Below are 56,271 nucleotides of genomic sequence, written 5' to 3'. Positions count from 1 at the left end.
GCGGAGCAGGGCCAACCGGGCCAACCAGGCGTATGGCTGGCCATGAAGGGCAAGCACCCGGCTGACGAGTTGGCCGCTTTGCCTGCGGATGTGCATGTGTTTCACGTGGAACAACTGGTCGTGCCGGGGCTGGATGCCCACCGCTGCATCGTCTGGCTGCGCCGGCGCGCCGGCTGACGCGGGCCAGTTTCGCTGTCAGTCCGCCGCTCCCCGGTTCTTTTTACCGGCGTGCCGGGGGTCTGGCGTGTTTTTGCCGCAGCGGCGCCGGAAACCTCACGTAAACTCACGCCCTCACGCAAAGGAATTCCACCATGTTCGGTGTATCGGATTACGGCGCTTTTGTCGCCGCTGTCGTCGTGTTTTTGATGGTGCCTGGCCCCGGCAACCTGGCCTTGATCACCTCCACCAGCAAGGGTGGCGTCAAGGGCGGCTTGGCCGCCACGCTGGGCGTCATTGCTGGCGACCAGGTGTTGATGTGGCTGGCCGTGGCCGGTGTGGCCACCTTGCTGGCGACCTACCCGACCGCCTTCCACGCCGTGCAGTGGCTGGGCGCCGCTTACCTGGCGTGGTTGGGCTTCAAGATGCTGACCGCCAAGCCGGGCGATGCGCCGGTGTTGCAGATCCAGCCCCGGCACTTCTTCCGCCAGGCGCTGATGATCACGCTGCTGAACCCCAAGGCTATTGTGTTCTACATGGCCTTCTTCCCATTGTTCGTGGACCCGGCCCAACACCCCGGCCTACCCACCTTCGCCTTCATGGCCGCCACCATCGCCACGCTGACTTTCCTGTACGGCCTGACCATGGTGCTGCTGACCTACTTCCTGGCTGAGCGCCTGCGCGCCAACCCCAAGGCCACCAGCCTGCTGAACAAGCTGGCTGGGGTGTTCCTGATCGGCTTTGGCGCCAAGCTGGCGCTGTCGCGCTAAGACACATAGCGGCCGGCGGTTGACCGCCGTCGGCTGCCGCCTGCATTTGCTTTTCTTCTTTTTCTCTCTCGCCCTCCACAACAGGTAGTCCGCGCATGGCCAAGATTTTCTGCATCGCCAACCAGAAGGGCGGTGTCGGCAAGACCACCACCACCGTCAACCTGGCCGCCGGCCTGGCCAAGGTGGGGCAACGGGTGCTGATGATTGACCTGGACCCCCAGGGCAACGCCACCATGGGCTCGGGCGTGGACAAACGCAAGCTGGAGCTGACGGTGTACGACGTGCTGCTGGAGTCCGCCTCGGTGGCCGAAGCCCGCGTCACCAGCGACAAGCTGATCGAAGGCGGCTGCGGCTACCACGTGCTGGGCGCCAGCCGCGAGCTGGCCGGCGCCGAAGTGGAGCTGGTGGATGTGGAGCGGCGCGAAAAGCGGCTGAAGGCAGCGCTGGTGGCGGTGGATGCTGACTACGACTTTATCCTGATCGACTGCCCACCGTCGCTGTCCATGCTGACGCTGAACGGCCTGTGCTGCGCGCACGGCGTCATCGTGCCCATGCAGTGCGAGTACTTCGCGCTCGAAGGGCTGACCGACCTGGTCAACACCATCAAGCAGGTGCATGCCAACCTGAACAAGGAGCTGGCCATCATTGGCCTGCTGCGCGTGATGTTCGACCCGCGCATCACCTTGCAGCAGCAGGTCAGCGACCAGCTGAAGGCGCACTTCGGCGACAAGGTGTTCAACACCGTGATCCCGCGCAATGTGCGCCTGGCCGAGGCGCCCAGCTATGGCCTGCCTGGCGTGGTGTTCGACCCGGCGTCCAAGGGCGCGCAGGCCTTCGTCAGCTTTGCCGAGGAAATGGTGGCGCGCATCAAGACGGGCTTGTGATGCCGCCGCTGAAGCCCGCCATGCAATTCGTGTGCTATTGATTTCATAGCAATGAAGCCCCAAAACATCTTGATCCTGCCCGGCTGGGAGAATTCCGGCCCGCAACACTGGCAAAGCCTGTGGGAGCACAAGCACGGCTACGTGCGTGTCGAGCAGCACGACTGGATGCGCCCGCTGCGCGGTGACTGGATTGCGCGGCTGGAAGAGGTGTTGCTGGCGCAGAGCGGCCCCAGCGTGCTGGTGGCGCACAGCCTGGGCTGCCTGCTGGTCGCCGCCTGGGCCGCGCATTCGCGCAACACGCACCTGGTGCAGACCGCGCTGCTGGTGGCGCCGGGTGATGTGGAGCGGGAAGAGATTCGCCCGCATTTGCCCAGCTGGGTGCCGGTGGTGCTGAACAGCTTGCCATTCAAGAGCCGCTTGCTGGGCTCCCACAACGACCCTTATTGCGCCTTCGAGCGCGCGCAGGGGTTCGCGCAGGCCTGGGGTGCGGACTTCGTGGACTACGGCCAGCGCGGCCACATCAATGCCGATTCCGGCCTGGGTGAGTGGCCGGACGGCCACCGCCAGTTGCTGGACCTGATCGCGGCCACCAGCGCCTGAATACAAACAAACACGAGAAAAGAAAGAAGGAAAAGCGCCATGGTCACCAAGAAACCCAAGGGCCTGGGCCGCGGACTGGAAGCCCTGCTGGGCCCCAAGGTGGAGGACGCTGCGCCGGCATCGGCCGCCGCCGACGGCAGCAGCGCCAACCCGGGCCTGCCGGCCTCGCTGCTGCTCAGCGACATGGTGCCCGGCGTCTACCAGCCGCGTACCCGCATGGACGAGGGCGCGCTGTACGAACTGGCCGAGTCCATCAAGGTCCAGGGCATCATGCAGCCCATCCTGGTGCGCCGGCTGGATGATGCGGACGGCCGTGCCAAGCGCGCGGCCCAGCCGCAGGACGGTGGCGCGGTGGACATGGCGCGCCCGGTGTACGAGATCATCGCTGGCGAGCGGCGCTTCCGCGCTGCCAAATTGGCGGGGCTGGACAGCGTGCCGGTGCTGGTGCGCGACGTGCCCAACGAGGCCGCCGCCGCCATGGCGCTGATCGAGAACATCCAGCGCGAAGACCTGAACCCGCTCGAAGAAGCGCATGGCCTGCAGCGGCTGATCAAGGAATTCGGCCTCACGCACGAAACTGCCGCGCAAGCGGTAGGCCGCTCACGCAGCGCTGCCAGCAACCTGCTGCGCCTGCTGAACCTGGCCGAACCGGTGCAGACCATGCTGATGGCCGGTGACCTGGACATGGGCCACGCGCGTGCGCTGCTGGCGCTGGACCGCGCCACGCAGATCACCGCCGCCAACCAGATCGCCGCCAAAAAAATGTCGGTGCGCGAGACCGAGGCGCTGGTGAAGAAGCTCAGCGCCGAATTCACGCTGACCTCGCCCAAGCCGAAAAAAGAAAAGTCGCGCGACCTCAAACGCGTGGAAGAGGAACTGTCCGACCTGCTGATGGCGCAGGTGGAAGTGCAGGTGAAAAAACGCGTCAAACGCCATGGCCGGGTGGAAGAGATGGGCGAGGTGGTGATCCAGTTCGGCTCGCTGGACGAACTCAATGGCCTGATCGACAAGCTGCGCCAGGGCAACGGCCACTGACACGCACCGCCATCCTGTTCCACGCGGCGGCCCGGTCGTGATCCCCTTGCGCGTTGCCCGATGGCCCTGGCCGCTGCCGGCCTTGCTGGCCTGGGCGCTGGCCTGGGGCGTGTTCTGGCTGGGGCCGCGTGCGGGGCTGGCGGGTGGGCTGGCTTTTGCGGCTGCCTGTGCCGTGGGTGTGTTGTGCAGCCTGTGGGGCGCGACCTGGTGGCGGCGATTGCTGATCGGCCTGGGCTTTCCGCTGTCGCTGGCGCTGACGGGCAATCTGGCCTTGCCGGCCTGGGCCTGGCTGCTGCCCTTGGCGCTGCTGTTGCTGATCTACCCGCTGCATGCCTGGCGTGATGCGCCGCTGTTTCCCACGCCGTTGAACGCCTTGCAAGGCTTGGCGGCTGCCGCGCCGCTGCCGCCCGGCGCGCTGGTGCTGGACGCCGGCTGCGGCCTGGGTGATGGCCTGCGTGCGCTGCGTCTGGCCTACCCACTGGCAACTCTGCACGGACTGGAGTGGAGTTGGCCGTTGCGGCTGTTGTGCGGCCTGCGCTGCCCCTGGGCCGTGGTGCGGCGCGGCGACATCTGGGCCGCGGACTGGCGGCCCTATAGGCTGGTCTACCTGTTCCAGCGTCCTGAGAGCATGCCGCGCGCGCTGGCCAAGGCCCAGGCCGAGCTGGCGCCTGGCAGTTGGCTGGCCAGCCTGGAGTTTGAGGCTGTGGACTGGCAGCCGCAAGCCGTGCTGCAGGTGCCCGATGGCCGGCCGCTGTGGCTGTACCAGGCGCCATTGCAGATGCGACAAGCGGCAGCACCCGCACCGACCTGAGGTAGCAACGACGCGGCAAAAACCGTTACGATGGGTGGGCATTGCCTTGACCACCACCACATGGATGATTCAACCGACCCCACCCAGCTGCCCAGCATCCTGCTGGTGCAGCACGATGCACAAGACCTGAAGCTGCTGGGGGAGCTGCTGGCGCCGCATTACAACGTGCACGCCACATCCAGCGGCGCGCACGCGGTGGCCTGGCTGGTGTCGAACAACGCGCCCGACCTGATCCTGCTGGACCTGGGTGTTACCGACCCCAATGGCCTGGAGGTGTGCCGTGGCCTGAAGGCCGACGCCTTGACGCGCAACGTGCCGGTGATCCTGCTGAGCGACCAGAACCCCGATCTCGAGGCGCGCGGGCTGGAGGCCGGCGCCGCCGACGTGGTGCGCCGCCCCTTCAGCGGCGCCATTGTGCTGGCACGTGTGCAGACGCATTTGGCGCTGGCCAGCTGCCATGAATTCCTGCACGACCGCGAGGCCTTCCTGGCACGCGAGTTCCAGCGGCGCGCGATGGTGGCCCCCGACGTGCAGGACGCCGTGATCACCGCCATGGCCACGCTGGAGGAGGCGCGCGAGGCCGACACCGGCAAGCACATCCTGCGCACCCGGCACTATGTGCAGACGCTGGCCGGGCGCTTGCGCGCCAACCCGCGTTTTGCCGACACGCTGAGCGAGCGTTATGTGGACCTGCTGGTCAAGTCCTCGCCGCTGGTGGATCTGGGCGAGGTCAGCATCCCTGACCGCATCCTGCTCAAGCCCGGCCCCTTGACGGCCGATGAATTCGGCATCATGAAGACCCACACCAGCAAGGGGCTGGAGGCCATGAGCCACATCGAGACCACCATGGGCAGCGCCGGCCTGCTGGCATTGGCCAAGGACATTGCCCACAGCCACCACGAGAAGTGGGACGGCAGCGGCTACCCACAGGGACTGATGGGCGAGCAGATACCGCTGTCGGCACGCGTGGTGACGCTGGCCGACGTCTACGAGGCGCTGACCAGCGACCGCGTGTACAAGGCCGGCGTGTCGCACGAGCAGGCGGTGCAGGTGATCTTCCAGGGCCGGGCCAGCCATTTCGACCCCGACATCGTGGACGCCTTCATGGATGTGCAGGACGAGTTCCAGGCCATCGCCCAGCGCCTGGCCGACACCGAAGAAGACATGCAGCGCAAAATGGAATACCTCGCCAACGCCATTGCCGAAGAGGTCCAGCTGTAGAACCGGCGGGCGCGATGGCGCGGGCTGCTGCTGCCCCTAACGCGGAGCTTTGTGCATGACTCGCAGCAAACAGTGGCTGGTGCTGATGGTGGCCGGCCTGGTCGCCCTGTACGTGGCCATCGGCGTGGTGCAGTGGCGCCAGCACAGCAACCTGACGCAGGTGATGCAGCGCAGCGACCGCGACGCGCTGTGGACCTATCTGCAGCTGGAAAGCGAGTACCTGCGTTTCAGCAACGCACTGAACCACCGCATCCTGGACCCGCTGGGCATGTCGCCGCAGAGCCTGCGGCTGCGTTACGACGTCTTCGCTGCGCGCATACGCTCGCTGGAGGATCCGGCCATGCACGCGCTGATACGCGACCAGGCGCTGTTGGCCGACACCATGGACGGGCTCAAGCGCCTGGTGGTGCGCGCCGACCGGGTGCTGGACCCGGCGGCGCCACAGCAGGCCGACAGCCCGGCGCTGATCGCGCTGCTCTCCAGGCTGGACGAGCTGGACCTGCCGATACGCAACCTGTCGGTGGACGCCTCGCAGTCGTCCGCGCTGATCGTGGACGCGCGCGCGCAGGAGGTGCGTTCCCAGGTGCTGGTCAGCAGCGCGCTGACGGCCTTCCAGGGCCTGATGACGCTGTTGTTCGCCATTGCGCTGCTGCGTCAGAACCGCCAGCGCGAGGAAGCCCAGGCACAGGCCTTGCGCACCCAGGTGGAGTTGGCTGGCACTGCGGCGCGGCTGGAGCAGGAGGCGGCCCTGCGCGCCGCCCAGCAGGAGCTGCACGAGATCACCGATGCGCTGCCGCTGGCCATCTTTCGCGGCTACCGCGATCCGGCGGGACGCTTTGTCTTCACCTACTTCAGCCACCAGATCGAGGAGCTGTGGGGCATGTCGCGCGACGAGCTGCTGGCCGACGCCACGCGCTTTTCGCAGCCGGTGCACGAACAGGACATGAGCGCCATGCTGAAAGCCTCCAGCGGGGCGCGCACCCAGGGCCAGGGCTTCAGCCAGAACATGCGGGTGCAAAGCGCGACAGGGGAATGGCGCTGGGTCAACCTGTCGGCCACGCCGCGCACGCAAGCAGACGGCCACGTGATGTGGACCGGCTACATCCGCAGCATCCACGACTTGAAGCAGCGCGACGAGAAGCTGCGCGAGGTGCTGGAGCAGCAGCGGGTGATCTTTGACAACATCCCCTCGGGCCTGGTGTTCTCGGCCGATGGCGCGATCCAGCAGGTCAATGCCGGTTTTGCTGCCATGGTGGGCGCGCCGCCCGAGGTGTTGGTGGGTCGCAGCGCCGGCTTCCTGTTTGGCAGCCCCAAGGAGCATGAGGCCTTCAACGCCCGTGCCGTGCCCATGCTGGACGCCGGTGAGCGGGTGGAGGCTGAAGGGGTGTACTACCGCCATGACAGCGCGCCGTTCAGCGGCCGGCTGGTGGGGCGGCGCGTCACGGTGGCGGGTTTCGAGCGCGCCACCATCTGGGTGGTGGAAGACATCAGCGAGCGCCAGCGCATGCAGGCCGATCTGGCCGACCAGTTCAACTTCCAGCAGGCGCTGATCGACACCATTCCCTACCCGGTGTTCTACAAGGGCGCGGACGCGCGCTTCCTGGGCTTCAACCGCGCCTACGAGGCGGCTTTTGGCGTCAAGCGCCACAGCCTGATCGGCAAGCGGGTGCTGGACCTGGACTACCTGCCAGAGGCCGACCGCCAGGCCTACCAAGCCGAGGACGAGCACGTCATCGCCACCCAGGGCGAGGTGCGGCGCGAAATGCAGATGCCCTATGCCGATGGCCGCCTGCACGAGACGGTGTATTTCGTCTCCGGCTTCGCGCGCGCCGACGGCGCACCGGCCGGCCTGGTGGGCACCTTTGTCGACATCTCTGAGCAGAAAGCCGCCGAGCGCGCCATTGCCGCCACCATGCAGGAGCAGCGGGTGATTTTCGAGGCCGTCAGCCTGGGCGTGATGCTGACCGTGCAGCGCCGCATCAAGCGCTGCAACCATGCGCTGGAGAGCATCTTTGGCTACGAGGCCGATGAGTTGCTGGAGCAGCCCACCGAGATGCTGTTCGCCAGCCGCGCGGCGTTTGACGACATCGGCCATCGCGCGGACGAGCAGGTCGCCCAGGGCCAGTTGTTCACCGCCGAGACCCAGTACCAGCGCAAGGACGGCAGTCTGTTCTGGGCCAGCATCTATGGCCGCGCGGTGGACATCGCCCAGCCCGAACTGGGCAGCGTGTGGGTGGTGGAAGACATCACGCTCAAGAAGCAGGCGGCCGACGAGTTGCGCCGCGCCAAGGAAGCGGCCGATGCCGCCAGCCAGGCCAAGGGCGACTTTCTGGCCAACATGAGCCACGAGATTCGCACGCCCATGAACGCCATCATCGGCATGTCGCACCTGGCGCTGAAGACCGAGCTGACACCGCGCCAGCGCGACTACGTGGGCAAGATCCAGCAGTCCGGCCAGCACCTGCTGGGCATCATCAACGACATCCTTGACTTCTCCAAGGTCGAGGCCGGCAAGCTGACGGTGGAGCGCATTCCCTTCGAGCTCGACAAGGTGCTGCAGAACGTCGCCACCGTGATCGCCGACAAGGCCGCCACCAAGGGCCTGGAGCTGATCTGCGACGTCGCGCCCGAGGTGCCGCACAACCTGGTGGGCGATCCGCTGCGTCTGGGCCAGGTGCTGATCAACTACGCCAACAACGCCATCAAGTTCACCGAGAAGGGCGAGATCAGCATCGTGGTGCGCTTGAAGCAGGGCGACGACGATCAGGTGCTGCTGCGCTTTGAGGTGCGCGACACCGGCATCGGTTTGACACCCGAGCAGATGGGCCGGCTGTTCCAGAGCTTCCAGCAGGCTGATTCGTCCACCACGCGCAAGTACGGCGGCACCGGCCTGGGCCTGGCCATCAGCAAAAGCCTGGCCGAGCTGATGGGCGGTGCGGTCGGGGTGGAAAGCCAGTTGGGCGAAGGCTCCACCTTCTGGTTCACTGCGCTGCTGGGCGTGGGCGATGCCGGTGACCAGCCGTTGGTGCCGGCGATCGACCTGCGCCACAAGCGCGTGCTGGTGGTGGACGACAACCAGCACGCGGCGCTGGTGCTGTCGGACCTGCTGGCCTCCATGGGCTTTCAGGTCGACAGTGTCAGCTCCGGCGCCCAGGGCCTGGCGGCGGTGCAGGCTGCAGAGCAGCAGGGCCGGGCCTTTGACTTCGTGATGCTGGATTGGCAGATGCCCGGCATGGACGGCATCGAAACGGCACGGCACATGCAGGCCCTGCAGCTGGCCGCGCCGCCGCGCCCGGTGATGGTGACGGCGCACGGCCGCGAGGAGGTCATCAAGGCGGCGCAGGACGTGGGCATTGACGACGTGCTGATCAAACCGGTGAATGCCTCGCTGCTGCTGGACACCATGATGCGCATGCTGGGCCATGAGGCGCAGCTGCGCCCGCCACGCGCCAGCCGCAGCAGTTCACCGTCGCAGCAGTTGGCGGCGGTGCGGGGCGCGCGCGTGCTGCTGGTGGAGGACAACGACATCAACCAGCAGATCGCCACCGAGCTGATGCTTGAGGCCGGCCTGCAGGTCGATGTGGCGGGTGATGGCCGCCAGGCTATCACCCAGATCGCCGAGGCGCACCTGAACGACGCCGGCTACGACATCGTGCTGATGGACATGCAGATGCCGGTGATGGACGGCATCACCGCCACCAAGCTGCTGCGCCAGCGTGCGCTGTACCGGGAGCTACCCATTGTCGCCATGACCGCCAACGCCATGCAGGCCGACCGCGACCGCTGCCTGGATGCCGGCATGAACGACTTCGTCACCAAGCCCATAGAGCCTGACGACCTTTGGCGCGCGCTGCTGCGCTGGATACGCCCGCGCGAGGGGCTGCCGCAGGCTGCCCCCGGCAACGACGGCGCCATGGGTGACGAGGTGATCTTTGACGAACTGCCCGCCGTGGCGGCACCGGCTGCGCCGGCAGGCATCCCCACCGGCATTGCGGGCCTGGACACGGTGGCCGGGCTGCGCCGGGTGCTGGGCAAGCAGTCGCTGTACCTGAGCATGCTGCGCAAGTTCGTCGCCGGCCAGCAGGCCGGACTGCAGCCGCTGGAGGATGCATGGCGCGCCGGCGACTACGCCACCGCCGAGCGGCTGGCGCACACCCTCAAAGGCACCGCCGGCAACATCGGTGCCAGCGCCCTGCAGGCGGAAATGGGCACGCTGGAGACCGCCCTGCGCCAGCAATTGCCGCCCGAGCAGGGGCTGGCGTTGCTGGCCAAGCCGGCCGCGCTGCTGGAGGCCTTGCTGGGACAATTGCGCGCCCAGTTGCCGCCGGAGCCGCAGGCCGCGCCGCCTGCGCAGGTGGACATGGCGCAGGTGACCGCACTGTGCCAGCGCCTGGCCGCGTTGCTGGCCGATGACGACTCCGAGGCCGCCGACTTGCTGAGCGAGCACGGCCATGCCCTGCAGGCCGTCTTGGGCGATGGCTACCGCCCGCTGGCGGCGGCAGTGAGCGGGTTTGATTTCGAGGCCGGGCTGACCGCGCTGAAGGGCGCAGCCAGCCGTGTGGGCGTTCACTGCTGACAATAAGAGGAGATGGGGAGGAAAATACCATGGATGCCTTGGACTTCACCGACAAACCCACCATCCTGGTGGTCGACGACACGCCGGACAACCTGGCGTTGATGTCCGGCCTGTTGAAGGCGCGCTACAAGGTCAAGGTGGCCAACCATGGCGACAAGGGGCTGAAGATCGCGCAGTCCGAGCACCCGCCGGACCTGATCCTGCTGGACATCATGATGCCCGACATCGACGGTTACGAGGTCTGCCGCCGGCTCAAGAGCCAGGCCGCCACGCGCGATATCCCGGTGATCTTCCTGACCGCCAAGTCCGAGGTCGAGGACGAGAAGGCGGGCCTGGAGTTGGGCGCGGTGGACTACATCACCAAGCCCATCAGCCCACCCATCCTGATGGCGCGGGTGGCCACCCAGCTGTCGCTGAAAGCCAGCGCGGATTTTTTGCGCGACAAGAACGCCTACCTGGAGCAGGAGGTGGCGCGGCGCACGCAGGAGGTGATGGCCATCCAGGACGTGACCATCCTGGCCATGGCCTCGTTGGCCGAAACGCGCGACAGCGACACCGGCAACCACATACGCCGCACCCAGTATTACGTCCAGGCGCTGTCCCAGCACCTGCGCGACCACCCGCGCTTCACCGCCTTCCTGACGGACCACAACATCGCCATGCTGTTCAAGTCGGCGCCGTTGCACGACATCGGCAAGGTCGGCATACCGGACCGCATCCTGCTCAAGCCAGGGGCCTTCACGCCGCAAGAGTTCGAGATCATGAAGACCCACACCACGCTGGGGCGCGACGCCATCGCGCATGCCGAGGCGGCACTGGGCACGCAGGTGGAGTTCTTGCGCATGGCCAAGGACATCGCCTATTCGCACCAGGAGAAGTGGGACGGCAGCGGCTACCCGCAGGGCCTGGCGGGCGACGCCATTCCCATTTCCGCCCGGCTGATGGCGGTGGCCGATGTGTACGACGCGCTGATCAGCCGGCGCGTCTACAAGAGCGGCATGCCGCACGAGAAGGCGGTGCAGATCATCGCCGCAGGCCGGGGCCTGCATTTTGACCCCGACATCGTGGACGCCTTCGTTGCCCTGCAGGACGAGTTCCGTGCCATTGCGCTGCGTTATGCGGACTCGGACAGCGCGTTGCAAGAGAAGACCCAGTACATGACCGGCCAGCCGGTCATCCCCGCAGCAGGAGCAGGTCAGTCATGAGCGATATGGTGTTTTTGGTGGTGGACGATTTCGAGGCCATGCGCAAGGTCACAAGCAACCAGCTGGCCAGCCTGGGCCATCGGCAGGTGTTGCTGGCCAAGAATGGCGAGATGGCGCTGAAGCTGCTGCACAGCGAGCGGGTGGACGTGATCCTGTCGGACTGGAACATGCCGGTGATGAGCGGGCTGGACCTGCTGAAGGCGGTGCGCGCCGATGACAAGCTGCGCCATCTGCCCTTCATCATGATCACCGCAGAGGCCGAGCGCTCGCGCATCCATGAGGCGATTTCGTGTGGCGTCAGCAACCTGCTGGTCAAGCCCTATTCGGCGGCCAACCTGGCAGCGCGCATAGAGCGGGCATTGCACCCGATGGCCGCCAAGGCGGCCGTGGCGCCAGCCGCTGCCGGTGCCGCCGGCAGTGCTGCGCCCGGCGCGACAGCACCCACCGCCGCCGCGGCGCGCGCCACCATTTTGGTGGTGGACGACACGCCAGACAACCTGCACCTGCTGTCGCAGCTGTTCAAGGACGACTACCGCGTGCGCGTGGCCTCCAGCGGCGAAAAGGCGCTGGCCATCTGCCATTCCGACACGCCGCCCGACCTGGTGCTGCTGGACGTGATGATGCCCGGCATGGACGGCTTCGAGGTGGCGCAGCGCATGCGCGAGCACCCCAGTTCCGAACACATCCCGGTGATCTTCGTCACCGCCATGACCGACAGCGATGCGCGCATGAAGGGCTTGTCGCTGGGCGCGGTGGACTTCGTCACCAAACCGGTGGACCCCGATGTGCTGAAGCCCCGGGTGCGCAATTTCCTGCGCTATGTGGAACTGCACAAGCAGCTGCAGGCCGACTACGACGCCATGCAGGAGGCGGCCCGCCTGCGCGAGGACGTGGAACACATCACCCGCCACGACCTGAAGGGCTCGCTGGCCGGCGTCATTGGCCTGTTGCAGACACTGGCGGCGGATGCCGGCATGGCGCCCCAGCACAAGGAGCAACTGCGCCTGGCGGAGGAGACATCGCTGCAGGTGCTGGACATGATCAACCTGTCGTCCGAGCTGTACAAGATCGAGACCGGGCGCTTCCAGCTGCGGCCGGCGCCCATAGACCTGGACCAGCTGCTGCAAAAGCTGATCAACATGGCACACCGCGCGTTTGCCGACAAGCCGCTGAACTTCTCGCTGAATGGCGACGCGCATTCCGGCGCGATGCCGCAGGCCATGGGCGACGCCATGCTGTGCTACTCGCTGTTCCAGAACCTGATCAAGAACGCCTGCGAGGCCGCACCGGAGGGCGGCGCGGTCACCGTCACGCTGAAGGCCGGCAATCCGATGCAGGTGGCGATCCACAACCCCGGCGAGGTGCCAGCCGAAATCCGCGACCGCTTCTTTGACAAGTTCGCCACCCATGGCAAGCCCGGCGGTACCGGCCTGGGCACCTACTCAGCCCGGATGCTGGCCGCTGCCCAGCAGGGTGACGTGGTGCTGGACGCGTCGCAGCCCGGTGCCACCACGGTCACCGTCACGCTGCCGGCGGTGGCTTGAGTTCGCTGTCGCGGGTTCCACGGATGTTCGGCACGCCACGCACCCGCACGGTCTTGAGCCTGGCCTGGCTGATGTTCTGGGCCCTGATGGTGGCCGTGGCCATCCAGGACTACCAGCGTGCCCAAGGCAAGGCGCTGTGGCAGCCGGTGCTGTGGGAAACCAGCTCCGCCGTGGTGGGTACCGTGCTGCTGGTGCTGCTGCGCCGCTGGCTGTGCCGCCACGACGAGGCGCTGCTGCCCACGCCGGCGCGCTGGATAGGTTTGCAGCTGGCGGCCATGCCGGTGTTTTACGTGCTGTTCGTGCCCATCACCTTTGCCATTCGCCATGGCGTATATGGCTTGATGGGTGACACCTACCGGCACGAGCCCTGGGGCCAGGTGTTCGTGTACGAAGGTGTCAAGCTGGTGCTGTTCTACAGCATCTTCACGGTGATTATGTTTGGCGTGCTGTCCTACCAGGCTTTGTTGCGCGAGAAGGAAAAGGCACGCGAGGCCGACCGCCTGCTGGGCCAGGCCCAGCTGCAGCGGCTGACGCAGCAGATGCAGCCGCACTTTTTGTTCAACGCGCTCAACACCGTGTCTTCGTTGATGCATTCCGACGTCAACAAGGCTGACGCCACACTGATGCAGCTGGCCGACATGCTGCGCGCCACGTTGGACACCAGCGAGCAGCAACAGGTGCCGCTGGAAACCGAGTTGCGGCTGGCGCGCGGCTACGCACAGTTGATGGCTGAGCGCTTTGCCGACCGGGTGACACTGGATTGGCAGATTGACGAGGCCGCACTGGCCTGCAGCGTGCCGGTGCTGAGTTTGCAGCCGTTGATAGAAAACGTCTTCAAGCACACGGTGGAGCGGCGCCGCCAGATGACACACCTGCGTGTGGCCGCGCAATGCCAGGCTGGACGGCTGCGCCTGTGGGTGGAGGACGACCAGGGGCAGCTGTCCCCCGAGGTGCCGCCGCAAGGGGAGGGCAGCGGCATAGGCCTGGCCAACCTGCGCGCACGTCTGCAGGTGCTGCACGGCACGGCGGCCAGCCTGACGCTGACGGCCTTGGTGCCGGGCGGCGTGCGCGCTGAACTGAGCCTGCCATGCGGGTGCTGATCGTCGACGACGAGCGGCCGGCGCGCGATAAGCTGCGCCGCCTGCTGGCGCAGGAAGCCGATATCACCACCATTGCCGAAGCCGGCGACGGTGTGCAGGCGCTGGAGATGCTGGCGGCGCAGCCGGTGGACGCGGTGTTTCTGGACATCCAGATGCCCGAGGTCAGTGGCATCGAGGTGGCGGCGTCGCTGCCGCAGCCCGCGCCGCTGCTGGTGTTCGTCACGGCTTACGACGCCTACGCCATCCAGGCCTTTGACGCCAACGCCATCGACTACCTGTTGAAGCCCTATGACCAGGCACGCTTGCAGCGTGCGCTGCAGCGCCTGCGTGAGCGGCTGGCGTCAGCCCAGGCGGCGGCGCAGGCCGGCCGGGCCGCCGCTGCCCCCGAGCCCGGCCTGCCGGTGCGCCAGCTGCTGGTGACCGACCGCGGCGTGACCCGGGTGGTGAAGGTGGACGACATCCAGTGGCTGGAAACCGCCGACAACTATGTGGTGCTGCACACGCTGGAGGGCGCGCCGCTGCTGCGCCAGACGCTGGCTGGCCTGCTGGACAAGCTGGGCTCCGGCTTTGTGCGCTGCCACCGCCGCGCCGCTGTGCAGCTGCGTTGGGTGGAGCGGGTGGTGGCGCTGGACAAGGGCGATGCCGAGCTGGTGTTGCGTGGCAGTGGTGAAGAACGGGTGCCTTGCAGTCGGCAGTACCGGGCGGAGCTGATGCAGCGCTTGCAGGCGGGCTGAGGAAATACCGGTTTGTCAGGGAAGCGGGCCAAGCCGTTTTGACTTGCCGACAGGGCTTTGGCACGCCATGGCGGGCGGGCGGTGTCCGGTTCGCCCCAGCCTGCGCCCGGCTTGCCACATAGCGCTGGCCCGGCGCGAATGGCCGGCCTAAGCTGCGACCAGGTTCAATTCTTCCGGTTTGCCTTCACCATGCACACGCCCACTGTCCTTGCTCCCAACGCGCCGTCCACCGGCAACCGCCTGGTCTTTCTGGACTGGGTGCGCATCATCGCTTTCCTGCTGCTGATCCTGTACCACGTGGGCATGTACTACGTCACCTGGGACTGGCATGTCAAAAGCCCGGCCGCCAGCGATGTCATCGAGCCTTTGATGATGCTGACCTCGCCCTGGCGCCTGGGCCTGCTGTTCCTGATCTCCGGCGTGGCCTCTTCCTTCATGCTCGGCAAGCTGGCTACGAGCAGTTTCCTGCGCCAGCGCAGCTGGCGCCTGCTGCTGCCGCTGGTGTTCGGCATGCTGGTCATCGTGCCGCCGCAGCCCTACATGGAAGTGATAGAAAAACTGGGCTACGGCGGCAGCTACGGCGACTTCATGGGCTTGTACCTGCATGCCTACCACGGCTTTTGCGGCAAGGACGGCAAGTGCCTGGATCTGCCGACCTGGAACCACCTGTGGTTCGTGGCCTACCTGTGGGTGTACACGCTGCTGTTGGGCGGCGTTTTTGCGGCGCTGGGCCGCGAGCGTTTCCTGGCCTGGTCCGATGCACTGGGCCAGTGGCTCAACGGATGGAAGATCGTGCTGTTGCCGGTGGCGGTGCTGGCGGTGGCCCGGGTGGCGCTGCTGAGCCGCTTCCCCTCCACCCACGCGTTGGTGGGCGACTGGTACAACCACGCCCATTACCTGCCGCTGTTCCTGTTTGGTGCGCTGCTGGCGCGGCAACAGGCTTTCTGGGCCCGGCTGGATGCCATGCGCTGGCGCAGCCTGGGCACGGCCGCCGCCTGCTGGGCCTTTCTCATCGTTTATTTCTCGTTGCCGGAGACGGTCATTGCTGCCGACATCAAGGACATGGTGCGTGACGTGCAGCGCGTGGTGTATGCGCTGCTGCAATGGACGGCGATGCTGGCCGCCTGTGGCTTTGCGCACCGGCACCTGCAGTCGGACGGCCCGGTGCGCCGCTACCTGACGCAGGCGGTGTTCCCGGTCTACATCCTGCACCAGACGCTGATCGTGGTGATGGCCCATGCGTTGAAAGTGGTGAAGCTGTCGCCGGCCATCGAAGGTGTCATCCTGGTGGTGCTGACGCTGAGCTTAAGCTTCGCCGGTGTGGAAATCGTGCGCCGCGTGCGCTGGCTGCGGCCGCTGTTTGGCTTGGGCAAGGTGGAGGAGGGTGGTCGCGGGGACAGCAGCAGCGTGCGCACCGCCGGCAAGAGCACGGCAACGTTGGCTCCAGCCTCGGCCAACGCCTAGGACGCAGGCATGCCCTACTTGATCAACAGAAAGGCGGTACGTGCGCTGCTGGCGCTGGTCTTCTGCCTCAACACTGCCGCGCAAGCTGTCGAAGTTGGCCTGGCAGAAATCCCCGGCACCACGCCCGACGACGGCGCGGTCACGCTGTTTTACCCCAGCAGCAGCCCTGCAACCGGTGTGCAGCGCATGGGCGTCACGCTGCCGCTGGCTTGGCAGGGCGCGCCGCAGCGCGGCAATGGCCGGCTGATCGTCATCTCGCACGGTTCCGGCGGCTCGCCCTGGGTGCACGCTGACATGGCACGCGCGCTGGTGCAGGCCGGTTTTGTCGTCGCCATGCCCCAGCATCTGAACGACAACAACAAGGACGCTGTTGACGCCGGCCCGCGCAGCTGGAGGCGCCGCCCGGCCGAGGTGTCGCGTGCCATTGACGCGGTGGCGGCAGACGCGCGCTTTGCGCCGCTGCTGGCGCTGGACAAGGTGGGCATGTACGGCATGTCGGCCGGTGGCCACACGGCGCTGACGCTGGCTGGCGGGCGCTGGTCGCCGGCGCAGTACCTGAGGCACTGCGAGGCCCACATCGTCGACGATTTTCAGACCTGTGCCGGCAACAGCATGCGCCTGTCTGGCGGCTGGCTGGACAGCACGAAGCAGACCCTGGTGCTGTGGCACGCCCGCTGGTTCATGAAGGATGACACCTGGTACCAGCACACCGACCCGCGCATCGCCGCCGTGGTGGCTGGGGTGCCGTTCGCGGCTGACTTCGACATGGCGTCACTGGCTAGCCCAAAGGTGCCGCTGGCGCTGGCGACGGCGCGGCAGGATGCGTGGCTGCAACCGCGCTTCCACAGCGACCCGGTGCTGCAGGCTTGCCAGCCGCGTTGCGAGTGGTTGATGGACCTGCCCGATGGCGGCCACGGTGCGTTGCTGTCGCCCATGCCGCCGGATCTGTCGGGGACCATGGCGGCGTTGGTGGGTGATCCGGCGGGCTTTGACCGCCAGCGGCAGGTACCGGCGCTGGAGGGCAAGGTGGTGGGATTTTTTGTGCGTTTGCTGCCGGCGGTGCCTCAGTAGTTGCGGCGAACAGCCGGACAGCTACGAAGTGTTGGGGTCAGAGCACCACTGCGTGATGGTCTGACCCGCAATGTCTCAGGCTTTGAAAATCTTCCCCGGGTTCATGATGTTCTTCGGGTCCAGCGCGCGCTTGATGGCACGCATCATGGCCACCGCGCCGTCGCCGGTCTCGGACACCAGAAAGTCCATTTTGTGCAGGCCTACACCGTGTTCGCCGGTGCAGGTGCCACCCAGCGCCAATGCGCGCGTGACCAGTTGCACATTCAGCTTCTCGGCCGTCTCGCGCTCTGCGGGAATGTTGGGGTCGATCAGGTAGCCGAAGTGGAAATTGCCGTCGCCCACATGGCCCACCAGGAAGTAGGGGATGCCGCTGGCGTCCGCTTCGGTCACCGAGTCCAGCAGGCAGTCGGCCAGGCGCGAGATCGGCACGCAGGTGTCGGTGGAAATGGCGCGGCAGCCGGCGCGTGACTGGATGGCGGCGAAGTACGCGTTGTGCCGCGCCGTCCACAGCCTTGTGCGCTCCTCCGGCGTGGTGGCCCACTCAAAGGCATTGCCACCGAATTCGCTGGCAATCTCCTGCACGCTTTCCGCCTGTTCCTTCACGCTGGCCGGCGAGCCGTGAAACTCCATCAGCAGCAGCGGCTCTTCGCGCAGGGTCAGCTTGGAATGGGCATTGACCATGCGCACGGTGTTGTGGTCTATCAACTCCACGCGGGCGATGGGTATGCCCAGCTGGATGATCTGTATCGTGGTGCGCACGGCAGCCTCGATGCTGGGAAAGGAGCAGACGGCGGCCGAAATGGCCTCGGGCAGCGGGTACAGTTTGACGGTGACCTCGGTCAACACGCCCAGCGTGCCCTCGCTGCCCACCATCAGGCGGGTGAGGTCGTAGCCGGCGCTGGACTTCTTGGCCCGCGTGCCGGTGCGTATCACCTCGCCGCTGGCCGTCACCACTTCCAGCGCCAACACGTTCTCGCGCATGGTGCCGTAGCGCACAGCGTTGGTGCCGCTGGCGCGCGTGGCCGACATGCCGCCTATGGACGCATCGGCGCCCGGGTCGATCGGGAAAAACAGGCCGGTGCTGCGAATCTCTTCGTTCAGCTGCTTGCGCGTCACGCCGGGCTGCACCGTCACCGTCAGGTCCTCGGCGTTGACCGCCAGTATCTTGTTCATGCGGCTGACATCGATGCTGATGCCGCCTTGCACCGCCAGCAAATGCCCTTCCAGCGACGAGCCGACGCCAAAGGGAATGACGGGCACCTCGAACTGCGCCGCCAGCTTCACCGCGTCCACCACATCGGCGGTGCTTTCGGCAAACACCACGGCGGCGGGCGGCGGTGCGGCAAACGACGATTCGTCGCGCCCATGCTGCTCGCGCACCACCAGGGCGGTGGAGCAGCGGTCGCCAAAGCGGGTTTTCAGTGCGTCCAGCATGGCGCCGGGCACCTCACGGGCATTGACGGCAGGCAGCAGGTGCTGCATGGCGGTGGGAGCGTTCATGGTCTTGTCTCCTGTGGTCTGCCAGTTTACGACTTTATGCAAGCGATTGAGTCAATGTGGTCTGCGAGGATCAGGCCGACGCGGTACTCGGCTCCGCGGCTGTCCCCCGGCCTGCGGCCTCCTCCTTGATGCCGCTGCGCCGAGTGCCGCATCGACMTGATCTTKCGAACGTGGCTGGTACACCGGTTTTTAGCGCTCAACGTGCCAATAGACCCGATGTCGCTGGGGCGTGTGGCGGAGCGGAATCAAGGGGGAGGGCCGAAGGCCCGGAGGACATCCGCGGAGTCACGCGCCCCAGCGGCGTCGGCAGCCAGCGAATCAAGCCACGGGTATCAGCGAGCGTCGGCAGCAAACAGGCGACCTGCGTGAACCCGCCCCCTGGGCGACAATAGCCAACGCAGAGGAGACATTGAAATGGGACAACGCCTGACGCAAATCGCCACCCGCACCGGCGACAACGGCACCACGGGCCTGGGGGACAACACCCGGGTGTCCAAAAACAACCTGCGCGTGCACGCCATGGGCGAAGTGGACGAACTGAACTCGCACATCGGCCTGCTGCTGTGCGAGGACATGCCGGTCAGCGTGCGCGAGCTGCTGGTGGACATCCAGCACCAGCTGTTCAACCTGGGCGGCGAGCTGTCCATCCCCGGGTTTGAGTTGCTCAAAGCCCAGGCTGTGCTGGATCTGGACGAGGCGCTGGCCACCTACAACGAGCAACTGCCGCGTTTGCAGGAATTTATCCTGCCGGCCGGCACCCGTGCCGCCTCGCAGGCCCATGTGTGTCGCACCGTGGCACGGCGCGCCGAGCGGGCGGTGGTGGCGCTGGGCGAATCCGGCGCGGCGATGGCGCCACCCGAAGTGCTGCGCGACACCCCGCGCCAATACCTGAACCGCCTCAGCGACCTGATGTTTGTGCTGGCGCGGGTGCTGAACCGCTACCGCGCCGATGGCAGCAGTGGGGATGATGTGTACTGGAAAAGCGAGCGCCTGGCGCAGGCGCAGGACAGCAACACCCCTTGAAGCCGATTCCACTGATTTCAAACCAAGAGAGCTGAGAGACACGACATGGATTTGAGCCGTTTCCCCCGCCGCCGTTACACCCAGGGCGCGACGCCGCTGGAGTTTTTGCCCAACTTCACCAAGGCCCTGGGCGGCCCCAATGTGTGGATCAAGCGCGACGACATGCTGGGCCTGACGCCCGGTGGCAACAAGACGCGCAAACTGGAATTCCTGGCTGCCGACGCGCTGGCCCAGGGCGCCGACACGCTGGTCACCTGCGGTGCGCCGCAAAGCAACCACTGCCGCATCACGCTGGCAGCGGCGGTGCGGGAGGGGCTGAAGTGCCGCTTCGTCATCGAGGAGCGGGTGGCCAACAGCTACGACCCGAAAGCCAGCGGCAACAACTTCATGTTCAAGCTGTTGGGCGTGGAGGCCATCACCGTGGTACCCGGTGGCAGCAACATGTTGCAGGCCATGCAGAAGGTGGCCGATGACCTGGCCAAGGAAGGACGCAAGGGCTACATCATCCCCGGCGGTGGGTCGAATGCCATTGGCGGCCTGGGTTATGTGGCCTGTGCGCAGGAGCTGCAGCAGCAGTTCTTTGAGCAGGGGGTGCAGATCGACAAGCTGGTGGTGGGCTCGGGCAGCTCAGGCACCCACGGCGGCCTGCTGGCCGGGTTTCTGGGCAACCGCATCAACATCCCGCTCGTGGGCATTGGCGTCAGCCGCGACCCGGTGGACCAGAACCCGCTGGTGCTGAAGGAAGCCCAGGCCGTGGCCGATCTGCTGGGCCTTGGTATGAAGATCCCGCCCGAAGCGGTGGTCAGCTTTGGCGACTGGTGGCGCCCCAAGTACTCGGTGCCCAACGCCGCCATGGTGGAGGCGGTGCAACTGCTGGCCCGCACCGAGGGCATCCTGCTGGACCCGGTGTACACCGGCAAGATCATGGCCGGCCTGATTGGCCTGACGCGCCAGGGCTATTTCAAGAAGGGCGAAAACGTCTTGTTCCTGCACACCGGTGGCGCGCCGTCGCTGCACGCCTACGAGGCGGTGGTGCTGGGTGAGCAGGCGCCTTGAGGCCGCACAAAGGAACGCTGAGATGCCCGTCTGGAAAAACCTGACCCGCCTGTCCGCGCTGCTGGCCTTGGCCGGCGTGGCCTTCGCACAAGCGCCCGCGCCGGCCAGCCTGCCGCCCGCCGACCTGCTGATACGCAACGGGCGCGTGGTGGATGGCAGCGGTAACCCCTGGTTCCTGGCCGATGTGGCGGTGCGCGGCGGGCGCATCGTGGCCGTGGGCAAATTGGGCAGCTACCCGACCAGGCGCAGCCTGGACGCCAAGGGCCAGGTGGTGGCGCCGGGCTTCATCGACGTGCACGCGCACGTCGAGCAAAACCTGTTCACCAGCCCCGAGGCGCGCAATTACGTGCACGACGGCGTCACCTCCGTCATCACCGGCAACTGCGGTGGCTCGGCCGACAACCTGCGCGATTTTCTGCACCGTGTCGAAACGGACCACGTGTCCATCAACGTGGCCTCGCTGGTCGGGCACAACACCGTGCGCAAGCAGGTGATGGGCAGTGTCAACCGCTTTGCCGAGCCGGCCGAGCAACGCCAGATGGAGGCGCTGGTGGAGCAGGCCATGCGCGAGGGCGCCGTGGGCCTGTCCACCGGGCTGATCTACCTGCCCGGCTTGTACAGCAACACCGACGAAGTGGTGGGCCTGGCCAAGGCGGCGGCCCGGCACGACGGCCTGTATGCCTCGCACATCCGCGACGAGGGCCGCAAGGTGGTGGAGGCCATCAACGAGGCGCTGCAGGTGGGCCGCGCAGCGCACATGCCGGTGCAGATCTCGCACTTCAAGGTCAGTGCACCGGTCAACTGGGGCCGCTCCAAGGAAACCCTGGCGATGGTGGAGAATGCCCGCGCCCAGGGGCTGGACGTCACCATAGACCAGTACCCGTATACCGCCAGCAGCACTTCCTTGAGCGTGATGTTGCCGGACTGGGCGGTGGAGGGCGGCGACAAGGACATTCGCCAGCGCCTGGCCGACCCGGCCCAGCATCGCCGCATTGCGCAGGAAATCCTGGATAACGCCCGCAAGAATCAGCGGCCGAACTTCAGCTATGCGGTGGTGGCGCGCCATGCGGCGGATCCGGCACTCAACGGCAAGAACCTGTCCGAGGTCAACCGGCTCAAGGGGCGGCCTGCCAGCATGGAGGCCGAAATCGAGACCCTGCTGGAGCTGATGAGCGCTGGCGGCGCCCAGATGGTCTACCACGGCATGAGCGAGGACGACGTGCGCTTCATCATGCGCTACCCCTTCAACATGGTGGGTGCCGACGGTGGCGTGCAAAACGGCCAAGGCGTGCCGCACCCGCGCAGCTACGGCACCAATGCCCGTGTGCTGGGCAAGTACGTGCGCGAGGAACGCGTGATGCCGCTGGAAGAGGCGGTGCGGCGCATGACTTCGCTGGCGGCGCAGCGCTTCCAGCTGAAGGACCGCGGCCTGCTGCGCCCCGGCTATGCGGCCGACATCGTGGTGTTCGATCCGGCGACCATCGCAGACAAGGCTACCTTCGACAACCCGCACCAGTTTTCCGCCGGCATCAGCCATGTGCTGGTCAACGGCGTGCTGGTGGTGGATGAAGGCCGCCACACTGGCGAGCGGCCCGGCGCGGCGCTGCGCGGGCCGGGTTATGTGCCGGCGGCGCTGTAGCAAAAACCCTCCGCAAGCCGCCCGGCTGGCGATATGATGAAGCACTCTCGCTTTTGACCCGCATCGCATGGCGGCCATCGCTCCTGAACTGCAGACAGCCTTGTACAAGGCCCATGCCTACGCCAATGGGCGGCGGCAGGCTTTTGTCACGCTGGAGCACATCGCGCTGTGCCTGTTGGACACGCAGAGCGTGAAAAAGGCCTTCGAAGCCTGCCAGGTGGACCTGCCCCGGCTGAAGGAGGGGTTGTCAGAGTTGGCCAACGGCTCTGCCGAGGCCGGCCAGGCCGCCCCGGGCGACGCCAAGGCCACCGCCGGCTACCAGCGCTGCATGCGCCGTGCCGCGCTGCATGCTGCCGCCACGGGCAGTGGCGACGTGATGGGCATCAACCTGCTGATCACCCTGTACGGCGACAAAGAAGCCGGCCAGCTGGTGGATTGCCTGGGCGATTGCGGCGCTGTCCGCCAGACCATCGTGGACTACCACTCCACGGGGCAGTACATCAGCGGCTTCGAGCAATGAGGCGCCTCGCCTGACACCCGGACCCCGGCCAGAACCGGCTGCAAGCACCGCCAGACAGGATTTTCCCCATGTGGACCCGCAAGACCCTGCGCCAGCGCGTCGCCAAGCGCCTGCTGCCCTGCCTGGCATTGCTGGCTCTGTTGCCGGCAGCGCGGGGGCAGGACGCCGAACACACCATCACCTGGTCGATGATCGATTGGCCGCCCTTGACCCTGCTGCGCGACGGCAAGGCGCCCGCCACGGCCGCCGAGCTGGGTGACGGCGCCCTGGACCGCGCGCTGGCTGAGATCATCCAGCGCATGGGTGGCTACAAGCATGAGTTCAGGCTGCTGAACCGTCAGCGGCTGGTGCAAACCTTCGAGCAGGGCGGGAACCTGTGCGATGCCGCCTGGTTCAAGACGCCAGAGCGTGAACGTGTGGCGATCTTTTCCGCCGCCATCGCCGTGCCGCCGGTGGGCCTGGTGGTGTCCAGGCAGGCCAAGGCGGCCATCGCCGGTGCGGAAATCTCGCTGGCCGACCTGCTGCGCAACCCGGCCCTCAAGGGCCGGCTGGAGGCTGGGCGCTCCTATGGGCCGGCGCTGGACAAGGTGCTGGCGGCGCACGGCCAGGCGGTGCCGCGCGAGATCGTGCCCACCACCGGTTCGCTGCTGAACCTGCTGGCAGTGGGCCGCTTTGACTACACGCTGGAGTACCCCATGGTGGCGCGTTACCACGGCACCCTGAACCCGCGCCAGCCGGGGCTGGAGGTGGTGTCGCTGACCGAGTCGCGCGACTGGCCGGTCAGCTATGTCGCCTGCACCCGCAATGCCTGGGGTCGCCGTGTGATCCGCGACATCGATGCCGCCATTCGCCAGGCCGCCACCAGCCCCGTCTACCGCAACAGCTTCACGCCTTGGTTGCCGGCAGACTACGTGACCCGCAACCGGGAGCGCATGGACAAGTTCTACGACGCCCGCGCCAAGACCCACGATCCGCCAGGGTAGGGCCGTGGAGGTATTCAGCGCGGTGCCAAGACGGCCATGGTGATGCGTGATACGCAGGTCATTTCACCGGCGTCATTGCGCATGTCGATCTGCCACACCTGGGTGGTGCGGCCAATGTGCACCGGTCGCGCAGTGCCGGTGACCCAGCCGCTGGTCACGCCTTTCAAGTGGTTGGCGTTGATGTCCAGGCCCACCACCTTGTAGTCCGGCGGCACCGCACCGGCCGCACCGCAGGAGCCCAGCGTCTCGGCCAGCACCACCGACATGCCGCCGTGCAACAGGCCATAGGGCTGCTGCGTGGTCTTGTTGACGGGGATGCGGGCCGTCAGGTAGTCGTCTCCCACCTCCAGGAATTCAATGCCCAGGTGGCCGACGGCGGTGTCGGCTTGTATGGCGGTCAGGCCTTCGATCGTGAGGGGGATCTTCCAGATGCTCATGCGGATAGCTCCAATGGCGGTACAGGTATGGCGCCACTATAGGCATTTACATGTGCTTGCCTTGTCAACTGCGCGTCTGCCCGGCACACTGGCCTGTGCCATCATGCCGGCCACAATGACAATGAACCCGAGACAAGCCCCTTCCCCTGCCAGTTCTGCCGACGCCGCCGCCCGGCCCCCCTTCGTGCCCCAGATCCGTCTGTACCAGGATTGGCTTGCGAGCGCGCGTGGCCTGTCCTTCGCCAGCTACGACGCGCTGTGGCAATGGTCCACCACCGACCTGCCGGCCTTTTGGCAAAGCATCTGGGATTACTTCGACCTCCAAAGCCCCACGCCGCACAGTGCCGTGCTGGCGCGCGCCGACATGCCCGGCGCACAGTGGTTTCCCGGCGCCCAGACCAACTATGTGCACCAGGTGTTCCGCCATGTCCAGCCGGCCGATGAAGCCGGTTTTGCCGCCATCCTCGGTCGCAACGAGAAAGGTGAGAAGCAGGAGCTCAGCTGGCCCGAGTTGCGCCGCCAGGTGGCCTCGCTGGCGCTGCACCTGCGTGCGCAGGGGCTGCAACCGGGGGACCGGGTGGCCGCCTACATGCCCAACATTGCGCAGACCATCGTGGCCTTCCTGGCCACGGTCAGCGTCGGTGGCGTGTGGAGCGTGTGCGCGCCCGACATGGGTACCGCAGCCGTGCTGGACCGTTTCAAGCAGATTGAGCCCAAGCTGCTGATCGCGGTGGACGGCGTCAGCTACGGCGGCAAGGACTTCGACCGCCTGGGCGTGGTGGCCGAGCTGTGCGCCGCGCTGCCCAGCGTGCGCCATGTGGTGCTGCACGGCAACCTGGACGCACACGCCACGGCGCCAGCCGGCATTGCCGCCAGCAGCGCCGCCTTCAGCCAGGCCGTGGCACGCGACGACGCCCAGACGGCGGCCTTCGAGCCGTTGTGGCTGCCTTTCAACCACCCGCTGTGGATCGTCTACTCCAGTGGCACCACCGGCCTGCCCAAGCCCATCGTGCACGGCCACGGCGGCACGCTGATCGTGGCGCTGGCGCTGAAGATCCTGCACAACGACATCGGCTGCAGCTACCAGCCCAACAGCTGGGGCGAGCGTTACCACTGGTACAGCTCCACCGGCTGGGTGATGTGGAACGCCCAGGCCAGCGGCCTGCTCAACGGCACCACCTGCTGCATCTTTGATGGCAACCCCGGCGGCAAGACGGTGGACGCCAGCGGCAACAAGCAGCCGCCGGACTGGGGCACGCTGTGGCGCTTTGCCGCTGAACTGGGTGTCACCTTCTTTGGCGCTGGCGCCGCTTTCTTCGCCAACTGCATGAAATCGGGGCTGGATCTGTCCACCTGCGGCGACCTGTCGGCCGTGCGGGCGCTGGGCACCACCGGTTCGCCGCTGAGTGAGGACACGCAGAAGTGGGCCACAGCGCAATTCCGTGCGCTTGCCAGCGGGCCCCACCAGGAAGACATCTGGTGGTGCAATATTTCAGGCGGGACGGACTTTGCCGGCGCCTTCATCGGCGGCAACCGCGAGTTGCCGCAGGTGCCCGGGCAGATGCAATGCCGCTTGCTGGGCTGCGCGGTACAGGCGTGGAACGAGCAGGGCCAACCCGTGATCGGCGAGGTGGGCGAGTTGGTCTGCGTGCAGCCGCTGCCGTCCATGCCGCTGTATTTCTGGGGCGACGAGGGCGACAAGCGCTACCTGTCCAGCTACTTCGACATGTACCCCGGCGTCTGGCGCCATGGCGACTGGCTGAAGGTGGGGCTGGACGGCGGCTGCGTCATCTACGGCCGCTCGGACGCCACCATCAACCGCCACGGCCTGCGCATGGGCACCAGCGAGCTGTACAGCGCGGTGGAGGCGCTGCCCGAGGTGTTGGACTCCCTGGTGGTGGACCTGGAGTACCTGGGTCGCGAGAGCTACATGCCCCTCTTTGTGGTGTTGCGCGATGGCGTGGTGCTGGACCAGGCGCTGAGCGCACGCATCGCCAATGCCATCAAGACGGCGTTGTCACCGCGCTTCGTTCCTAACGACGTGTTCCAGGTGGCCGAAATTCCGCGCACGCTGTCGGGCAAGAAGCAGGAGCTTCCTATCAAGAAACTGCTGCTGGGTCAGCCACTGGAGAAAGTGGTCAACAAGGACGCCATGGCCAACCCGGGCTGTCTGGATTGGTACGTGCGCTTTGCGCAGAGCCGCCAGAGCTGACTCCCCCAAAGGTCACGGGTAGCCCACGGCTAGCGTGGCGCCACAGTAGCAACACTGCTACAAAAGGTAAGTTTCTTATTGAAAGTGTGCGTTATGTCACACGCATATTTTGAGTGCGTCGATAGACTGGGGTCATCCAATCGGAGAACCACCATGCGTCCGCACAAAGCCGTTACCCAACCCAGCAAGCCCCGGCCGGCCGGGGTACGCGCTTTTTTTGAGCGCATCACCACAGGCACACCGCGCAGCGAGGCCCCGGCCCAGCCTGCGCGCATCTACTCACCGGCGAACGACACCCGCGATCTTGATCAGCGCGTGCGCGAAATCGGCGAGTGGTGAGCGTATAAAGGCCCAGCAGTCGCTGGGCCCTGTTGATCAATGCCGCGGCGTCATCGGCGGGCGGCCCGCGATATGGCGGAACATGATGCGCCCCTTGCTCAGGTCATAGGGCGACAACTCCAACGACACTTTATCCCCCGCCAGGATGCGAATGTGGTTTTTGCGCATCTTGCCCCCGGTGTAGGCCACCAACTCATGGCCGTTTTCCAGCGTGACGCGAAAGCGTGAATCCGGCAACACATCGGTCACCACGCCTTGCATTTCAATCAGTTCTTCCTTGGCCATCGTTCTCTCTTTCGGTTGATTTGAGAATTTTGCTCATTGCTTGCCCATTGGGCAAGACCTATGGTGTTGCCATCGGGGGTGCGTGGCGGCCGCTGATCCACAGCAGGCCCTGTTCTGTGGCGTAGCGCATGGCGGCGCCGGCGTTGCCAAACAGTTCAGTGAAGCGCAGCACACGGTCGTGCATGCCGCTGCCCCGGCCCGATCGCACGGAGACGGACGCGGCATAGCGCCCGTCTTCCAGTTGTTTCACCAGCGGCGTGACCGTGTAACGGCCTACGGCGATGGGGTTGTTCTTGTTGTTGTCAGTCATTGAATTTGTCTACGCCCCGTGGCCTGAATATGCCTGGGGCTTGTTTTTGTTATGTGAAAACGGCCTGAAGACAGGTCGACCCCTGTTCGGTCGCGATTCCGGTGGTGCCCAATGGGGCCACCTGCGCGGAATCCAGATGGGCGGGACGCAACGGGCGCAGGCCCGGCGTGAAACCACCGTGGGGGGAGGGTGCCATCGTCGCAAAAACTGGTGGCGCCTCTGAAACAGCGGAAGCGTTCAACTGTACCGAGCCCTTATTGTACCTTACCTGCGTTTTTGCACAGGGTATTCGTGGAAAAGCCCCTGAGGGCCTGTTAACTCTATTTTTGCAAGATGCGTTGCGGATCAAAAAGGTCATGGGCAAGGCGCGAAACGCAGCCGGAGTATTCCTCCGGTAAGGCTTCGCAACGCGGCCCATGGCCTTTTTGGCCGCAACCCGAAGGGAATGGGGTTAAAACAGCGCCACTCCGCGTTGCACTCCTAGGCCAGACGGCCAGTCTGGCCGTCGTCGCGCGCCTTGATTGGCGCTGTTTTAACCCCATTCGCACTTGCGAAAATAGAGTTAACAGGCCCTGATCCCGTACCATTGGCGCTGACTGCTGTCACCACCTCACCATGACCCCACCAAAACCTAAACCGTTTTCCATGATTCGCGAGTTCCATCTGGCGGACTGGATCACGCTGGGCAATGCATTTTGCGGCGTGGGTGCGCTGTTCGCGGTGATGACCTACCTGCAGAACAACGAGGTCGCGCACCTGTACTTCGCCTGCGGGCTGATCCCCTGCGCGCTGTTTTTCGACATCATGGATGGTCGCGTCGCCCGCTGGCGCCAGAAAACCTCGGCCATGGGCCGCGAACTGGATTCGCTGGCCGACGTCATCTCGTTTGGCGTGGCGCCGGCCGCCATCGCCTATGGCTGCGGCATGCAGGGCTTGTTCGACCGCATGGTGCTGCTGTTTTTTGTCGCCTGCGGCGTGTCGCGGCTGGCGCGCTACAACGTCACCGCCGAGGCGCTGTCCGAGGGTGGCGACAAAGTCAAGTACTTTGAAGGCACACCCATCCCCACCTCGCTGCTGCTGGTCATGGTGCTGGCGTTTGCGGTGTGGCAGGGCGCGATTGGCACGCAGCTGTGGTTCGGCGTGGTGTGGCTGGGCAATTTCCGGCTGCACCCGCTGGTGCTGCTGTTCGCCGTCTCCGGCTCGTTGATGATCAGCCGCATCCGCATCCCCAAACTCTGAAATTCTGAGACGTTGCGGGACAGACTGCAGGCCGCGCAGCGGGCCAGCTCTGTCCTCAACACTTCGTCGGATGTCCTCTCCCATTTTTCTAGAAGGTAATACGTGTTCAAGAATGTGATCGTGTACAGAATCGCGCCCGGTTGGGCGCCCACCCGGGCGCAAGTGGAAGAAGGCCTGGACCGCCAGCGCTTTCACCCCTGCGGCGCCTCGCAGGAAAAGTCGGTCGGCTGGGTGGAGCCGCGTGGCGAAGAACATGGGCCGCTGGTGGAGGTTGTGGACGGGCAGTTGATGCTCAAGCTGCTGATCGAGGTCAAGGGCGTGCCCACCGGCGTCGTCAACCGCAAGGTCAAGGAGCGGGTGGTGCAGATCGAGGCCGCCACCGGGCGCAAGCCGGGCAAGAAGGAGACCCGCGACCTGAAGGACGAGATCAAGCTGGACTTGCTGCCCATGGCTTTCACCAAGCAGGGCACGGTGACCGTGTGGATTGATCCCCAGGCGCGCCTGCTGATGGTGGACGCCGCCAGCCAGGCCAAGGGCGACGAGGTGGTGACCGCCTTGATCCAGTCGCTGGACGGACTGACGCTGACGCTGGTCAACACCAAGACCTCGCCCGCCGTGGCCATGGCAGGCTGGCTCAGCAGCCAGGAGGCGCCGGCCGGCTTCAGCGTGGATCGCGAATGCGAGCTCAAGGCCAGCGACGAATCCAAGGCGGTGGTGCGCTATTCGCGCCACCCGCTGGACACCGACGAGGTGCGCCAGCACATCGAGGCCGGCAAGGTGCCCACCAAGCTGGCGTTGACCTGGAACGACCGCGTGTCCTTCCTGCTGACCGAAGGCCTGCAGATCAAGAAGGTGGACTTTCTGGACGTGGTGTTCGAAGGCACGCGCGCCGGCAAGGACGACGGCTTCGACACCGACGTCAGCATCGCCACCGCCGAAATGCGCGGCATGGTGGCCGATCTGGTGCTGGCGCTGGACGGTGAGGTGGAGGTGGCTTGAAAGAGGTCCTCCCGGTTGCCCCTCATCAGCAGTTTCCTTTTTTCTGATCCATCCGCTGCCGCGCTTCGCGGTGCAGGGTCTTCCACATCGCCAGCTGCGCGCGCCGTTGCAGTGGCGTCTGGCTGTCGCGGCCAGCCTCGCGCAACAGCTTGTGGTAGTTGCGCAATCGCTCGGGTGGCACCGCGTCAACCACCGCGCAGCCGGGCTCATCCTGGTGCCGGCAGTCGCGGAAGCGGCATTGCGGGGCCAGTGCCGTCACGTCGTCGAACAGGCTGTCCAGCAGTTCGGGACTGACGTCGGCCTGCAGTGTGCGCACACCGGGCGTGTCGATCAGGCAGGCGCCGCCGGGCAGGCGGTGCAGCGAGCGTGACGTGGTGGTGTGCTTGCCGCGGCTGTCGTGCTCGCGCACGCCGCCGGTGTCCTGCACGTCAGCGCCCAGCAGGGTGTTGGTCAGCGTGCTTTTTCCCGCGCCGGACGAGCCCAGCAGCACCAGCGTCTGGCCGCGGCTCAAATAGGGCGACAGTGCCTGCGCGGTGCTGCCGGCGCGTGCATCCACCGCCAGCATGTCCAGTGCCGTACCCACGCGCCGGCGCAGCAGCGCCACCAGTTCGGCCACCGCGCCCTCACCATCGCTGGCGCTCAGCACATCGGCCTTGGTCAGCACCAGCACAGGTTGCACGCCGGCGCCCTTGGCCAAGGCCAGGTAGCGCTCCAGCCGTTGCGGGTTGAAGTCCAGGTCCAGCCCCATCGCCAGCAGCGCGGTGTCCACATTGCTGGCCACCGCATGGCGACTGCCGTCGCCGTCGCGCCGGGCGATGTGGGTGAGTGGGGGCACGAGGGCCTCCACCCAATGGCTGCCATCGTCGAGCTGGCTGGCAAACACCCAGTCGCCCACGGCCAGGGCGGTGCCGTCCAGTTGCAGGCGCTGCAGCAGGCGCGGGCGGCTGCGCGCCATGTGCGCAGCCTGGCCGTCATGCACGGTGACGGCGTCGCGGTGTACCTCGGTCACCCGCGCCAGCGTGTGCGCAATGTCGGTGGCGACGAGGTTATCGTGCCGGGCGACGTGCAGGGCCATGGCGGGGGTCAGGCCCAGGGGTTGCAGTTGTTCAAAAGTAGAGAAATGGAAGTTGTTCATTTCGATAAGAAAATCTGTGTGTCAAAAGGACTCAGGTACGTACGGGTGCGCCGGCACCATGAGGGCAGGCGGTCATTCGGTGGTGAAGTCGCGGGCAAAGGAATGCCCGAGCCGCGCCAGGCGGCCGTCAGTGGCAGCAGGACTGCTGGAGAGCGAAAACCGGTGGAGGAAAAGCGGCCGGGTTTGCACGCCTGGGCCTGTTGTTGATCAACAGGGAAGTGGGCGAGCCAATGCCTCAGCTATCAGTGAAATTCCTCAACCTCAACCTGCGCCCTTGTGAAACAAGAGCGCCGGCCCATGCAAGCAGGCCTGCCGTCAGGCGGCAATCGGCAGCAGCGGGGAAGGAGCGGTGTGGCGTGCGGTCATGGCAGTCTCCTTGCGTTGAGGTGGGTGGTGCGCGGCGAAAAAAAAGTGCCACGATGAAGGAAGCGGATTGTGAGCGCAGAGCCGCCCAGCGTCAATCGCGCGCATGCAAAAAAACCACAGGCGCGTGGCGGCGCACTGTGGTCCGGATGGGATGCGGCCCTTGACCGCAGTAGAGCCGCGCTGGGTCAGGCGACTTTCAACACCAGCTTGCCGTTGTTGGCGCCGGAAAACAGCATGTCAAAGGCGCGCGGGAAGGCGTCAATGCCGTCCACCACGTCTTCGCGCGCCTTCAGCTTGCCCGAGGCCAGCCAGCCGCCCATCACCATGGCGGCCTCCATCGCGCGGTCGTAGTAGTCCGACACCACGATGCCGGTCATGGTGGCGCGCTGCACCAGCAGCGACAGGTAGTTGGCCGGGCCCTTGACCGGCACGGTGTTGTTGTACTGCGAGATGGCGCCGCAGATGACGATGCGCGCGCCGCGCGCCAGCCTTGTCAACACCGCGTCCAGGATGTCGCCACCCACGTTGTCGAAGAACACGTTGACGCCCTGCGGTGCATGTTTGGCCAGCGCCTCGGCCACGTTTTCGCTCTTGTAGTCAATGGCGGCGTCAAAGCCCAGTTCATCCACCAGGTAGCGGCACTTGTCGGCGCCGCCGGCAATGCCCACCACGCGGGCTCCCTTGATCTTGGCGATCTGCCCCACCACCGCGCCCACCGCACCGGCGGCGCCTGACACCACCACGGTGTCGCCGGCCTTGGGTTGGCCCACCTCCAGCAGGCCGAAATAGGCCGTCAACCCCGGCATGCCCAGCGTGCCCAGGTAGGTGGGCAGCGGCGCCAGTTTCGGGTCCACCTTGGTCAGGCCCTGGCCGGTGGAGTAGGCGTATTGCTGCACACCCAGCAGGCCGGTCACGTGGTCGCCAACGGCGAACTTCGGGTTCTTGGAGGCGACCACCTTGCCCACGGCCAGCGCGCGCATCACGTCGCCCAGCTCCACCGGCGGGATGTAGGAGGCCTTGCTGGCGTTCATCCAGCCGCGCATGGCCGGGTCCAGCGACAGGTAGTGCAGCTGCACCAGCACCTCGCCGTCGGCCAGGTCGCGCACCGGTTCCTCGGTGCGTTGCCAATCGCTGGCCTTGACGGCACCCACAGGGCGGGCGGCGAGGCGGAATTGGTGATTGACGGCGGTGGTGTTGCTCATGGTGGTTTGCTCCAAAAAAGTTGTTGAACAGATGGGAGCGAAGTTTAGGGAGGCATTTGTTTGCTGAATAGTCACCAATCATGAACATGACTGTTGACTAATTTGCAACGACAGGTTTAGATAGTGGGCATGAACCCCCAACGCCTGGCCGTTTTCTCCGCCATCGTGCAGGCCGGCAGCATCAGCAAGGCAGCCCTGCAGATGGGCTGCGGCAAGTCGGTGCTGTCGCGCCAGTTGGCCCGGCTGGAGGCCGACCTGGGCGCCAGGCTGATCCAGCGCTCCACCCGGCGCCTGACGCTGACCGAAATCGGCGAACTGGTGCTGGCCCAGGCCCACCACATCGACCAGGCGCTGGCCAACATCGAGCAACTGGCGGGCCAGTACCAGCAGGAGGTGCGCGGGCGCCTGCGCGTCACCTGTCCGGCGCCCATAGGACAGCGCGGCCTGGGGCCGCTGCTGGTGGCGTTCACCCAGCGCTACCCGCAGGTGGACGTGGTGCTGCAGGTGGAGGACCGGCTGGTGGACCTGATCGCCGAGCACATCGACGTGGCCATACGCGTGTCGCACCTGGAAGACTCCAGCCTGGTGGCGCGCAAGCTGGCCGACAACGCGCGCGTGCTGGTGGCCGCGCCCAGCTACCTGGCGCGTGCCGGCACGCCACAGGTGCCGCAAGACTTGCTGAACCATGACTGCTTGCTGTACACCAGTGGCGGCCGGGTGTTTGACGATTGGCAGCTCAGCCGCGACGGCGTCACCACGCCCGTCAAGGCCAAAGGCCGCCTGCAATTCAACGACGGCCTGTCCATGGTGGCCACCGCCTGCGCCGGGGGTGGCGTGATGTCGATCGACCGGCTGATGGTGACCGGTGAACTGGCCAGCGGCGTGCTGGTGGAACTGCTGCCAGGCTACAGCCTGCGCCCCGGCCAGCCCATCTATGCGGTGTACCCGGCGCGGCCCTGGCTGGCGCGCAAGACGGCGGTGTTCATCGCCTTCCTGCAGGAGCGCCTGTTCGTCTGAACCGCGCCGTGAGCCCGCTCAGGCCTTGGCGGGTTTGGTGCCCTTGGACGTGGGTACGGGTGGCTTGAATGCCGCGCGCCGCTTCAGCGCCGCTTCACGCACCGTACAGCCCTCCAGGTGGTCGTTGACCAGGCCCATGGCCTGCATGAAGGCGTAGACGGTGGTGGGGCCGACAAAGCTCCAGCCGCGCTTCTTCAAATCCTTGGACAGCGCGGTGGAGGCGGCGGTGCTGGGCATGGCGCGCAGCGCCTCCTGCGTCATGCGCTTGGGACGGTCCGCAGCGGGGGTCTCGTAGCGCCAGAAGTAGGCAGCCAGCGAACCGAACTCCTTGCGCAGCTCCAGCGCGCGCTGTGCGTTGTTGATGGTGGACCGGATCTTGCCGGCATGGCGCACGATGCCGGCGTCAGCCAGCAGGCGCTGCACATCATGCTCATCGAAGCGCGCCACCTTGGCCATGTCGAACTGCGCGAAGCCGGCGCGGAAGGCCTCGCGCTTGTTCAGGATGGTCAGCCAGCTCAGGCCCGACTGGAAGCCTTCCAGGCAGATCTTCTCGAACAGGCGCCGATCATCGTCCACCGGGAAACCCCATTCGTTGTCGTGGTAGTGGCGGTAGCCATCGGTGGCCTGGCACCAGTGGCAACGTGGCTGGCCGTCGGACTCATGGGCAAACAGGCCGGCGGCCAAGGCCGGTGTCTTGGGGGACGTGGTCATGTTGTGATTTATTTCACGGAAGGGCGGGTGAACGGTTTCACTCAGGTCTGAAAGCGTGATTTTTTGCCGCTTGCAGCGTTGACCGCTTTTTACACGAAGTTACATTGGAATCATGTCGGTGCCGAGGCGATCATCCTTGGCAAGCAAAGCTTCAATGGGCCCTTATGACGTGATGCTACCGGCGCCAATTCCGCGGGACACCCATTCGAAAGAATGCGTGTCCCGCAACGTTTCTGGGGCGCGTTAGCGCCGGGTCTGTGCCGGGCCGCCCCAAGCAGACCGCGGCCCCCTTGGGGGGCAGCGAGTACACGAAGTGACGAGCGTGGGGGCCACATTCAGGTCCGCAGGTTCTGGTTGAAGAACGCCAACGTGCGGTCCCAGGCCAGCTTGGCAGCGGCGGCGTCGTAGCGCGGCGTGGTGTCGTTGTTGAAACCGTGCTGCGTGCCGGGGTAGGTGTAGGCGGTGTAGCGCACGCCAGCAGCTTTCAACGCTGCCTCGTAGCCGGGCCAGGCGGCGTTGATGCGCTCGTCCACCGCCGCGAAGTTGATCAGCAGCGGCGCCTTCACCGACGCCGCCGCCTCCGGGGCCGGCAGGTTGCCGTAGAACGGCACGCCGGCGGCCAGGTCCGGCAGTTTGGTGCTCAGGAAGTGCACCATGCCGCCGCCATAGCAAAAGCCCACTGCGCCAATCTTGCCGGTGCATTCGGGACGGCTCTTCAGCACGCTGGCGGCGGTGATGAAGTCCTCGCGCGTCTTCGCCTGGTCCAGCTTGCCGAACGCTTCGCGGGCCTTGTCCTCGTCTCCCGGATAGCCGCCCAGCGGCGTCAAGGCGTCGGGCGCGAAGGCGACGAAATTGTCCAGCGCCAGGCGGCGTGTGATGTCTTCGATGTGCGGGTTCAGGCCCCGGTTCTCGTGCACCACCAAAATGCCGGGCAGCTTGCCACTGGCGTTGGCCGGCCGCGCCAGGTAGCCCTTGACCGTGCCGCTGCCGTTGGGCGAGGGGTAGGTGATGTATTCAGCCTTCAGGCGTGCGTCGGTGGGTGCCACCTGCTGGGCGTTGGCGAAGTCCGGGCTCAGGGCGGCCAGCAGGCCGGCGGCCGTCATGCCACCCACGGCGAATTTGCTGGCTCTGTCCAGGAAGCCGCGCCGGTCTATCGTGCCGTGCACATAGGCGTCAAACAGGATCAGCAGTTCCTGGTCAAAATCGGCGGCGGTCAGGCGTGGCTTCATGGGTTGTCTCCTTGAAATGAATGCGCAAGCATAGCGGCGCGCGCGAAGTCTTGCACGCCAAGGGCGGACCTGGCGGCCGCCGTCGCATGGCCATGGCCGGCAGGTTTTGGCGTTCCGGCGCACAATGCGCGCAGTTCACCCCTGGCAGGCCCTGTGCGGACCGGCCCATTGTTCAAAATAGTAAAAGGAGACTTTCCGTGAGCCAAATGCCCATCCTCCGCCCCGCGCCGCTGTTGCTGGCCACGTTGGCCTGCACCGCGCTGCTGGCGGCCTGTGCTTCCGGCGGTGCCGGTTCTTCCTCTGGCGGCGCCACGGTCACCGCAGCGCCTGCCGGCACGCTGTCGCGCGACGCCATTGCCCGCATCGTCAATGACCCCGGGCGCGCCGCAGCCGACCGCGAGAACGACAAGCGCCGCAAGCCGGAACAGATGCTGGCCTTCCTCGACCTGCGACCGGGCATGATGGCGCTGGATGTCAGTGCCGGGCGCGGCTACACCACCGAGTTGCTGGCGCGCGCCGTCGGGCCGGCGGGCCGCGTGTATGGCCAGCGCCCGCCGCCCAACCCGACGCCGCCGCCGGCACCGGCAGCGCCCGAAGGGCAGTCGCACCCCAGCGCCGCGCCGGCCCCTGCGGCACCCGCACCGGCGGTGATGCCCACGCTGGCCGAGCGCATCAAGAACCCGGCCACGCCCAACATCGTGCAGGTGCTGCGCAAGTTCGACGACCCTGTACCGCCCGAGGTGGCGCCAGGCAGCCTGGACCGTGTGACGCTGATGTTCAACTACCACGACTTCGGCTTCATGAATGTCAACCGTGCGGCCATGAACGCGGCTGTCTTCGCGGCGCTGAAGCCCGGTGGCATCTATGTGGTGGCCGACCACGCGGGTCGGCCTGGCACCGGCATCTCCGAATCCGGCACGCTGCACCGGGTGGAAGAGGCCTTTGTGCGCAAGGAGGCCGAGGCCGCCGGCTTCAAGCTGGTTGCGAGTGCCGACTTTCTGCGCAACCCCAATGACCCACGTGACAAGAACACGCCCGAGCCGGCGCAGCCGAAGGATGAGTTTGTGTTGAAGTTTGTGAAGCCTTGATTTCGAGGCGTCATGGGTGATCCGGGTGCGCTGTTGGCACGCGCTCTTCTGCTGTTGATCAAGGGGTGGGGCGCGTGGGGCCTCGGCGCTCCGGGGTGACGACTGCGCCCGGGGCACTTTCGCGCGCACCGGGTCGGCCATGGCTTGACAGGTGGGTGGCCGGTGGGGCGCGGTGCGCGCTCAGGACGCGGCTAACCGGGGCCAAGCCTCCCCGCCATTCTTCCTTGGTGACGGCTGTTCAAGACACGGGTGCGCCAACCCAGCCGCGCCAACACCAAGTTCAAATCGCGATACACAACTCCGGCAAAAAATTCTCCTGCTCCCCCTTGCGTGCATACCCCAGCGGGTTGGCCACCACGCGGCAGCCGTTCTTCATGTAGTCGCTCGGGCAGTGCAGATGCCCATGCAGCCACAGCTGCGCCTTGGGCAAAAACTCGTCATCCATGGCGTTGCAAAAACCGGCGGTGCCGGGCTTCAGGCCATAGCGCGGGTCGGCGCTGAGCAGGCTGGGGGCGAAATGCGTGACCACCACCGTGGGCCCGTCGTCAAACGGCTGTGCCAGCGCCTCACGCAGCCACGCCTGGCTTTGCAGCGACAGCGTGCGCACCTGCTCGGCCAGGAAGGGTTCACCGCCAATCGTCGTGTTGGTGGTGCGCAAATAGAAATTGGCGGCGCGGTAGGCCTTGTCGCGCGCCTTCATCTGTGCAGTCAGGCTGCCGTCCGCCGGCACCAGCGACTCGAAATCGCTCCACAGCGTGCTGCCGATGAAACGCGCCGGCCGGCCATCGGCGCCGCGCAGCACCAGGGTTTGCTGTTCCAGCCAGGTGATGCCCAAACGCTCACAACTGGCGCGCAGCCGTTGGTGCGCTTCTTCGAACACCAGGTTGTCGTACTCATGGTTGCCGGGCACGAACAGCACCGGCGTGGGCCAGCCCTGCAGCGGCGAGAAGCGCGCCAGGCCGAAGTCTTCGTCGGTCAGGCTGGAGCCCGCCTGGTAGGAGCCTATGTCGCCGGCCAGCACCAGCAGGTCGGCGCCGGGCGCGGGGCTGGGCTGCCAGTGCGGGTGGCCTTCCAGGTGCAGGTCGGACAGCAGTTGAATCTTCATGCAGGGGCGGTTGCGGCAGCGGCAGCAACAGCAGTGGGAAATTGTTGCGCTGCCAGTTGGTGGATGATGCCGCGCAGCCACTGGTGGGCGGCGTCGCGTTGCTGGCTATGGTGCCACACCGCGTCCACGTGGATGGCCGGCACCGCCATCGGCAACTCGCGCAGTATCAGCTCATGCGCCATGCCGGTCACGCTGACAAAGTGGCGCGGCAGCACCGTCAGCAGGTCGGAATTGGCCACCACCCGGCCGGCGGTGAAAAACTGGTTCACCGTCAGCACCACCCGGCGCTCGCGGTTGATGGCGGCCAGCGCCTGGTCCGTGAAGCCGTAGGGCCGGCCGGAAAAGCTCACCAGCAGGTGGCGCGCGGCGCAATAGGCGTCCAGCGTCAGCGGCACTTCAGCCAGCGGGTGGCCGCGCCGCATCACGCACACATAGTCGCCGTTGAACAGCCGCTGGTAGGAGAACAACACCGGTTCGCCGGCCTGGGCCTGTGCCGCCAGGTCGGCCACCAGCAGCGGAAAGTAGCCCACCGCCATGTCGGCGGTGTGTTCGCTCAGCAGGCGGCGCGGGTCGCGCGTGGTCAGCGGCAGCACGCGCAGCGACACGCCGGGGGCCTCGCGGTCCATCACGTTGACCAGGGGCGGTATCAGCTCGGCGGCGGTGGCGTCGGCCATGGCCAATACGAAGGTGGTCTGGGCCTGCGCTGGCTCAAAACCGGCTGGGGCCATGGCGTCTTGCAGCCGCTGCAGCGCCTCACGCACTGCTGGCCACAGGCTTTGCGCGTAGGGGGTGGGCTGCATGCCTTGGCCGCTGCGCTGCACCAGCTCATCGCCCAGGCGTTCGCGCAGCCGGCGCAGCGCGTTGCTGACGGCCGGCTGCGTCATCGCCAGGTTGTGGGCGGCCTTGGTCAGGCTGCGCTCGGCCATCACCTCGTGGAACACGCGCAGCAGGTTCAGGTCCAGCGTGCGGAAATTCAGTGACGGGGGGGTCATGCGGTCAATATATCACTACCATGAATGTTAGTCATCACAGATATAAAGTTGAATCGCACACGGGTAAACCCTAGTATATGAGCAACGTCCGGGCCGGTGGGCTCGGGTGGCAAACAGAAAGAAAGGGAAACACACCATGAACAGCATCGTTCTACCTTCTCGCACCGCTACCGTTGCGCCCGCGATCGTCGGCGTGCAGCCTGCCGCCCCGCGTCTGGACGGCGCCAAGGGCTTGGCCGCCATGCTGTTGGCCGCCATGGTGGCCGCGTTGGTGGTGTTGGGTGACCAACTGATCAGCACCTGGGCCGACGAGCACCTGCTGGTGGCCTGGATCGCGCTGTGGGTGGTGGTCTTTTCCGCCGTGGCGCTGCTGGCCTCTTCCAGCAGCCAACTGGCCAGCCGCCTGTTGGGCAAGCTGGCTGAGCGCCGTGAGCGCGCCCGCCGCGCCCGTGCCGATGAGCGCCTGTGGTCGCTGGCACAAAGCGACAGCCGCGTGATGGCCGACCTGCAAGCCGCCATCAGCCGCGCGCAAGATTGATCGGCAGGTGGCTGTTGCAGCCACCTTGAGGGCCTGCCGGCCCATGGAATAAGCCGCCCACCGGGCGGCTTTCTTATTTGCTGAGGGCTGAAAAGGATCAGGCGGCCAGGCGCTGCTCGATCATGGCCTTGGTGTCCACCAGCTGCTTGGGCAGATGGTGTGCCAGTTGCTGGAACAGCTCGCTGTGCAACTTCAGCTCTTGTTGCCAGGCGGCGCGGTCAATGCTGGTGACGGTGTTGAACTGCGCCAGCGTGAAATCCAGGCCGGTCCAGTTGAGTTCGGCATAGGCCGGGCTGATGCCGAACACGTGTTCGTTGCCAGTGGCCTGGCCTTCGATGCGGTCGATCATCCACTTCAGCACGCGCATGTTCTCGCCGTAGCCGGGCCAGACGAACTTGCCATCTTCGCCCTTGCGGAACCAGTTGGTGGTGTAGATGCGTGGCAGTTTGGCGTTGGTTTTCTCCAGCTTGCTGCCCAGGCTCAGCCAGTGCTGGAAGTAGTCGCTCATGTTGTAGCCCATGAAGGGCAGCATGGCGAACGGGTCGCGCCGCACCACGCCTTGCTGCCCGGCGGCGGCGGCGGTGGTCTCGCTGCCCATGGTGGCCGCCATGTACACGCCTTCGGTCCAGTTGCGCGCCTCGGTCACCAGCGGCACCGTGGTGGAGCGGCGGCCGCCGAAGATGAAGGCATCGATGGCCACACCCTTCGGGTCGTCCCAGGCCGGGTCCAGCGCCGGGTTGTTGGTGGCGGCGACGGTGAAGCGGGCGTTCGGGTGTGCGGCCTTGGCGCCGGTTTCCTTGGCAATCGCCGGCGTCCAGTCCTTGCCTTGCCAGTCGATCAGGTGCGCCGGGGCGTCGCTCATGCCTTCCCACCAGACGTCGCCATCGTCGGTCAAAGCCACGTTGGTGAAGATCACGTCGCGCGTCAGGCTGGCCATGCAATTGGGGTTGGTCTGCTCGTTGGTGCCGGGGGCGACGCCGAAGTAGCCGGCTTCGGGGTTGATGGCGTACAGGCGGCCGTCTTGTCCGGGCTTGATCCAGGCGATGTCGTCACCGATGGTGGTGACCTTCCAGCCTTCGAAACCGGCTGGCGGAATCAGCATGGCGAAATTGGTCTTGCCGCAGGCGCTGGGGAAGGCGGCGGCCACGTGGTACTTTTTGCCGTCGGGCTTGCTGACGCCCAGGATCAGCATGTGCTCGGCCAGCCAGCCCTGGTCACGCCCCATGGTGGAGGCAATGCGCAGCGCGAAACACTTCTTGCCCAGCAGCGCGTTACCGCCGTAGCCCGAGCCGTAGCTCCAGATCTCGCGCGTGGCGGGGTAATGCACGATGTACTTGGTGGTGTTGCAGGGCCAGGCCACATCCTTCTGGCCGGCTGCCAACGGCGCGCCCACGGTGTGCACGCAAGGGACGAATTCGCCGTCCACGCCCAGCACGTCGTACACCGCCTTGCCCATGCGTGTCATGATCTTCATGTTGACGGCCACGTAGGGGCTGTCGGACAGTTCGACGCCGATGTGGGCGATCGGCGAGCCCAGCGGGCCCATGGAGAAGGGCACCACATACAGGGTGCGGCCGCGCATGCAACCGTCAAACAGCGGCTGTAGCGTGGCGCGCATGTCGGCCGGGGCCATCCAGTTGTTGGTGGGGCCGGCGTCTTCCTTGGCGTCGGTGCAGATGAAGGTGCGGTCTTCAACCCGTGCCACGTCGGTCGGGTCGGACGTCGCCAGGAAGCTGTTGGGGCGCTTGGCGGGGTTGAGCTTTTTGAAAGTGCCGGCGTCCACCAGTTGCTGGCACAGGCGGGCGTATTCTTCTTCGCTGCCGTCGCACCAGTAAATGGTGTCAGGCTTGCACAGGGCGGCCATGTCGGCCACCCAGGCCAGAAGGTGCGCATTCCTGACGAATGGCGGCGCGTTCAGGTTCAGGCCCTGCATCACGGGTGAGTTCATTTGAAAAGCTCCTATGTTGAAAATCGTCTTTTCAAAGCCGCCAGCAACGCCGGCCGGCTTGGAAAAAACGATTCACTGCGCAGTCGGCTCTCGGGCGTTGCATGAGTGGCAACATAGGTCAGGTGTGGGCGGGTGGCTCACAATCCGTGGGTCGGCTAAAACCAATTTTATGAACTGGGGCGCCAATTACATCGCAGTTACCGTGAAAAAGTATGCAAAAAAAGCATGAGTTTATGCAGATGAGAGAAAACGGCTCGGCACCGATGCGGCTGGCCATCCTGGGCAATTCGGGCTCGGGCAAATCCACGCTGGCCCGGTCTTTGGCACAAAGGCATGGTTTAGCGCTGCTGGACCTGGACACCGTGGCCTGGGAGCCCGGCCAGGTGGCGCAGCCGCGCGACCCGCAAACCGCCCGGGCGGAAGTGCAGCGCTTCTGCCAGACGTCAACGCGCTGGGTGGTGGAAGGGTGTTATGCCAGCCTGGTGCAGGCGGCGCTGGCGCAGGGCGCAGATGAGCGCGACGCACAGAGGGTGGAACTGCTGTTCCTGAACCCGGGCGAGGCGGTATGCCTGGACAACTGCCGCCTGCGGCCCTGGGAGCCGCATAAATATGCGTCCAAGGCCAGGCAGGACGAGAACTTGCCGTCGCTGCTCAGTTGGGTGAGTGATTACTACCGGCGCGACGGAGAGATGTCGCTGCGGGGGCACCAGGCGTTGTTTGACGCCTACAACGGCCCCAAAAGGCTGGTCAGCCAGCAAGCGCAAGCGCTGCCGGTGACCGGTCAAACCCTCAGGCCATGCTGACGGCGATGAAAGCCAACAGGAACATCAGCACGCCGCCCACCAGAGGCAGCACGATGGGCATGGCCGGCACGATGGCTTCCACGGGATCGGCGGCTGGGTGTTCGGTGTTGTTCGAGGCGGGCGCGGACATGGTTTTTCCTTCAATCGGGTTCTTGGGGCGATTTTAACCGCCGAGCGGCGTTCAGACCACCTGGGCTTCCAGCCCGGCCGCGCTCAAGCTCGCCAGCACGGCGCGGATGTGCTCCGGCCCGCGCGTCTGTATCACCAGTTCCACCTCCACGTTTTGCGCCGACAGCGTGGTGAAGGCGCGCTGGTGGTGCACCTCGTCGATGTTGGCACCGGCCTCGGCCACGGTGGCGGTGATCTTGGCCAGTGTGCCCGGCACGTCGCGCGCGCTGACGCGTATGCGCGCCAGCCGGCCGGCCCGCACCATGCCGCGCTCGATGATGGCCGACAGCAGCAGTGGATCGATGTTGCCGCCGCACAGCACCAGTCCCACCCGTTTGCCTTGGAAGCGCTCCTTGTACTTCAGCAGCGCGGCCAGGCCGGCCGCGCCGGCGCCTTCGACCAGCGTCTTTTCAACCTCCAGCAACATCACAATGGCTTGTTCGATGTCGCCCTCGTCCACCAGCACCAGATCATCCACCAGCCTGGCGATGATGGCCTGGGGCAGCTTGCCTGGCGTGCCTACGGCGATGCCCTCGGCAATGCTGCTGCTGCCCTGGGGATGCTGCGTGCCTTTGATGGCGTTGACCATGGCCGGAAAGCGAGCCGTCTGCACGCCGACGATCTCAATGCCGGGCTTCAGGGCCTTGGCCGCAGTGGCCATGCCGGCGATCAGCCCGCCGCCGCCGACGGCCACGATCAGCGTGTCCAGCTCCGGCACGTCGCGCAGCATTTCCAGCGCCACCGTGCCCTGGCCGGCGACGATGTCGGCATCGTCGTAAGGGTGCACAAACACCAGTTGCTGCTGTTCGGCCACAGCCAGTGCATGGGCGCGGGCCTCTTCCAGCGTGTCGCCGTACAACACCACCTCGGCACCGAAGCCGCGCGTGCGCTCCACCTTGACGCCCGGCGTGAAGCGCGGCATCACGATGACGGCACGCAAGCCCAGCCGCTGCGCGTGGTAGGCCACGCCCTGGGCGTGGTTGCCGGCGCTCATGGCAACCACGCCATTGGGCTTGTTGCCCATGGCGGCCGTGCCCAGCTGGGCCAGCTTGTTGCAGGCGCCGCGCTCCTTGAATGAGGCAGTGAACTGCAGGTTTTCGAACTTCAGGAACACTTGCGCGCCGGTGATGTCCGACAGTGTTTGGGACGCCACGCAGGGCGTGTTCAGCACCTGGCCTTGCAGGCGCTCGGCGGCACCCTGGATGTCTTTCAGTTCAAGCATGGTGGCATTGTCGTCGGTTGCGCGCGTGGGCGTCGCGAGTCCATCTGCACCTGCCGGGTCAGCACCTCGTGCCCACTCGGATTCTGGCGGTGCGGCGGCGCGCGTCAACCCCCTCGCAAGCCGGCCACAACGCTCGCACGGGTTTTGCAAAAAAGCCGCTTCCATCTTTGCGCGGACTGGGTTATCGTCATTGCGCGCAAGGGATACTTCCCCAGGGCTACTGGAGGCTAGGAATGGCCAAGCGTTTGGGATCGGATTTGTCGGCCGGCGGACACATGTTGCAGTCGCCGGGGCTGAAGGAAGCCCCGGTGCTGGACCTGATGTGTTCGCACTTCGTGTTGTCCCTCGCGGCTCGCCAGGGGCCGAGTTTCAACGCCCGGCGCGACCTCACCAGCCTGATCTCCATGGCCGGCCGCCACTTGGTGTGGCCAGCGCCGGTGTTGTTGCGTTTGCGCGAATTCTTGTCGCGGCGCTGCGCGGGCAACGAAATCTGGCGCGGGCACGAGGGGCTCAAACCAGCCGAATTCCTGGCCCGCCATGGCGTCTGGCGCGGCCCCTACGAGGAAGGTACGCTGTTCTTCCATCTGGACGAGTTCGCCAAGGACCACCCGAAGGATTTGCTGGCCGTGCTGGCGGTGACCGGCGAATGGCTGACGCAGTCGCTGAAAAAGCAGTCCACCCTGGTGGAGAAGAACATCGACGCGCTGGCCGGTCTGCTGCAGCTCAACCGCGCCGAGCGCGCACTGTTGCTGTACGGCACGCTGGCGCGTTACCAGCGTGACCTGCGCAGCATCCTGGTGGAGTTCAAGGTCAACAACGCGCCAGAGGCCTACGCGATGATCGCCGAGATTGCCGGCGTCAAGGCCAGCGATGTCGGCGAGGCGCTGCGCGCCGGCTCGCGCCTGGAGCGCACGGGTCTGGTGGAAAACCTGATCTCCGAGCACAACATCACCGACCTGGCCGACCTGATGAAGGTCAGCGAAAAACTGCCACCGGTGCTGATGCGCGAGTACCGCGACCAGGCCGAGCTGATGGCGGTGTTCACCCGCCCGTCCAGCAAGAGCCCGCTGGCCGAGGCCGACTTTGCCTTTGTGCAGCACGATGTGCAGGTGCTCAGCGCATTGCTGCGCAGCGCCGTGATGGGCAAGGAGGCGGGCGTCAATGTGTTGCTGTACGGCCCGCCAGGCACCGGCAAGACCGAGCTGGCCAAGGTGGTGGCGCAGGCCGCCGGGCTGGAGCTGTTTGAGGTGGAATATGCCGACCGCGACGGCAACTCCTTGAGCGGGCGCGACCGCTACCGCTCACTGCAGATCGCCCAGGGCTTCCTGAAAGGCTGCGCGCAGGCGGCGCTGCTGTTCGATGAGGTGGAGGATGTGTTTCCGCCCATTTCCACCGAGGCGGCGCAGCTGCTGGCGCGCGCAGAGCAGGTGGTGGCGCCCGGCAACGGCAGCGTCAGCGGCAAGGCCTGGGTGAACCAGATCCTGGAATCCAACATGGTGCCCACCATCTGGGTGACCAACCGCATTGAGCAGATCGACCCGGCCTTCCGTCGCCGCTTTGCCTACCACCTGGAGCTGAAATCACCGCCGCCCGGCGCGCGTGAAAATCTGGTGCGCAAGACGCTGGAGGGTGTGCAGGTGTCTGACGGTTTTGTGGCCCGGTTGACCGCTCGGCGCGGTTTGACGCCGGCACAAATCCGCACGGCCGTGCGTTTTGCCGGTCTGGTGGCGCAGGCCGGCCCGAATGGCGTGCAGCAGACGGTCGGTGCCGACGGGCCAGCGCGCATGGAGTCGCTGATCGAGCGCCAGCTGCACAACGCCGACATGGCGCTGGGCAAGTACGGCGCCGAGCTGGCGCCCCGGCGCAGTGTGACGCATTACGAGCTGGGCATGCTGAATGTGGAGAGCCGCTTCGACATTCCGCGCATCATCCAGGCGCTGCAGGTGCGTGGCCATGGCACGCTGTGCTTCCATGGTGCCCCGGGCACCGGCAAGACGGCGCTGGCCGAGCACATTGCCGACACACTGGGCAAGGCGCTGATGGTCAAGCAGGCCAGCGACCTGATGAGCAAGTTCGTTGGCGAGACAGAGCAGAACATGGCGGGCATGTTCCGCGAAGCGCAGACCGAGAACGCCGTGCTGCTGCTGGACGAAGCCGACAGCTTCCTGCAGGACCGGCGTGGCGCCCAGCGCACCTACGAGGTGACCGAGGTCAACGAAATGCTGCAGGGCATGGAGCGCTTCGACGGCATCTTCATCTGCACCACCAACCTGATGGACGCTGTGGACCAGGCGGCGCTGCGCCGCTTCACCTTCAAGATCAAGTTCAAGCCCTTGACGCGCGCCCAGCGCGAGGCCATGTTCGTCACCGAGGCACTGGAGGGCGACGCCAGTCTGCTGGCACCCGCTCTCGTCAGCGCGCTGGCCGCGCTGGACCAGCTGTGCCCGGGTGATTTTGCCGCCGTCAAGCGCCAGGCGGTGATCCTGGACGCACGGCTGACGCCACAGGAGTTCTTGGAGCAACTGCAGGCCGAGCACCGCATCAAACCCGAGGTGCGCGAGGCGCGGAGCATGGGGTTCATGCAGTAGCGGGTGGATGGTTCAGGTGTGGTGTTTGTAGCCGGATTCGCGCTGATGACGCAGCGCCAGCAGGAAGATGGTGTCCAAGCCTGCGACGTAGCGGTACAACGCCACATAGCCGCGAACACCGCGGCCTATCACCAGTTCACGCTTGCCATTGCGCACCGGACGGCCCATCAGGGGACTGCTGCTCAGGATGTTGATCGCCTGCATAATTTCGGCGATGCGCTGAGGGGCACTGACAGGATCGAACGTGGCAATGTGGTCAAAGAACCGGTCGAAGTCGTCAAAGACCTCGGGTGCCAGTTCTATGCGGGTCATGGGGCTGACGTGTTTGCCTTGAGTTTGCGGGCGGCCGGCTTGCGCGCGCGCTCACCGCTGGCCCGGGCCTTCAGGTAGGCTTGGGCGTCATCCCAAGGCACAGTCTTGCCTGTAGCCTGAATGCCTTGCCAGCGCGTGTCGGCCAGCGCATGGAAGGCATTGTCTTCCTCGGCTTGGGCCACTGTTTGGGCAATGGCCTCCAAGATGAAGGCGTGTGCCGTCACCCCGGCTTGTTCGGCGGCCGCGGCAACACGACTCTTCAGCTCGTCTTCCAGGCGTATCGTGGTGGTGGACATGAGGTCACAATCGGTTTTGCACATTTAAATAGTAGCACTAAAGTGCTACAAATGGCAAATCACCCAAATCCCCAATACCGACGGGCTTGATCCTTGCACTTCGCGCAGGTGTCCGACAGACCCGCGGCATGAATCGCATCAGAATACTTGTCGGTGGTGCCTGGCTGGAATAAATCACGAAGGAATACAACATGACGGATGACACCAAGATCTGCCCAGTCTGCGGCGAGACCATCAAGGCGGTGGCCATCAAGTGCCGCTTTTGCAACACCGATCTGGCGGCCTTCGCCGCCGCGCGCGAGGGTGCAGCTGAAACGCCGCTGTTCAGCGGCCACCCGGCGGTGATCTCCAGCTTCTGGCAATGGCCCGTGGTGCTGGTCACGCTGGGCATTGGTTACCTGGTGTACTGGGTGCAGAGCCTGGCCACAACCTACCAGATCACCAACCAGCGGGTGATGGTGGAGCGCGGCATCTTCTCCAAGCAGAAGGAGAGCATAGAGCTGTTCCGCATCGACCACTTCGACGTGCACAAGCCCCTGGGCATGCGGCTGGTGGGGCATTGTGTGCTGCACCTGCGTTCGTCGGACACCAACTTCCCGTCGGTGATGCTGCAGGGGATTCCGAAGTTGGAGGAGATGGCCGACACGCTGCGCGAATGCTCGCTGCGCGAACGCACGCGGCGGCGGGTAACGACGGTGGTGCAGGCCTGAAGGGGCGATTAACCCGGGCTCAGGCTTCCTGCTGGACCACCCGCAGCACGTCGTCTCCGTAGGCTTCCAGCTTCTTGGCGCCAATGCCGCTGATGCCCTGCAGGTCATGCACGCTGTGCGGCGCGCGCTCGGCGATCGCCGCCAGCGTGGCGTCGTGGAAGATCACGTAGGCTGGCAGGTTGTGCGAGCGCGCCACCTCGGCGCGCCAGGCCTTCAGCGCGGCAAAGCGCTGCTGGGCGGCATCGTCCAGCGCGGCGGCGACTTTGGGGGTGGCCTTGGCGGCGTTGCCGCGCTTGCTGCTGCCCTTGCGCTCGACCGGCTGCGACACCGATTCGCGCAGCATCACCGCCACATCGCCCTTGAGCACGGCGCGCGAGCCCTCGGTCAGTTGCAGCGTGTTGAAGGCCTCGCTGTTGACGTTGACGGCGCCGATGGCGATCAGCTGGCGCAGCACGCCGCGCAGCTGCTGCTCGCTCAGCTCAGGGCCGACGCCGTAGGTGCTGAGCTGCTCGTGGCCGAACTGCGTCACTTTCTCGGTCTGCTTGCCGCGCACGATGTCCATCAGGTGGCCGGCGCCGAAGCTGATGCCGCTCATCTGTTGCACGCGGTAGATGGTGCTGAGCAGCTTGCGGGCGGCATCGGTGCCGTCCCACACGGCTGGCGGCTGCAGGCAGTTGTCGCAATTTCCGCATGAGGTTTTAGCGGCTTGAGCCAGCGGCTGGCCTTCGCCGTCGCTGGTATCCGGCCCGGCACCATAGGTTTCGCCGAAATAACCCAGCAGCCGAACGCGCCGGCAATCGGTGGCCTCGGCCAGGCCCAGCAGCGCGTCCAGCTTGCCGCGCATCACCTGTTTGAACTCTTCGCCGGCGGGGCTCTCATCAATCATGCGGCGCTGGTTGACCACGTCTTGCAGGCCGTAGCTCATCCAGGCATTGGCCGGTTCGCCGTCGCGGCCGGCGCGGCCGGTTTCCTGGTAGTAGCCCTCGATGTTCTTGGGCATGTCCAGGTGGGCGACAAAGCGCACATCGGGTTTGTCTATGCCCATGCCGAAGGCGATGGTGGCCACCATCACGATGCCGTCCTCGCGCAGGAAGCGGTCCTGGTTGTTCTGTCGCACCTTGGCGTCCAGCCCGGCGTGGTAGGGCAGGGCATTGATGCCGGCGCCACTCAGCGTTTGTGCCACTTCTTCCACCCGTTTGCGCGACTGGCAATACACCACCCCCGCATCGCCCGTGTGCTCTCGCTCGATGAAGCGCAGCAGCTGCAAGGTCGGGTCTTTCTTCTCGACGATGGTGTAGCGGATGTTGGGCCGGTCGAAGCTGCTGACGAATTGCTGGGCCTCTTCCAGCTGCAGCCGCTCAACGATGTCGGCGCGGGTGATGTCATCGGCCGTGGCCGTCAGGGCCAGGCGCGGTACGCCGGCATAGCGCTCGTGCAGCACGGTGAGCGCCCGGTACTCCGGCCGGAAGTCATGGCCCCACTGGCTGACACAATGCGCTTCGTCGATGGCAAACAGGCTCAAGGCCCCGCGCGCATGCAACGCATCCAGCTGGGCCAGGAAGCGCGGTGTGGTCACGCGCTCGGGCGCGGCATAGAGCAGTGTCAGCTCGCCGCGCATCATCTGGCGTTCCACCTCGCTGGCCTCGTCCATCGACAGTGTGGAATTCAAGAAGGTGGCGCTGACGCCCACCTCCTGCAAGGCACCCACCTGGTCGTGCATCAGCGCGATCAGCGGCGACACCACGATGGCCAGGCCCAGCCCCTGGCGCTGGCGGGCAATGGCCGGTATCTGGTAGCACAGCGACTTGCCGCCGCCGGTGGGCATCAGCACCAGCGCGTCGCCGCCGGCCACCACGTGGTCGACGATGGCTTCCTGTCGGCCACGGAATTGCTCGTAGCCGAAAACTTCGTGCAGGATGGAATGGGGCGTCGACATGTATAAAACTCCAGCCCCTATTGTCGGGGGGATTTTCCAGGAATTCGAGCTTAAAGTGACGCTTCTTTCTACAATATTGGTTATGAAGCCCATCACCTACACCCGTGGCCAGGCCTTGCCTGGCATCCTCGCCAGCCGCATTGCCGTTCTGGACGGCGCCATGGGCACGATGATCCAGCGCTTCAAACTGAACGAAGCGCAGTACCGGGGTGAGCGCTTCAAGGACTTCCACAAGGACGTCAAGGGCAACAACGAGCTGCTCAGCCTGACGCGCCCGGACGTCATCACCGACATTCACGAAAAGTACCTGGCCAGCGGTGCCGACCTGATCGAGACCAACACCTTTGGCGCCACCCGCGTTGCCCAGGCCGACTACGACATGGCCGACCTGGCCTACGAGATGAACCTGGCCTCGGCCAAGCTGGCGCGCGCCGCCTGCGACAAATACTCGACGCCGGACAAGCCGCGCTTCGTGGCCGGCGCCCTGGGCCCCACGCCCAAGACCGCCAGCATCAGCCCGGACGTCAATGACCCCGGCGCGCGCAACGTCAGCTTTGAAGAGCTGCGCGCCTCCTACTACGAGCAGACCAAGGGGCTGGTGGAGGGTGGCGCCGACCTGATCCTGGTGGAAACCATTTTCGACACGCTGAACGCCAAGGCGGCGCTGTTCGCCGTCGACGAATATTTTGCTGATTCGGGCCAGCGACTGCCCCTGATCATCAGCGGCACGGTGACGGATGCCTCGGGTCGCATCCTGAGCGGCCAGACGGTCACCGCCTTCTGGTACAGCGTGCGCCATGCGCAGCCGCTGGCCATAGGCCTGAACTGCGCGCTGGGTGCGGCGCTGATGCGCCCCTACATCCAGGAGCTGAATCGCGTGGCGCCTGACACCTTCATCAGCTGCTACCCCAACGCCGGCCTGCCCAACCCGATGTCGGACACCGGCTTTGACGAAACGCCTGATGTGACGGCCCGCCTGGTGCGCGAATTCGCCGCCGAGGGGCTGGTCAACATCGTCGGCGGCTGCTGCGGCACCACGCCGGACCACATTGGCGCGATTTGCGCGGCGGTGGCGCCCCTGCCGACGCGTCAGCGGCAGAACGGTTTTTTCTACAAGGAAGCGGCCTAAATTCGGCGGCTTAGCGGGGCTGTTTCGCTGGCTGCCGACGCCGCTGGTGCGCGTGGCTACGCGGATGTCCCCCGGGCCTGCGGCCCTCCTCCTTGATTCCGCTCCGCCACGCGCCCCTGCGACATCGGGTCAATTGGCACGCGCAACGCTTGAATTTCCGAACACCGGCACGCCAACCACGTCGGCAAGATCAGGTCGTCATGGCACTCTGCGCGGCGGCATCAAGGAGGAGGCCCGCAGGGCCGGGGGGACAGCCGCGGAGCGGAGTGCCGTGGCGGCGTGATCCCCCCAACCGTAGCGGTGATGCATTGAATCCATGGTGAACAGGCCTCCGAAGGCGTAAAATCACGCCATCCAAGGAGCGTTGCAGCGCCGGCATCTCACCGGCGTCAGGCTTGGATATCGCAACGGCGCTCACCTGAACAATTGTTTTGCAGGTGAGCCGCATGTCCGAATCAATCCCATCTTCTGTTGCCCCCATGCTGCTGTCCGGCCTCGAGCCGGTGCGCATCGACGCGTCTTCGCTGTTCGTCAACGTCGGTGAGCGCACCAACGTCACCGGGTCCAAGGCCTTTGCCCGCATGATCCTGAACGGCCAGTTCGAGGAGGCGCTGGCGGTGGCGCGCCAGCAGGTGGAAAACGGCGCCCAGATCATCGACGTCAACATGGACGAGGCCATGCTGGACAGCCAGGCCGCGATGGTGCGCTTTTTGAACCTGATTGCCAGCGAGCCCGACATCGCCCGCGTGCCCATCATGATCGACTCCAGCAAGTGGAGCGTGATCGAGGCTGGCCTGCGCTGCGTGCAGGGCAAGGCCATCGTCAACTCCATCAGCATGAAGGAGGGCGTGGAGGCCTTCAAGCAGCAGGCCACGCTGCTGCGCCGCTACGGCGCCGCCGCCGTGGTGATGGCCTTTGACGAAAAGGGCCAGGCCGACACCTATGAGCGCAAGATCGAAATCTGCGAGCGCGCCTACCGCATCCTGGTGGACGAGGTGGACTTTCCGGCCGAAGACATCATCTTCGACCCCAACATCTTCGCCATTGCCACCGGCATCGACGAGCACAACAACTACGCGGTGGACTTCATCAACGCCACCCGCTGGATCAAATCCAACCTGCCCGGCGCCAAGGTGTCGGGTGGTGTCAGCAACGTCAGCTTCTCGTTCCGCGGCAACGACCCGGTGCGCGAGGCCATCCACACCGTGTTCCTGTACCACGCGATACAGGCCGGCATGGACATGGGCATCGTCAACGCCGGCATGGTGGGCGTGTACGACGACCTGGAGCCGGAATTGCGCGAGCGCGTGGAAGACGTGGTGCTGAACCGTCGGGCGGATTCGGGCGAGCGGCTGGTGGAGATTGCCGAGTCGGCCAAGGGCGCAGCCAAGGATGACAGCAAACGGCTGGAGTGGCGCGGCACGGCCGACGCACCGGCAACTGTCGGCCAACGCTTGTCGCACGCGCTGGTGCATGGCATCACCGACTTCATCACCGAGGACACCGAAGAGGCTTACCAGGGCATATTGGCCAAGGGCGGCCGGCCATTGCACGTGATCGAAGGCCCGCTGATGGATGGCATGAACATCGTCGGCGACCTGTTCGGCCAGGGCAAGATGTTCCTGCCGCAGGTGGTGAAGAGCGCACGCGTGATGAAGCAGGCGGTGGCGCATTTGATCCCCTACATCGAGGAAGAAAAGCGCCAGCAGGAGGCCGCCGGTGAAGACGTGCGCGCCAAGGGCAAGATCATCATCGCCACCGTCAAGGGTGACGTGCACGACATCGGCAAGAACATCGTCACGGTGGTCTTGCAGTGCAACAACTTCGAAGTCGTCAACATGGGCGTGATGGTGCCCTGCCATGAGATCCTGGCGCGTGCCAAGGTGGAGGGCGCCGACATCGTGGGCCTGTCGGGCCTGATCACGCCCAGCCTGGAAGAAATGCAATACGTGGCCGGCGAGATGCAGAAGGATGAGCACTTCCGCATCAAGAAGATCCCGCTGCTGATCGGTGGCGCCACCACCTCGCGCGTGCACACGGCGGTGAAGATCGCGCCGCACTATGAAGGCCCGGTGGTCTACGTGCCGGACGCCTCGCGCAGTGTCAGCGTGGCGCAAAGCCTGCTGTCGGAGCAGGCCGCCAAATACATTGACGAGCTGAACGCCGACTACGAGCGCGTGCGCCACCAGCATGCCAACAAGAAGCAGGTGCCGCTGTGGCCGCTGGCCAAGGCACGCGCCAACAAGACGCCGGTGGATTGGGCCAGCTTCATTCCCGCCCAGCCCAAGTTCATCGGCCGGCGCGTGTTCAAGAACTTCGATTTGACGGAACTGGCCAAGTTCATCGACTGGGGCCCGTTCTTCCAGACCTGGGACCTGGCCGGCCCCTTCCCCGCCATCCTGAAAGACGAGGTGGTGGGCACGGAGGCGGTGCGCGTGTATGCCGATGCCCAGCGCATGCTGAAGCGCCTGATCGAAGGCCGCTGGCTGACCGCCAACGGCGTGGTGGGCCTGTACCCGGCCAACACCGTGAACGACGACGACATCGAGTTGTACACGGATGAGACGCGCAGCGAGGTGGCCATGACCTGGTATGGCCTGCGCCAGCAGACCGAGAAGCAGGTGATTGACGGCGTGATGCGCCCCAGCCGCTGCCTGGCCGACTTTGTCGCACCCAAGCCCGGTGTGAAGGGTGCCAGCCCCTTGCCCGACCACGTGGGCGTGTTCGCCGTCACCACCGGTATCGGCGCCGAGGTGAAGGAAAAGTACTTCAACGACGACAACGACGATTACTCGTCCATCATGCTCAAAGCCATCGCCGACCGCCTGGCCGAGGCCTTTGCCGAGTGCCTGCACCAGCGCGTGCGCACCGACCTGTGGGGCTATGCGCCGCAGGAAACGCTGGGCACCGATGAGCTGATCGCCGAGAAGTACCAGGGCATACGCCCTGCGCCCGGATACCCGGCCTGCCCGGACCACAGCGTCAAGCGCGACATGTTCGCGCTGCTGCATTGCGAAGAGATTGGCATGAGCCTTACCGAAAGCCTGGCCATGCTGCCGGCGGCCAGCGTCAGCGGCTTCTACCTGGCGCACCCCGACAGCACCTACTTCAACGTTGGCCGGGTCGGCGACGACCAGGTGCAGGACCTGGCCGCGCGCAAGGGCGTGGCCAAGCAGGACCTGGAGCGGCTGCTGGCGCCCAACCTGTGAGGGTTGCTGGCGCCCCAGCGGGGGACGGTGTACAGTGCGCGCTTTATTGACGCACTCACCCTGTCACATGCGCCTTGCTTTGCTTGTTTTTCGCCGCCTGCTGCCGCTGGCCGTTGTTTCCGCTGCGTTGCTCGGCGGCTTGTCCCCAGCCACCGCCGAGGTGGTGGACATCGGCAAGCCGCTGCCCCGCTTTGCGCTGCTGAAAGAGGGTACGCACCATTACCTGCGCTTCGTGCGCGGCAAGGACGATGGCAGCAACACGCCGATTGATATCTGGACGCGCGAGGTTCGTTTTGACGTTGCCACGGGACGCTTTCGCATCAAGCAGCGTTGGGACGCGGTGGGCGCCGCAGCGTCCACCAAGTGGCTGGATTCGGAATTCGAGCTGAACACCTTCCGCCCGGTCACGCACACGCGCATCACCGACCGCGACGGCAAGCGCCTGGTGGAGGGCTTTGCCTTTGCGCCGGACAAGGTCAGCGGATTGAGCGGCCTGGCCGACAACGCGCACAAGGATCTGGTCATTGCCACGCCCGAGCCGACCTTCAACTTCGAGACCGACATGGAGATGTTGCAGACGTTGCCGCTGGCTGAAGGCTACGAGGCGCAGATCAACTTCTACCATGGCGGCGGTGGCGCGCCCGCGCGCTACACCTTCAAGGTGGCCGGCAGCCAGGCGATTGCCGGCCCCGGCGGCCCGGTGGACGCGTGGGTGATCACCTGCGACTACAACCGGCCCGGCACGGTGTCGCGCTTCTGGTTTGCAAAGGGCACGCAGTTGATGCTGCGGCAGGAGAGCCTGATGCCCGATGGCCGCACCATGGTGAAGACGCTGGTCGACTGAGGTCGCTCAGGCGGCTTGCAGCTCGGCCGCTTCCTGGCCCTCAAACGCAAACCCTTCGTCGGCCCAGCCGGTCATGCCGCCAATCAATTCCTTCACCGGGTAACCCAGCCGCGCCAAGCGCAGCGCGCCCCGGTTGGCGCCATTGCAGTGCGGGCCGGCGCAGTACACCACGAACAGCGTGTCCTGCGGGTAGTGCGCCAGCGTGGTGGCCACCAGCTTGCCGTGCGGGATGTTGATGGCGCCGGGAATATGCCGCTTGGCATACATCGCCGGCGAGCGCACGTCCACCAGCACAAAATCCTTCTCGCCGCGCTGCAGGCTGTCGTGCGTGTCCCAGCAGTCGGCTTCGAACGTCAGGCGGGCGGCGAAATGGCGCTCGGCTTCTGCGGATGCGGCGGCGGGAATCTGGGCAACGGCACTGGGCATGGTGTTCTCCAAAAAAGAAGTGAATGAAGTCGTGATGGCTGCATTGTGGGCAAGGGTAGGGCGGTGGTACAGTGGCGGAAAAGACATTACCCGGTGAAAAACCGCCAAGCATGAAACCCCCGAGGCTACCGAAACAGTCCCAGCCAGCCCTGGCGGACGCTGTCCCTTCTGCGCCAGCAGGCCCTGGTCAGGTGGTGGTGCTGGCGTATGACGGTCTGGCCTTGTTCGAATTCGGCATTGCCACCGAACTGTTCGGTTTGCCACGCCCCGAGCTGGGCGTGCCCTGGTACGGCTTCAAGATTGCCAACGTGGACAGCGCACCCTGCCGCACCCTGGGTGGCCTGCAGATCGCGGCCCGCCATGGACTGGCCAGCCTGCGGCAGGCCCACACCATCGTGGTGCCGGGCTGGGGGGTGGACAAACCCGCTTCACCGGCGCTGGTGCGCGCCTTGCAGGCGGCGCAGCATCGCGGTGCGCGTTTCCTGTCCATTTGCTCAGGCGCTTTCCTGCTGGCGCGCGCCGGCCTGCTGGATGGCAAGCGTGCCACCACGCATTGGCGCTATGCCGACGCTCTGAGCGCGCAGTTTCCACAAGTGCAGGTGGTGCCCGACGTGCTGTATGTGGATGAGGGCCAGGTCATCACCTCGGCCGGCAGTGCCGCCGGGCTGGACGCCGGCCTGCACCTGATACGGCGCGACTTCGGCTCGGCCATCGCCAACCAGGTGGCGCGCCGGCTGGTGGTGACCCCGCAGCGCAGTGGCGGCCAGCGGCAGTTCATTCCGGCACCGGTGTATGCCGGCGCCAACAAGAAGTTCGACGGCGTGCTGGCCTGGGCGCAGGCGCACCTGGAGCAACCGCTGCAGGTCAAGGCGCTGGCCGACCAGGCGGCGATGAGCGAGCGCAACTTCCTGCGCCGCTTCAGCGAAACCACCGGCAGCGCGCCCAAGGCCTGGTTGCAACAGGCCCGCATGGCGCGCGCCAAGGAACTGCTGGAGGCCAGCGACTTGCCCCTGCAGCAGGTGGCCGAGCGCTGTGGCTACCCGGCGCTGGAGACCTTTCGCGCAGCGTTTCGCCGTCAGGTGGGTTTGCCGCCCACAGCGTACCGGCTGCGCTTTTGCGCCAGCACCAGCGCCACCACCGCCAGCACAGCCACCAACAGCCACAGCCACAGCGCGGGGCTGTAGCCACTGGCGCTGCTCCACAGCGCGCCCATGGCCAGCGGCGCAGCGGCGCGTGCCAGCGCCAGCGGAAACCCCAAGGCGCCGTTGAGCGCCGCCACATGCTGGCGGTCCACATACTGCGCCACTGCAGTGCCGCGCACGATGGTCAGCATGCCATTGCCCATGCCCCACAGCAGCACGAACAGCCACACCAGCGCCAGTTGCACGCCCAGGTGCGCGCCGCCCAACCACGGCGCGGCCAGCAGTGCCGCCAAGCCGAGCGGCACCAGGCAGGGAATCAGCCGGTTGGCCAGGTGCAGGTTGAAGCGGTGCTCAAAGAAATACAGCAACACGCGCCCCAGCACCTGCATCACGCCGATGCTGGCCGGCACCGCCACCGCCCAGGTCTCGCTCAGGCCGTTTT

General features: G+C 65.8%; 51 protein-coding genes and 1 riboswitch (2 of these 52 cut by a window edge). Of the genes, 33 read left to right on the top strand and 18 right to left on the bottom strand.

What is annotated here, in order from left to right; genetic code table 11:
* The 14 genes from rsmG to AC1DX2_RS21860 all read left to right on the top strand — a co-directional run.
* On the top strand, positions 1–177 hold the end of the coding sequence (rsmG, locus tag AC1DX2_RS21925) for a 16S rRNA (guanine(527)-N(7))-methyltransferase RsmG (RefSeq protein ID WP_477198543.1). Its footprint begins 507 nt before the window's first position; 177 of the gene's 684 nt are visible here — the last part of the coding sequence; its start codon lies beyond the left edge, outside the window; the stop codon is at positions 175–177.
* A 134-nt stretch (positions 178–311) separates the two neighbouring features.
* Positions 312–926, top strand: coding sequence for a LysE family transporter (locus AC1DX2_RS21920; protein WP_477198542.1), 615 nt, complete (start codon positions 312–314; stop codon positions 924–926).
* Between the two features lie 95 nt (positions 927–1,021).
* Entirely contained in the window at positions 1,022–1,810 is a 789-nt protein-coding gene (locus tag AC1DX2_RS21915) for a ParA family protein (RefSeq protein WP_477198541.1), read from the top strand.
* Positions 1,811–1,861: 51 nt separating this feature from the next.
* Complete coding sequence (locus tag AC1DX2_RS21910; RefSeq protein ID WP_477198540.1) at positions 1,862–2,410, top strand: RBBP9/YdeN family alpha/beta hydrolase; 549 nt, start codon at positions 1,862–1,864, stop codon at positions 2,408–2,410.
* Between the two features lie 39 nt (positions 2,411–2,449).
* A complete protein-coding gene (locus tag AC1DX2_RS21905) occupies positions 2,450–3,445 on the top strand; it encodes a ParB/RepB/Spo0J family partition protein (RefSeq protein WP_477198539.1) in 996 nt (331 codons plus the stop codon).
* A gap of 46 nt (positions 3,446–3,491) precedes the next feature.
* Complete coding sequence (locus AC1DX2_RS21900; RefSeq protein WP_477198538.1) at positions 3,492–4,256, top strand: class I SAM-dependent methyltransferase; 765 nt, start codon at positions 3,492–3,494, stop codon at positions 4,254–4,256.
* A gap of 60 nt (positions 4,257–4,316) precedes the next feature.
* Positions 4,317–5,477: an HD domain-containing phosphohydrolase gene (locus AC1DX2_RS21895; RefSeq protein WP_477198537.1), complete on the top strand. Its 1,161-nt coding sequence runs from the start codon at positions 4,317–4,319 to the stop codon at positions 5,475–5,477.
* Positions 5,478–5,532: 55 nt separating this feature from the next.
* Complete coding sequence (locus tag AC1DX2_RS21890; RefSeq protein ID WP_477198536.1) at positions 5,533–10,053, top strand: PAS domain-containing hybrid sensor histidine kinase/response regulator; 4,521 nt, start codon at positions 5,533–5,535, stop codon at positions 10,051–10,053.
* A 29-nt stretch (positions 10,054–10,082) separates the two neighbouring features.
* Positions 10,083–11,258, top strand: coding sequence for a response regulator (locus AC1DX2_RS21885; protein ID WP_477198535.1), 1,176 nt, complete (start codon positions 10,083–10,085; stop codon positions 11,256–11,258).
* Entirely contained in the window at positions 11,255–12,802 is a 1,548-nt protein-coding gene (locus AC1DX2_RS21880) for an ATP-binding response regulator (protein ID WP_477198534.1), read from the top strand. Before AC1DX2_RS21885 ends, AC1DX2_RS21880 begins: the two co-directional genes overlap by 4 nt.
* A 53-nt stretch (positions 12,803–12,855) precedes the next feature.
* Positions 12,856–13,902 (top strand): sensor histidine kinase, encoded by a 1,047-nt coding sequence (locus tag AC1DX2_RS21875; RefSeq protein WP_477198533.1) that lies wholly within the window; start codon positions 12,856–12,858, stop codon positions 13,900–13,902.
* A complete protein-coding gene (locus AC1DX2_RS21870) occupies positions 13,890–14,636 on the top strand; it encodes a LytR/AlgR family response regulator transcription factor (protein ID WP_477198532.1) in 747 nt (248 codons plus the stop codon). The genes AC1DX2_RS21875 and AC1DX2_RS21870 overlap by 13 nt, the downstream gene beginning before the upstream one ends.
* A 189-nt stretch (positions 14,637–14,825) precedes the next feature.
* On the top strand, positions 14,826–16,100 hold the full coding sequence (locus AC1DX2_RS21865; protein WP_477198531.1) for an acyltransferase family protein: 1,275 nt from the start codon (positions 14,826–14,828) through the stop codon (positions 16,098–16,100).
* Between the two features lie 9 nt (positions 16,101–16,109).
* Entirely contained in the window at positions 16,110–17,171 is a 1,062-nt protein-coding gene (locus tag AC1DX2_RS21860; protein ID WP_477198530.1) for an alpha/beta hydrolase family protein, read from the top strand.
* 75 nt (positions 17,172–17,246) lie between these two features.
* Here AC1DX2_RS21860 and AC1DX2_RS21855 read toward each other — a convergent pair whose 3' ends face one another.
* Entirely contained in the window at positions 17,247–18,671 is a 1,425-nt protein-coding gene (locus AC1DX2_RS21855) for an FAD-binding oxidoreductase (protein WP_477198529.1), read from the bottom strand.
* A gap of 414 nt (positions 18,672–19,085) precedes the next feature.
* Here AC1DX2_RS21855 and AC1DX2_RS21850 point away from each other — a divergent pair, with 414 nt between their 5' ends.
* The 5 genes from AC1DX2_RS21850 to AC1DX2_RS21830 all read left to right on the top strand — a co-directional run bounded on the left by AC1DX2_RS21850 (position 19,086) and on the right by AC1DX2_RS21830 (position 23,892).
* A complete protein-coding gene (locus tag AC1DX2_RS21850; protein ID WP_477198528.1) occupies positions 19,086–19,694 on the top strand; it encodes a cob(I)yrinic acid a,c-diamide adenosyltransferase in 609 nt (202 codons plus the stop codon).
* Between the two features lie 45 nt (positions 19,695–19,739).
* Complete coding sequence (gene cuyA, locus AC1DX2_RS21845) at positions 19,740–20,750, top strand: D-cysteate sulfo-lyase (RefSeq protein WP_477198527.1); 1,011 nt, start codon at positions 19,740–19,742, stop codon at positions 20,748–20,750.
* A 22-nt stretch (positions 20,751–20,772) separates the two neighbouring features.
* Positions 20,773–22,389, top strand: coding sequence for an N-acyl-D-amino-acid deacylase family protein (locus AC1DX2_RS21840; RefSeq protein WP_477198526.1), 1,617 nt, complete (start codon positions 20,773–20,775; stop codon positions 22,387–22,389).
* 67 nt (positions 22,390–22,456) lie between these two features.
* Entirely contained in the window at positions 22,457–22,909 is a 453-nt protein-coding gene (locus tag AC1DX2_RS21835) for a Clp protease N-terminal domain-containing protein (RefSeq protein ID WP_477198525.1), read from the top strand.
* 68 nt (positions 22,910–22,977) lie between these two features.
* A complete protein-coding gene (locus AC1DX2_RS21830; RefSeq protein WP_477198524.1) occupies positions 22,978–23,892 on the top strand; it encodes a TIGR02285 family protein in 915 nt (304 codons plus the stop codon).
* Between the two features lie 14 nt (positions 23,893–23,906).
* Here the strand turns inward: AC1DX2_RS21830 and AC1DX2_RS21825 are convergent, their stop codons facing one another.
* Positions 23,907–24,329: a hotdog fold thioesterase gene (locus AC1DX2_RS21825; RefSeq protein WP_477198523.1), complete on the bottom strand. Its 423-nt coding sequence runs from the start codon at positions 24,327–24,329 to the stop codon at positions 23,907–23,909.
* Positions 24,330–24,450: 121 nt separating this feature from the next.
* Between AC1DX2_RS21825 and AC1DX2_RS21820 the strand changes: the two genes are divergently transcribed.
* Together AC1DX2_RS21820 and AC1DX2_RS21815 are read left to right on the top strand one after the other, a co-directional pair.
* Entirely contained in the window at positions 24,451–26,541 is a 2,091-nt protein-coding gene (locus tag AC1DX2_RS21820) for an acetoacetate--CoA ligase (protein ID WP_477198522.1), read from the top strand.
* Positions 26,542–26,694: 153 nt separating this feature from the next.
* Positions 26,695–26,880: a hypothetical protein gene (locus AC1DX2_RS21815; protein ID WP_477198521.1), complete on the top strand. Its 186-nt coding sequence runs from the start codon at positions 26,695–26,697 to the stop codon at positions 26,878–26,880.
* Positions 26,881–26,916: 36 nt separating this feature from the next.
* Here AC1DX2_RS21815 and infA read toward each other — a convergent pair whose 3' ends face one another.
* Positions 26,917–27,165, bottom strand: a complete 249-nt coding sequence (infA, locus tag AC1DX2_RS21810; RefSeq protein ID WP_477198520.1) for a translation initiation factor IF-1 — start codon at positions 27,163–27,165, stop codon at positions 26,917–26,919.
* 58 nt (positions 27,166–27,223) lie between these two features.
* Positions 27,224–27,475 carry a hypothetical protein gene (locus AC1DX2_RS21805; protein ID WP_477198519.1) on the bottom strand — a complete coding sequence of 84 codons (252 nt, stop codon included), beginning with the start codon at positions 27,473–27,475 and terminating at the stop codon, positions 27,224–27,226.
* A 615-nt stretch (positions 27,476–28,090) separates the two neighbouring features.
* On the opposite strand from AC1DX2_RS21805, the gene pssA reads away from it, so the two are divergent.
* Positions 28,091–28,714, top strand: a complete 624-nt coding sequence (pssA, locus tag AC1DX2_RS21800) for a CDP-diacylglycerol--serine O-phosphatidyltransferase (protein ID WP_477198518.1) — start codon at positions 28,091–28,093, stop codon at positions 28,712–28,714.
* Between the two features lie 102 nt (positions 28,715–28,816).
* Positions 28,817–29,713, top strand: coding sequence for a recombination-associated protein RdgC (locus AC1DX2_RS21795; protein WP_477198517.1), 897 nt, complete (start codon positions 28,817–28,819; stop codon positions 29,711–29,713).
* Positions 29,714–29,738: 25 nt separating this feature from the next.
* On the opposite strand, the gene rsgA is transcribed toward AC1DX2_RS21795, so the two are convergent.
* On the bottom strand, positions 29,739–30,848 hold the full coding sequence (gene rsgA / locus AC1DX2_RS21790; protein WP_477198516.1) for a ribosome small subunit-dependent GTPase A: 1,110 nt from the start codon (positions 30,846–30,848) through the stop codon (positions 29,739–29,741).
* Between the two features lie 551 nt (positions 30,849–31,399).
* On the bottom strand, positions 31,400–32,416 hold the full coding sequence (locus AC1DX2_RS21785; RefSeq protein WP_477198515.1) for an NADP-dependent oxidoreductase: 1,017 nt from the start codon (positions 32,414–32,416) through the stop codon (positions 31,400–31,402).
* 129 nt (positions 32,417–32,545) lie between these two features.
* Here AC1DX2_RS21785 and AC1DX2_RS21780 point away from each other — a divergent pair, with 129 nt between their 5' ends.
* On the top strand, positions 32,546–33,433 hold the full coding sequence (locus AC1DX2_RS21780; protein WP_477198514.1) for a LysR family transcriptional regulator: 888 nt from the start codon (positions 32,546–32,548) through the stop codon (positions 33,431–33,433).
* Positions 33,434–33,451: 18 nt separating this feature from the next.
* Here the strand turns inward: AC1DX2_RS21780 and AC1DX2_RS21775 are convergent, their stop codons facing one another.
* Positions 33,452–34,144: a DNA-3-methyladenine glycosylase I gene (locus AC1DX2_RS21775; RefSeq protein ID WP_477198513.1), complete on the bottom strand. Its 693-nt coding sequence runs from the start codon at positions 34,142–34,144 to the stop codon at positions 33,452–33,454.
* A gap of 335 nt (positions 34,145–34,479) precedes the next feature.
* The gene (locus AC1DX2_RS21770) at positions 34,480–35,373 is read right to left on the bottom strand and encodes a dienelactone hydrolase family protein (RefSeq protein WP_477198512.1); all 894 of its coding nucleotides are present in this window, start codon (positions 35,371–35,373) and stop codon (positions 34,480–34,482) included.
* A gap of 206 nt (positions 35,374–35,579) precedes the next feature.
* Between AC1DX2_RS21770 and AC1DX2_RS21765 the strand changes: the two genes are divergently transcribed.
* The gene (locus tag AC1DX2_RS21765) at positions 35,580–36,461 is read left to right on the top strand and encodes a class I SAM-dependent methyltransferase (RefSeq protein ID WP_477198706.1); all 882 of its coding nucleotides are present in this window, start codon (positions 35,580–35,582) and stop codon (positions 36,459–36,461) included.
* A gap of 280 nt (positions 36,462–36,741) precedes the next feature.
* Here AC1DX2_RS21765 and AC1DX2_RS21760 read toward each other — a convergent pair whose 3' ends face one another.
* Positions 36,742–37,566, bottom strand: coding sequence for a metallophosphoesterase (locus tag AC1DX2_RS21760; RefSeq protein ID WP_477198511.1), 825 nt, complete (start codon positions 37,564–37,566; stop codon positions 36,742–36,744).
* On the bottom strand, positions 37,563–38,558 hold the full coding sequence (locus tag AC1DX2_RS21755; protein ID WP_477198510.1) for a LysR family transcriptional regulator: 996 nt from the start codon (positions 38,556–38,558) through the stop codon (positions 37,563–37,565). The genes AC1DX2_RS21760 and AC1DX2_RS21755 overlap by 4 nt, the downstream gene beginning before the upstream one ends.
* 136 nt (positions 38,559–38,694) lie before the next feature.
* Here AC1DX2_RS21755 and AC1DX2_RS21750 point away from each other — a divergent pair, with 136 nt between their 5' ends.
* Positions 38,695–39,096, top strand: a complete 402-nt coding sequence (locus tag AC1DX2_RS21750; RefSeq protein ID WP_477198509.1) for a hypothetical protein — start codon at positions 38,695–38,697, stop codon at positions 39,094–39,096.
* A gap of 97 nt (positions 39,097–39,193) precedes the next feature.
* On the opposite strand, the gene AC1DX2_RS21745 is transcribed toward AC1DX2_RS21750, so the two are convergent.
* Complete coding sequence (locus AC1DX2_RS21745) at positions 39,194–41,044, bottom strand: phosphoenolpyruvate carboxykinase (GTP) (protein WP_477198508.1); 1,851 nt, start codon at positions 41,042–41,044, stop codon at positions 39,194–39,196.
* A 233-nt stretch (positions 41,045–41,277) separates the two neighbouring features.
* Here AC1DX2_RS21745 and AC1DX2_RS21740 point away from each other — a divergent pair, with 233 nt between their 5' ends.
* Positions 41,278–41,847, top strand: a complete 570-nt coding sequence (locus tag AC1DX2_RS21740; RefSeq protein ID WP_477198507.1) for an AAA family ATPase — start codon at positions 41,278–41,280, stop codon at positions 41,845–41,847.
* Here the strand turns inward: AC1DX2_RS21740 and AC1DX2_RS21735 are convergent.
* Positions 41,834–41,977 (bottom strand): hypothetical protein, encoded by a 144-nt coding sequence (locus tag AC1DX2_RS21735; RefSeq protein ID WP_477198506.1) that lies wholly within the window; start codon positions 41,975–41,977, stop codon positions 41,834–41,836. The genes AC1DX2_RS21740 and AC1DX2_RS21735 overlap by 14 nt on opposite strands.
* Positions 41,978–42,028: 51 nt before the next feature.
* On the bottom strand, positions 42,029–43,402 hold the full coding sequence (locus tag AC1DX2_RS21730; RefSeq protein ID WP_477198505.1) for a threonine ammonia-lyase: 1,374 nt from the start codon (positions 43,400–43,402) through the stop codon (positions 42,029–42,031).
* A gap of 68 nt (positions 43,403–43,470) precedes the next feature.
* On the opposite strand from AC1DX2_RS21730, the gene AC1DX2_RS21725 reads away from it, so the two are divergent.
* Positions 43,471–45,825, top strand: a complete 2,355-nt coding sequence (locus AC1DX2_RS21725) for an ATP-binding protein (protein ID WP_477198504.1) — start codon at positions 43,471–43,473, stop codon at positions 45,823–45,825.
* Positions 45,826–45,837: 12 nt separating this feature from the next.
* Here AC1DX2_RS21725 and AC1DX2_RS21720 read toward each other — a convergent pair whose 3' ends face one another.
* Together AC1DX2_RS21720 and AC1DX2_RS21715 are read right to left on the bottom strand one after the other, a co-directional pair.
* Positions 45,838–46,137 carry a type II toxin-antitoxin system RelE/ParE family toxin gene (locus AC1DX2_RS21720; protein WP_477198503.1) on the bottom strand — a complete coding sequence of 100 codons (300 nt, stop codon included), beginning with the start codon at positions 46,135–46,137 and terminating at the stop codon, positions 45,838–45,840.
* Positions 46,134–46,433, bottom strand: coding sequence for a CopG family ribbon-helix-helix protein (locus tag AC1DX2_RS21715; RefSeq protein ID WP_477198502.1), 300 nt, complete (start codon positions 46,431–46,433; stop codon positions 46,134–46,136). Before AC1DX2_RS21715 ends, AC1DX2_RS21720 begins: the two co-directional genes overlap by 4 nt.
* A 191-nt stretch (positions 46,434–46,624) precedes the next feature.
* Here AC1DX2_RS21715 and AC1DX2_RS21710 point away from each other — a divergent pair, with 191 nt between their 5' ends.
* On the top strand, positions 46,625–47,143 hold the full coding sequence (locus tag AC1DX2_RS21710) for a PH domain-containing protein (protein ID WP_477198501.1): 519 nt from the start codon (positions 46,625–46,627) through the stop codon (positions 47,141–47,143).
* 19 nt (positions 47,144–47,162) lie between these two features.
* Here the strand turns inward: AC1DX2_RS21710 and recQ are convergent, their stop codons facing one another.
* Positions 47,163–49,079 carry a DNA helicase RecQ gene (gene recQ, locus AC1DX2_RS21705; RefSeq protein ID WP_477198500.1) on the bottom strand — a complete coding sequence of 639 codons (1,917 nt, stop codon included), beginning with the start codon at positions 49,077–49,079 and terminating at the stop codon, positions 47,163–47,165.
* An 82-nt stretch (positions 49,080–49,161) separates the two neighbouring features.
* On the opposite strand from recQ, the gene AC1DX2_RS21700 reads away from it, so the two are divergent.
* The 3 genes from AC1DX2_RS21700 to AC1DX2_RS21690 all read left to right on the top strand — a co-directional run bounded on the left by AC1DX2_RS21700 (position 49,162) and on the right by AC1DX2_RS21690 (position 54,261).
* On the top strand, positions 49,162–50,208 hold the full coding sequence (locus AC1DX2_RS21700) for a homocysteine S-methyltransferase family protein (RefSeq protein ID WP_477198499.1): 1,047 nt from the start codon (positions 49,162–49,164) through the stop codon (positions 50,206–50,208).
* A gap of 350 nt (positions 50,209–50,558) precedes the next feature.
* Positions 50,559–50,631, top strand: a riboswitch (S-adenosyl-L-homocysteine riboswitch).
* Between the two features lie 23 nt (positions 50,632–50,654).
* Positions 50,655–53,417 (top strand): methionine synthase, encoded by a 2,763-nt coding sequence (gene metH, locus AC1DX2_RS21695; protein ID WP_477198498.1) that lies wholly within the window; start codon positions 50,655–50,657, stop codon positions 53,415–53,417.
* Between the two features lie 67 nt (positions 53,418–53,484).
* Positions 53,485–54,261 (top strand): DUF3108 domain-containing protein, encoded by a 777-nt coding sequence (locus AC1DX2_RS21690; protein ID WP_477198497.1) that lies wholly within the window; start codon positions 53,485–53,487, stop codon positions 54,259–54,261.
* Positions 54,262–54,267: 6 nt separating this feature from the next.
* Here the strand turns inward: AC1DX2_RS21690 and AC1DX2_RS21685 are convergent, their stop codons facing one another.
* Positions 54,268–54,687, bottom strand: coding sequence for a rhodanese-like domain-containing protein (locus AC1DX2_RS21685; RefSeq protein ID WP_477198496.1), 420 nt, complete (start codon positions 54,685–54,687; stop codon positions 54,268–54,270).
* Between the two features lie 110 nt (positions 54,688–54,797).
* Here AC1DX2_RS21685 and ftrA point away from each other — a divergent pair, with 110 nt between their 5' ends.
* The gene (gene ftrA / locus AC1DX2_RS21680; protein WP_477198495.1) at positions 54,798–55,871 is read left to right on the top strand and encodes a transcriptional regulator FtrA; all 1,074 of its coding nucleotides are present in this window, start codon (positions 54,798–54,800) and stop codon (positions 55,869–55,871) included.
* Here the strand turns inward: ftrA and AC1DX2_RS21675 are convergent.
* Positions 55,763–56,271 carry the 3' end of an MFS transporter gene (locus AC1DX2_RS21675; protein ID WP_477198494.1) on the bottom strand. Its footprint extends 808 nt past the window's final position, so the window shows 509 of its 1,317 coding nt (coding positions 809–1,317); the start codon falls outside the window, past its right edge; it ends in the stop codon at positions 55,763–55,765. The two genes, ftrA and AC1DX2_RS21675, sit on opposite strands and share 109 nt — an antisense overlap.

This window comes from Hylemonella sp. P2_B10, from assembly GCF_056404875.1.
This window is presented reverse-complemented; position numbering and strand designations above follow the sequence as displayed.

Coding starts and splice junctions, on each gene's coding strand:
- AC1DX2_RS21715 (WP_477198502.1), bottom strand. CDS start 46,433: ATGTCCACCACCACGATACGCCTGGAAGACGAGCTGAAGAGTCGTGTT.
- AC1DX2_RS21710 (WP_477198501.1), top strand. CDS start 46,625: ATGACGGATGACACCAAGATCTGCCCAGTCTGCGGCGAGACCATCAAG.
- AC1DX2_RS21755 (WP_477198510.1), bottom strand. CDS start 38,558: ATGACCCCCCCGTCACTGAATTTCCGCACGCTGGACCTGAACCTGCTG.
- AC1DX2_RS21860 (WP_477198530.1), top strand. CDS start 16,110: ATGCCCTACTTGATCAACAGAAAGGCGGTACGTGCGCTGCTGGCGCTG.
- AC1DX2_RS21745 (WP_477198508.1), bottom strand. CDS start 41,044: ATGAACTCACCCGTGATGCAGGGCCTGAACCTGAACGCGCCGCCATTC.
- AC1DX2_RS21720 (WP_477198503.1), bottom strand. CDS start 46,137: ATGACCCGCATAGAACTGGCACCCGAGGTCTTTGACGACTTCGACCGG.
- AC1DX2_RS21825 (WP_477198523.1), bottom strand. CDS start 24,329: ATGAGCATCTGGAAGATCCCCCTCACGATCGAAGGCCTGACCGCCATA.
- AC1DX2_RS21865 (WP_477198531.1), top strand. CDS start 14,826: ATGCACACGCCCACTGTCCTTGCTCCCAACGCGCCGTCCACCGGCAAC.
- AC1DX2_RS21730 (WP_477198505.1), bottom strand. CDS start 43,402: ATGGAAGCGGCTTTTTTGCAAAACCCGTGCGAGCGTTGTGGCCGGCTT.
- AC1DX2_RS21890 (WP_477198536.1), top strand. CDS start 5,533: ATGACTCGCAGCAAACAGTGGCTGGTGCTGATGGTGGCCGGCCTGGTC.
- AC1DX2_RS21895 (WP_477198537.1), top strand. CDS start 4,317: ATGGATGATTCAACCGACCCCACCCAGCTGCCCAGCATCCTGCTGGTG.
- cuyA (WP_477198527.1), top strand. CDS start 19,740: ATGGATTTGAGCCGTTTCCCCCGCCGCCGTTACACCCAGGGCGCGACG.
- AC1DX2_RS21770 (WP_477198512.1), bottom strand. CDS start 35,373: ATGAAGCCACGCCTGACCGCCGCCGATTTTGACCAGGAACTGCTGATC.
- AC1DX2_RS21760 (WP_477198511.1), bottom strand. CDS start 37,566: ATGAAGATTCAACTGCTGTCCGACCTGCACCTGGAAGGCCACCCGCAC.
- AC1DX2_RS21740 (WP_477198507.1), top strand. CDS start 41,278: ATGCAGATGAGAGAAAACGGCTCGGCACCGATGCGGCTGGCCATCCTG.
- AC1DX2_RS21920 (WP_477198542.1), top strand. CDS start 312: ATGTTCGGTGTATCGGATTACGGCGCTTTTGTCGCCGCTGTCGTCGTG.
- AC1DX2_RS21735 (WP_477198506.1), bottom strand. CDS start 41,977: ATGTCCGCGCCCGCCTCGAACAACACCGAACACCCAGCCGCCGATCCC.
- AC1DX2_RS21910 (WP_477198540.1), top strand. CDS start 1,862: ATGAAGCCCCAAAACATCTTGATCCTGCCCGGCTGGGAGAATTCCGGC.
- AC1DX2_RS21780 (WP_477198514.1), top strand. CDS start 32,546: ATGAACCCCCAACGCCTGGCCGTTTTCTCCGCCATCGTGCAGGCCGGC.
- ftrA (WP_477198495.1), top strand. CDS start 54,798: ATGAAACCCCCGAGGCTACCGAAACAGTCCCAGCCAGCCCTGGCGGAC.
- AC1DX2_RS21835 (WP_477198525.1), top strand. CDS start 22,457: ATGGCGGCCATCGCTCCTGAACTGCAGACAGCCTTGTACAAGGCCCAT.
- AC1DX2_RS21690 (WP_477198497.1), top strand. CDS start 53,485: ATGCGCCTTGCTTTGCTTGTTTTTCGCCGCCTGCTGCCGCTGGCCGTT.
- AC1DX2_RS21905 (WP_477198539.1), top strand. CDS start 2,450: ATGGTCACCAAGAAACCCAAGGGCCTGGGCCGCGGACTGGAAGCCCTG.
- rsgA (WP_477198516.1), bottom strand. CDS start 30,848: ATGAACAACTTCCATTTCTCTACTTTTGAACAACTGCAACCCCTGGGC.
- AC1DX2_RS21785 (WP_477198515.1), bottom strand. CDS start 32,416: ATGAGCAACACCACCGCCGTCAATCACCAATTCCGCCTCGCCGCCCGC.
- AC1DX2_RS21815 (WP_477198521.1), top strand. CDS start 26,695: ATGCGTCCGCACAAAGCCGTTACCCAACCCAGCAAGCCCCGGCCGGCC.
- AC1DX2_RS21855 (WP_477198529.1), bottom strand. CDS start 18,671: ATGAACGCTCCCACCGCCATGCAGCACCTGCTGCCTGCCGTCAATGCC.
- metH (WP_477198498.1), top strand. CDS start 50,655: ATGTCCGAATCAATCCCATCTTCTGTTGCCCCCATGCTGCTGTCCGGC.
- AC1DX2_RS21880 (WP_477198534.1), top strand. CDS start 11,255: ATGAGCGATATGGTGTTTTTGGTGGTGGACGATTTCGAGGCCATGCGC.
- AC1DX2_RS21775 (WP_477198513.1), bottom strand. CDS start 34,144: ATGACCACGTCCCCCAAGACACCGGCCTTGGCCGCCGGCCTGTTTGCC.
- AC1DX2_RS21750 (WP_477198509.1), top strand. CDS start 38,695: ATGAACAGCATCGTTCTACCTTCTCGCACCGCTACCGTTGCGCCCGCG.
- AC1DX2_RS21830 (WP_477198524.1), top strand. CDS start 22,978: ATGTGGACCCGCAAGACCCTGCGCCAGCGCGTCGCCAAGCGCCTGCTG.
- AC1DX2_RS21765 (WP_477198706.1), top strand. CDS start 35,580: ATGCCCATCCTCCGCCCCGCGCCGCTGTTGCTGGCCACGTTGGCCTGC.
- AC1DX2_RS21685 (WP_477198496.1), bottom strand. CDS start 54,687: ATGCCCAGTGCCGTTGCCCAGATTCCCGCCGCCGCATCCGCAGAAGCC.
- recQ (WP_477198500.1), bottom strand. CDS start 49,079: ATGTCGACGCCCCATTCCATCCTGCACGAAGTTTTCGGCTACGAGCAA.
- AC1DX2_RS21915 (WP_477198541.1), top strand. CDS start 1,022: ATGGCCAAGATTTTCTGCATCGCCAACCAGAAGGGCGGTGTCGGCAAG.
- AC1DX2_RS21805 (WP_477198519.1), bottom strand. CDS start 27,475: ATGACTGACAACAACAAGAACAACCCCATCGCCGTAGGCCGTTACACG.
- pssA (WP_477198518.1), top strand. CDS start 28,091: ATGACCCCACCAAAACCTAAACCGTTTTCCATGATTCGCGAGTTCCAT.
- infA (WP_477198520.1), bottom strand. CDS start 27,165: ATGGCCAAGGAAGAACTGATTGAAATGCAAGGCGTGGTGACCGATGTG.
- AC1DX2_RS21725 (WP_477198504.1), top strand. CDS start 43,471: ATGGCCAAGCGTTTGGGATCGGATTTGTCGGCCGGCGGACACATGTTG.
- AC1DX2_RS21885 (WP_477198535.1), top strand. CDS start 10,083: ATGGATGCCTTGGACTTCACCGACAAACCCACCATCCTGGTGGTCGAC.
- AC1DX2_RS21700 (WP_477198499.1), top strand. CDS start 49,162: ATGAAGCCCATCACCTACACCCGTGGCCAGGCCTTGCCTGGCATCCTC.
- AC1DX2_RS21870 (WP_477198532.1), top strand. CDS start 13,890: ATGCGGGTGCTGATCGTCGACGACGAGCGGCCGGCGCGCGATAAGCTG.
- AC1DX2_RS21850 (WP_477198528.1), top strand. CDS start 19,086: ATGGGACAACGCCTGACGCAAATCGCCACCCGCACCGGCGACAACGGC.
- AC1DX2_RS21840 (WP_477198526.1), top strand. CDS start 20,773: ATGCCCGTCTGGAAAAACCTGACCCGCCTGTCCGCGCTGCTGGCCTTG.
- AC1DX2_RS21820 (WP_477198522.1), top strand. CDS start 24,451: ATGAACCCGAGACAAGCCCCTTCCCCTGCCAGTTCTGCCGACGCCGCC.